Origin of the sequence: Sphaerisporangium sp. NPDC051017 (assembly GCF_040683095.1) — a bacterium.
Classification (GTDB): Bacteria; Actinomycetota; Actinomycetes; order Streptosporangiales; family Streptosporangiaceae; genus Sphaerisporangium.
Window position 1 is genome coordinate 172,229 of sequence record NZ_JBFBCI010000007.1, and the last position, 57,455, is coordinate 229,683.

The 57,455-nt window shown below is 70.3% G+C and carries 47 protein-coding genes and 1 pseudogene (2 of these 48 running past the window's edge); 34 read left to right on the forward strand and 14 right to left on the reverse strand.

Going from position 1 to position 57,455, the window contains the following annotated elements:
• From AB0M95_RS09305 to AB0M95_RS09360, 12 genes are all read left to right on the forward strand, one after another.
• Positions 1-1,644, forward strand: partial view of an ATP-binding cassette domain-containing protein gene (locus tag AB0M95_RS09305; protein WP_363761481.1) — the 3' portion only. 1,038 nt of this gene lie to the left of the window's left edge; 1,644 of the gene's 2,682 nt are visible here — the last part of the coding sequence; its start codon lies off the left edge, out of view; the stop codon is at positions 1,642-1,644.
• Between the two features lies 1 nt (position 1,645).
• Positions 1,646-4,828, forward strand: a complete 3,183-nt coding sequence (locus AB0M95_RS09310; protein ID WP_363761483.1) for a DUF4135 domain-containing protein — start codon at positions 1,646-1,648, stop codon at positions 4,826-4,828.
• Positions 4,829-4,892: 64 nt separating this feature from the next.
• Positions 4,893-7,148, forward strand: coding sequence for a TOMM precursor leader peptide-binding protein (locus AB0M95_RS09315; protein WP_363761485.1), 2,256 nt, complete (start codon positions 4,893-4,895; stop codon positions 7,146-7,148).
• Complete coding sequence (locus tag AB0M95_RS09320) at positions 7,145-8,557, forward strand: SagB family peptide dehydrogenase (protein ID WP_363761487.1); 1,413 nt, start codon at positions 7,145-7,147, stop codon at positions 8,555-8,557. Before AB0M95_RS09315 ends, AB0M95_RS09320 begins: the two co-directional genes overlap by 4 nt.
• 108 nt (positions 8,558-8,665) lie before the next feature.
• Positions 8,666-8,977, forward strand: coding sequence for a hypothetical protein (locus AB0M95_RS09325; RefSeq protein WP_363761489.1), 312 nt, complete (start codon positions 8,666-8,668; stop codon positions 8,975-8,977).
• Positions 8,974-9,891 carry an ABC transporter ATP-binding protein gene (locus AB0M95_RS09330; RefSeq protein WP_363761491.1) on the forward strand — a complete coding sequence of 306 codons (918 nt, stop codon included), beginning with the start codon at positions 8,974-8,976 and terminating at the stop codon, positions 9,889-9,891. The genes AB0M95_RS09325 and AB0M95_RS09330 overlap by 4 nt, the downstream gene beginning before the upstream one ends.
• Positions 9,888-10,691, forward strand: a complete 804-nt coding sequence (locus AB0M95_RS09335) for an ABC transporter permease (RefSeq protein WP_363761493.1) — start codon at positions 9,888-9,890, stop codon at positions 10,689-10,691. The genes AB0M95_RS09330 and AB0M95_RS09335 overlap by 4 nt, the downstream gene beginning before the upstream one ends.
• Positions 10,670-11,875: a histidine kinase gene (locus tag AB0M95_RS09340; protein WP_363761495.1), complete on the forward strand. Its 1,206-nt coding sequence runs from the start codon at positions 10,670-10,672 to the stop codon at positions 11,873-11,875. The genes AB0M95_RS09335 and AB0M95_RS09340 overlap by 22 nt, the downstream gene beginning before the upstream one ends.
• Entirely contained in the window at positions 11,872-12,510 is a 639-nt protein-coding gene (locus tag AB0M95_RS09345; protein WP_363761497.1) for a response regulator transcription factor, read from the forward strand. Before AB0M95_RS09340 ends, AB0M95_RS09345 begins: the two co-directional genes overlap by 4 nt.
• Positions 12,511-12,624: 114 nt before the next feature.
• Positions 12,625-13,743, forward strand: a complete 1,119-nt coding sequence (locus AB0M95_RS09350) for a histidine kinase (RefSeq protein ID WP_363761499.1) — start codon at positions 12,625-12,627, stop codon at positions 13,741-13,743.
• Positions 13,740-14,363: a response regulator transcription factor gene (locus AB0M95_RS09355; RefSeq protein ID WP_363761501.1), complete on the forward strand. Its 624-nt coding sequence runs from the start codon at positions 13,740-13,742 to the stop codon at positions 14,361-14,363. The genes AB0M95_RS09350 and AB0M95_RS09355 overlap by 4 nt, the downstream gene beginning before the upstream one ends.
• Before the next feature lie 112 nt (positions 14,364-14,475).
• On the forward strand, positions 14,476-15,084 hold the full coding sequence (locus AB0M95_RS09360; RefSeq protein WP_363761503.1) for a Uma2 family endonuclease: 609 nt from the start codon (positions 14,476-14,478) through the stop codon (positions 15,082-15,084).
• A 65-nt stretch (positions 15,085-15,149) separates the two neighbouring features.
• Here AB0M95_RS09360 and AB0M95_RS09365 read toward each other — a convergent pair whose 3' ends face one another.
• Complete coding sequence (locus AB0M95_RS09365; protein ID WP_363761505.1) at positions 15,150-15,683, reverse strand: DUF397 domain-containing protein; 534 nt, start codon at positions 15,681-15,683, stop codon at positions 15,150-15,152.
• A complete protein-coding gene (locus AB0M95_RS09370; RefSeq protein WP_363761507.1) occupies positions 15,580-16,428 on the reverse strand; it encodes a helix-turn-helix transcriptional regulator in 849 nt (282 codons plus the stop codon). The genes AB0M95_RS09365 and AB0M95_RS09370 overlap by 104 nt, the downstream gene beginning before the upstream one ends.
• Before the next feature lie 456 nt (positions 16,429-16,884).
• On the opposite strand from AB0M95_RS09370, the gene AB0M95_RS09375 reads away from it, so the two are divergent.
• Entirely contained in the window at positions 16,885-17,265 is a 381-nt protein-coding gene (locus AB0M95_RS09375) for an ATP-binding protein (protein ID WP_363761509.1), read from the forward strand.
• 133 nt (positions 17,266-17,398) lie between these two features.
• On the forward strand, positions 17,399-18,070 hold the full coding sequence (rpe, locus tag AB0M95_RS09380; protein WP_363761511.1) for a ribulose-phosphate 3-epimerase: 672 nt from the start codon (positions 17,399-17,401) through the stop codon (positions 18,068-18,070).
• A 174-nt stretch (positions 18,071-18,244) separates the two neighbouring features.
• On the opposite strand, the gene AB0M95_RS09385 is transcribed toward rpe, so the two are convergent.
• Positions 18,245-18,901 (reverse strand): TetR/AcrR family transcriptional regulator, encoded by a 657-nt coding sequence (locus AB0M95_RS09385; protein ID WP_363761579.1) that lies wholly within the window; start codon positions 18,899-18,901, stop codon positions 18,245-18,247.
• A gap of 193 nt (positions 18,902-19,094) precedes the next feature.
• Here AB0M95_RS09385 and AB0M95_RS09390 point away from each other — a divergent pair, with 193 nt between their 5' ends.
• Complete coding sequence (locus tag AB0M95_RS09390) at positions 19,095-20,567, forward strand: MFS transporter (RefSeq protein WP_363761581.1); 1,473 nt, start codon at positions 19,095-19,097, stop codon at positions 20,565-20,567.
• 74 nt (positions 20,568-20,641) lie between these two features.
• Here the strand turns inward: AB0M95_RS09390 and AB0M95_RS09395 are convergent, their stop codons facing one another.
• Together AB0M95_RS09395 and AB0M95_RS09400 are read right to left on the reverse strand one after the other, a co-directional pair.
• Entirely contained in the window at positions 20,642-23,953 is a 3,312-nt protein-coding gene (locus AB0M95_RS09395) for a PQQ-dependent sugar dehydrogenase (RefSeq protein WP_363761513.1), read from the reverse strand.
• A gap of 101 nt (positions 23,954-24,054) precedes the next feature.
• Positions 24,055-25,275, reverse strand: coding sequence for a TIM barrel protein (locus AB0M95_RS09400; RefSeq protein WP_363761515.1), 1,221 nt, complete (start codon positions 25,273-25,275; stop codon positions 24,055-24,057).
• An 874-nt stretch (positions 25,276-26,149) separates the two neighbouring features.
• Between AB0M95_RS09400 and AB0M95_RS09405 the strand changes: the two genes are divergently transcribed.
• Both AB0M95_RS09405 and AB0M95_RS09410 read left to right on the forward strand, forming a co-directional pair.
• A complete protein-coding gene (locus tag AB0M95_RS09405; RefSeq protein ID WP_363761517.1) occupies positions 26,150-26,581 on the forward strand; it encodes a DUF4279 domain-containing protein in 432 nt (143 codons plus the stop codon).
• A 270-nt stretch (positions 26,582-26,851) separates the two neighbouring features.
• Positions 26,852-27,268 (forward strand): hypothetical protein, encoded by a 417-nt coding sequence (locus AB0M95_RS09410; protein ID WP_363761519.1) that lies wholly within the window; start codon positions 26,852-26,854, stop codon positions 27,266-27,268.
• Between the two features lie 774 nt (positions 27,269-28,042).
• On the opposite strand, the gene AB0M95_RS09415 is transcribed toward AB0M95_RS09410, so the two are convergent.
• From AB0M95_RS09415 to AB0M95_RS09430, 4 genes are all read right to left on the reverse strand, one after another.
• Complete coding sequence (locus AB0M95_RS09415) at positions 28,043-28,813, reverse strand: enoyl-CoA hydratase/isomerase family protein (protein ID WP_363761521.1); 771 nt, start codon at positions 28,811-28,813, stop codon at positions 28,043-28,045.
• On the reverse strand, positions 28,810-30,393 hold the full coding sequence (locus AB0M95_RS09420; RefSeq protein ID WP_363761523.1) for an AMP-binding protein: 1,584 nt from the start codon (positions 30,391-30,393) through the stop codon (positions 28,810-28,812). The genes AB0M95_RS09415 and AB0M95_RS09420 overlap by 4 nt, the downstream gene beginning before the upstream one ends.
• Before the next feature lie 419 nt (positions 30,394-30,812).
• The gene (locus AB0M95_RS09425; protein ID WP_363761525.1) at positions 30,813-31,541 is read right to left on the reverse strand and encodes a TetR/AcrR family transcriptional regulator C-terminal domain-containing protein; all 729 of its coding nucleotides are present in this window, start codon (positions 31,539-31,541) and stop codon (positions 30,813-30,815) included.
• 122 nt (positions 31,542-31,663) lie between these two features.
• The gene (locus AB0M95_RS09430; RefSeq protein WP_363761527.1) at positions 31,664-32,140 is read right to left on the reverse strand and encodes an Lrp/AsnC family transcriptional regulator; all 477 of its coding nucleotides are present in this window, start codon (positions 32,138-32,140) and stop codon (positions 31,664-31,666) included.
• Positions 32,141-32,288: 148 nt separating this feature from the next.
• Here AB0M95_RS09430 and AB0M95_RS09435 point away from each other — a divergent pair, with 148 nt between their 5' ends.
• Together AB0M95_RS09435 and AB0M95_RS09440 are read left to right on the forward strand one after the other, a co-directional pair.
• Positions 32,289-34,622: a pyruvate dehydrogenase gene (locus AB0M95_RS09435; RefSeq protein ID WP_363761529.1), complete on the forward strand. Its 2,334-nt coding sequence runs from the start codon at positions 32,289-32,291 to the stop codon at positions 34,620-34,622.
• A 38-nt stretch (positions 34,623-34,660) separates the two neighbouring features.
• Entirely contained in the window at positions 34,661-34,825 is a 165-nt protein-coding gene (locus AB0M95_RS09440; RefSeq protein ID WP_363761531.1) for a hypothetical protein, read from the forward strand.
• A 71-nt stretch (positions 34,826-34,896) separates the two neighbouring features.
• Here AB0M95_RS09440 and AB0M95_RS09445 read toward each other — a convergent pair whose 3' ends face one another.
• Positions 34,897-36,360 carry an aminopeptidase P family protein gene (locus AB0M95_RS09445; RefSeq protein ID WP_363761533.1) on the reverse strand — a complete coding sequence of 488 codons (1,464 nt, stop codon included), beginning with the start codon at positions 36,358-36,360 and terminating at the stop codon, positions 34,897-34,899.
• A gap of 369 nt (positions 36,361-36,729) precedes the next feature.
• Positions 36,730-37,815, reverse strand: coding sequence for a Glu/Leu/Phe/Val dehydrogenase dimerization domain-containing protein (locus AB0M95_RS09450; protein WP_363761535.1), 1,086 nt, complete (start codon positions 37,813-37,815; stop codon positions 36,730-36,732).
• A 394-nt stretch (positions 37,816-38,209) separates the two neighbouring features.
• Here AB0M95_RS09450 and AB0M95_RS09455 point away from each other — a divergent pair, with 394 nt between their 5' ends.
• From AB0M95_RS09455 to AB0M95_RS09485, 7 genes are all read left to right on the forward strand, one after another.
• Positions 38,210-39,676, forward strand: coding sequence for an ABC transporter substrate-binding protein (locus AB0M95_RS09455; protein ID WP_363761537.1), 1,467 nt, complete (start codon positions 38,210-38,212; stop codon positions 39,674-39,676).
• Between the two features lie 10 nt (positions 39,677-39,686).
• Positions 39,687-40,688 carry an ABC transporter permease gene (locus AB0M95_RS09460; RefSeq protein ID WP_363761539.1) on the forward strand — a complete coding sequence of 334 codons (1,002 nt, stop codon included), beginning with the start codon at positions 39,687-39,689 and terminating at the stop codon, positions 40,686-40,688.
• Positions 40,689-40,690: 2 nt separating this feature from the next.
• A complete protein-coding gene (locus AB0M95_RS09465) occupies positions 40,691-42,613 on the forward strand; it encodes a dipeptide/oligopeptide/nickel ABC transporter permease/ATP-binding protein (RefSeq protein WP_363761541.1) in 1,923 nt (640 codons plus the stop codon).
• Positions 42,610-43,626: an ABC transporter ATP-binding protein gene (locus AB0M95_RS09470; RefSeq protein WP_363761543.1), complete on the forward strand. Its 1,017-nt coding sequence runs from the start codon at positions 42,610-42,612 to the stop codon at positions 43,624-43,626. Before AB0M95_RS09465 ends, AB0M95_RS09470 begins: the two co-directional genes overlap by 4 nt.
• Positions 43,601-45,571, forward strand: coding sequence for a S9 family peptidase (locus tag AB0M95_RS09475; protein WP_363761545.1), 1,971 nt, complete (start codon positions 43,601-43,603; stop codon positions 45,569-45,571). Before AB0M95_RS09470 ends, AB0M95_RS09475 begins: the two co-directional genes overlap by 26 nt.
• A complete protein-coding gene (locus AB0M95_RS09480) occupies positions 45,568-46,719 on the forward strand; it encodes a P1 family peptidase (RefSeq protein WP_363761547.1) in 1,152 nt (383 codons plus the stop codon). The genes AB0M95_RS09475 and AB0M95_RS09480 overlap by 4 nt, the downstream gene beginning before the upstream one ends.
• A 242-nt stretch (positions 46,720-46,961) precedes the next feature.
• Complete coding sequence (locus tag AB0M95_RS09485) at positions 46,962-47,702, forward strand: TetR/AcrR family transcriptional regulator C-terminal domain-containing protein (protein WP_363761549.1); 741 nt, start codon at positions 46,962-46,964, stop codon at positions 47,700-47,702.
• 305 nt (positions 47,703-48,007) lie between these two features.
• Here the strand turns inward: AB0M95_RS09485 and AB0M95_RS09490 are convergent, their stop codons facing one another.
• The gene (locus AB0M95_RS09490; protein ID WP_363761551.1) at positions 48,008-48,613 is read right to left on the reverse strand and encodes an XRE family transcriptional regulator; all 606 of its coding nucleotides are present in this window, start codon (positions 48,611-48,613) and stop codon (positions 48,008-48,010) included.
• Between the two features lie 127 nt (positions 48,614-48,740).
• Here AB0M95_RS09490 and AB0M95_RS09495 point away from each other — a divergent pair, with 127 nt between their 5' ends.
• On the forward strand, positions 48,741-49,535 hold the full coding sequence (locus tag AB0M95_RS09495; protein WP_363761553.1) for an IclR family transcriptional regulator: 795 nt from the start codon (positions 48,741-48,743) through the stop codon (positions 49,533-49,535).
• A 146-nt stretch (positions 49,536-49,681) separates the two neighbouring features.
• On the opposite strand, the gene AB0M95_RS09500 is transcribed toward AB0M95_RS09495, so the two are convergent.
• Positions 49,682-50,629 (reverse strand): 3-carboxyethylcatechol 2,3-dioxygenase, encoded by a 948-nt coding sequence (locus AB0M95_RS09500; RefSeq protein ID WP_363761555.1) that lies wholly within the window; start codon positions 50,627-50,629, stop codon positions 49,682-49,684.
• On the reverse strand, positions 50,626-51,642 hold the full coding sequence (locus tag AB0M95_RS09505) for a zinc-binding dehydrogenase (protein WP_363761557.1): 1,017 nt from the start codon (positions 51,640-51,642) through the stop codon (positions 50,626-50,628). Before AB0M95_RS09505 ends, AB0M95_RS09500 begins: the two co-directional genes overlap by 4 nt.
• A 101-nt stretch (positions 51,643-51,743) precedes the next feature.
• Here AB0M95_RS09505 and AB0M95_RS09510 point away from each other — a divergent pair, with 101 nt between their 5' ends.
• The 7 genes and pseudogenes from AB0M95_RS09510 to AB0M95_RS09540 form a co-directional block, all read left to right on the forward strand.
• Positions 51,744-53,105 (forward strand): SRPBCC family protein, encoded by a 1,362-nt coding sequence (locus AB0M95_RS09510; RefSeq protein WP_363761559.1) that lies wholly within the window; start codon positions 51,744-51,746, stop codon positions 53,103-53,105.
• Positions 53,102-53,437, forward strand: coding sequence for a non-heme iron oxygenase ferredoxin subunit (locus AB0M95_RS09515; protein WP_358515184.1), 336 nt, complete (start codon positions 53,102-53,104; stop codon positions 53,435-53,437). Before AB0M95_RS09510 ends, AB0M95_RS09515 begins: the two co-directional genes overlap by 4 nt.
• Positions 53,434-54,663: an FAD-dependent oxidoreductase gene (locus tag AB0M95_RS09520; RefSeq protein WP_363761561.1), complete on the forward strand. Its 1,230-nt coding sequence runs from the start codon at positions 53,434-53,436 to the stop codon at positions 54,661-54,663. Before AB0M95_RS09515 ends, AB0M95_RS09520 begins: the two co-directional genes overlap by 4 nt.
• A gap of 109 nt (positions 54,664-54,772) precedes the next feature.
• Positions 54,773-55,348, forward strand: coding sequence for a 3-phenylpropionate/cinnamic acid dioxygenase subunit beta (locus tag AB0M95_RS09525; protein ID WP_363761563.1), 576 nt, complete (start codon positions 54,773-54,775; stop codon positions 55,346-55,348).
• 33 nt (positions 55,349-55,381) lie between these two features.
• Positions 55,382-56,239 carry an alpha/beta fold hydrolase gene (locus tag AB0M95_RS09530; protein ID WP_363761565.1) on the forward strand — a complete coding sequence of 286 codons (858 nt, stop codon included), beginning with the start codon at positions 55,382-55,384 and terminating at the stop codon, positions 56,237-56,239.
• Positions 56,236-57,072: an SDR family NAD(P)-dependent oxidoreductase gene (locus AB0M95_RS09535; RefSeq protein WP_363761567.1), complete on the forward strand. Its 837-nt coding sequence runs from the start codon at positions 56,236-56,238 to the stop codon at positions 57,070-57,072. The genes AB0M95_RS09530 and AB0M95_RS09535 overlap by 4 nt, the downstream gene beginning before the upstream one ends.
• A 170-nt stretch (positions 57,073-57,242) precedes the next feature.
• Positions 57,243-57,455 (forward strand): annotated as a pseudogene (locus AB0M95_RS09540) (AMP-binding protein) (its annotated part continues 471 nt past the right edge of the window); the annotation flags it as partial.

Sequence of the window (57,455 nt, forward strand, 5' to 3'; positions counted from 1 at the left end):
CTGGCCTGGCTCCTCGCGGCAGGTGGCGGCGGCGCGCTGCTCGCGCTCGGCGTCCCCCTGTTCACCTTCACCCTGCTGACCGCCGCGGCCGACCCCGCCGGACGGCCGGCGATGATCTGGACCATGGCGCTCCTCGCCGGGGTGGTGTGCGCGGGCGCCCTGCTGCTCGCCGTGCGCAACTCGGCGCTCGTCCGCGTGCACACCCGCCTGCAGGAACGGCTCGAACCCGCCGTCTGGGGCCACCTCGTCTCCCTCGACCTGCCGTTCTTCGCCCAGTACAGCACCGGCGAGCTGGTCCAGCGGGCCAACGCCGCCGCCGACATGCGCAAGTCGCTCGGCGAGGCCGCGGTCAACTCCCTGCTCGGCGGCATGTTCTCGCTGCTCGGGCTGTTGGTGCTGCTCGCCGTGGACTGGCGGCTCGCCCTGGCCGCGCTCGGCGGGGTGGGCGCGCTGCTCGCCGTGCTGGCCGGGCGCGCGGTCCGCCAGCAGCGGCACGAGCTGGTCGTGCACGAGCAGTACGGCAAGGTGTACTCCCTGCTGTACGCGTGCCTCGGCGCCATCGACAAGATCCACGTCGCGGGCCGGGAGGCCCAGGTGTTCGGCCTGTGGTCGCGGCTGTTCGCCACCCAGCAGCGCGCCGCCGCCGCGGCGCAGCGCGAGCGGGCGGTCTCGGCGGCCATCGGCGCCTCGGCGCAGCCGGCGCTGCTGCTCCTGCTCGCCTGCGCCGCCCTGTCCCTGGACGTGCCCGCCGCGTCCTTCGTGATCGCCGCCGTGGCGCTCGGCCAGTTCGTGCTGGCGCTCGGCCAGATGAACCGGGCGGTGGAGGCGGCCTTCGCCCTCCTGCCCCGCTTCGAGCGGCTGCGGCCGGTGCTGGAGCGGCCCGCCGAGACCCCGCCGGGCGCCAAGGACCCAGGCGAGCTGACCGGGCTGGTCCGGCTCGCCGGCGTGTCGTTCGCCTACCCCGGCACCGCGTCGCGGATCCTCGACGACGTCTCGATGGTGTTCAGGCCGGGCGAGTTCGTCGCGGTCGCGGGCCCGTCGGGCGCCGGCAAGTCCACGCTGGTGCGCCTGCTGCTCGGGTTCGAGCCGCCCCGCACCGGCCAGGTGCTCTACGACGGGCGCGACCTGCGCGACCTCGACCCCCGCCGGGTGCGTACCCAGGTGGGCGTGGTGATGCAGCAGGCCAGGGTGCTCCGCGGCTCGGTCCTGGAGAACATCGTCGGGGACGTGCCCGGGGCGGACGAGGAGGACGCCTGGCGGGCCGCGCGCCTGGCCGACCTGGACGGCGACATCGCCGCGATGCCCATGGGCATGCACACGGTCGTCGGCGAGGACAACGCCTCCTTCTCCGGCGGCCAGCTCCAGCGGCTGCTCATCGCCAGGGCGCTGGTGAAGCGCCCGCGGATCCTCATCCTCGACGAGGCGACCAGCGCCCTGGACAACCACACGCAGGCCCTGGTCAGCAGAAGGATCGCCGAGCTGGACATCACCCGGATCGTGATCGCGCACCGGCTGAGCACCATCAGGTCCGCGGATCGGATCTACGTACTCGACCAGGGCAGGGTCGTCGCCGACGGCCCCTTCGAGGAGCTGATGGACCACAGCCCGCTCTTCGCCCGCATGGTCCGCCGACAGGAGGTCTGAGATGACGGTCTCGGTTCACCCCGGGTACGCCGCGGCGCAGAACGAGGGCCTGCTCGCCGTCCCAGGCGGGGACGAGCGGCTGATCGCCGTGCTGGCCGCGGCCGCGCCCTTCCCCGAGCGGGTGTCGGGGGAGTTCTTCGTCCCCGTTGCGGGCCGCGGCCCCCGCCAGGCGTCGGAGCGCACCAGACGCTGGCTGAACGCCGCCGTCGGCGACGACGACGACGCCAAGCGGGCGCTGCTGCACCATCGCAGGCGCTCGGGCCGCGACCTCGGCGCCGGGCTCGTCGACGTCCGCCTGGCCGACCCGCGCAGGCTGCCCGACTGGGGGTACGCCCTGGTCGACTTCCTGCTCGCCCAGCCGCCCACGGCCGCCGCCGACCCCGCCTCCGGGCGCCCCGGCTCCCCGTTCGTGGCGTTCCGGCGCGCGGTCGACCGGCTGGTCGACATGAAGGACGGGACCGTGCGCGGCGTCCCCGTCACCCCCGAGGCGTGCGAGGACATCGCGGGACAGCTCGTCGAGCGGCTCACGCAGGTGTGCTTCTCCGGCTTCGCGTTCGAGGCGCAGCTCGCCGGCACCGCGAACGACGTGTCCGCCTGGCTGCAGAGCCCCGGCCTCGACGTCAGCCAGGCGGGCTGGCTCGACCGGCTGGAGACGCTGCCGGGCCTCGCCTACGTCATGGGCATGGCCTGCCTCCAGTGGCGGCGCGTCGTCCACGAGCTGTTCGACCGGCTGAGCGCCGACCTGCCGGAGCTGCGCAGGACCCTGTGGGGCTGGACCGCCCCCGGCCCGGTCACCGGGTACTCCGGCGACTCGGGCGACCCGCACGACCACGGCCGGGTGGTCACGCTGCTCACCTTCGCCTCCGGCGAGCGGGTGGTGTACAAGCCGAAGGACCTGAGCTCGGTGGCCGGGGTGATGGACGTGTGCACCCTGCTGAACAACCACGGGCTGCCGCTCGCCCTGCACACCCGCCGGGTCGTGCTGCGCGACGGCTACGGCTGGGAGGAGTACGTCACCGCCGAGCCCGGCGCCGACGAGGACAGCGTCCGGCGCTACTACACCCGCCTCGGCATGCTGGCCCGGCTCGCCCAGTTCCTGGAGTGCCGCGACCTGTGGGCCGACAACCTGGTCGCCAAGGGCGACACGCCGGTCTTCATCGACCTGGAGAACGTCCTGCAGGCCCGCATCAGCAAGCCCGCCCTCATCGGCGACCGCATCCGGTCCCTGTGGGGGAAGGTCGAGGAGACGGTGGCCAAGACCGCCGTCATCAGCTTCCCCCGCGTCATCGGCGGAGGCGTCCAGGCGCAGGACATCGGCTGCATGGCCGGGCTTCAGGAGCAGGTCGCGCGCAACCCCGCGGGCTACCCGCTCGGCTGGGAGGCGCCGCCGTACCGTCCCACCTGGGGGGCGGGCGAGCTGGCCGACCCCAGCCGCTACGCCGACGAGGTGGCCGAGGGCTACCGGCAGATGCAGGACTGCCTGGCGCGCAACCGGGACCTGCTGGCCGACCCGCGCGGCCCGCTGGCGCTGCTGCGGGACGCGCCGGTCCGCTACATCTGGCGCAGCACCTGGGACTGCGTCGAGCTGCTGACCACGAGCCTGGGCCCCGGGGCGCTGGTCGACGGGATGGCCAGGGAGGTCTGCCTGGCCCACCTGTTCCGCAGCGCCCGTGAGACGCTGCGGCGCGACCCCGGGCGCGAGGACATCCTGGAGATGGTCGAGCAGGAGATCGACGCGTTCCGCCGCATGGACGTCCCGCTGTTCCTCTCCAGGCCCGGGTCGGACTCGGTGTTCACCCCAGACGGCGTCGAGATCCCCGGGCACTTCTCCGGCACGGCCTGGCAGCGGCTCCAGGACCGCGTCGCCGACCTGGCCGGGTTCCCGCTGGAGGAGCACCTCGCCGTCCTGGAGACCTGCCTGGACTTCACCGGCGCGGGCGAGCTGCCCGCCTCCTTCCCCGGCGCCGGGCCCCGTCCCCGCACGGTGCGCGAGATCGGCCTGCACGGCTTCGACCTGTCCGGCCGGCGGGACGAGCCGCGGGCGGAGGTGCTGCTCGCCCGCGCGGGCGAGCTGGCCGACCAGGTGCTCGCCACCGCGGTCACCCTCGCCCCGTCCGGCGGCGGCCCCGCCGGCGAGCGGTCCGGCTGGATCGGCGTGGTCTCCTACCCCGCCCACGGGCTGGACCAGATCGAGCCCCTCCACGGCGACCTGCTCACCGGCACCGCCGGGCTGGCCGTCTTCCTCGCCGAGCTGTACGCCAACACCGGCGCGCCCGGCCACTGGACGGCCGCGCAGGACGCCCTGGACGCCTCGGCCGAGTTCGCGGCGCTGTCCACCGAATCGGCGCTCTACCGCAGGATGTGCGGGACGGCCGCGCCCGTCGGGGCCTTCGTGGGCATCGGCTCGGCCATCTACGCGCTCAGCCGCTGCGGCGCCACGCTGGCCGACACCCGGCTGGTGGAGCGGGCGGCCGGGCTGGTGCCGCTGGCCGAGGCCGAGCTGCTGCGTCCGACCTCGGCCGAGCCCGTGCTCGGCAGGGCGGGTCTGCTGCTCGCCCTGCTCAAGCTGCGCGAGGCCTCACCTGTGCCCGTCCCCGCCGCCGAGGCGCTCGCCGCGCGGCTGCGGGAGGAGCTGCTGGCCGAGCTGGCGTCCGGCGGGGCGGCGCCGTCCCCGTACCCGCCGGGGGTTCCCGTCCTGGACGGGTTGCCCACCGGGCGGGACGGGCTCGTGTGGGCGCTCGCCGCCGCCGCGCACGCCCTCGGTGACGCCGGCACGTCCGCCGCGCCGCTGCGGGAGCACCGGTTCGGCCTGGACACGCCCGGCTCGCTGCTGGCCGCCGTCGGCACGGCGCACCTGCTCACGGGCGAGGTTCCGGCCGGCCTGCGGGAGCGGGTGGTCCGGTACTGCGCGCCCGACCCGGGACGCTCCTGCGCGCGGCTCGTCGTCGACGCCGAGGTGGCGCTGCACACCGCCCGCCTGACCGGCGACGGCGCGCTGGAGCGCTCCGCGCGGGGGCTGGCCGCCGAGCTGCTGCGCCGCCGCGACCACACCGGCCGCTGGTTCGCCGACCGCCGGCGCGCCGACCGTCTCACCCTGTCCGCCGTCGACGGGCTCGCCGCCGCCGGGCTCACCCTGCTGCGGCTGGCCGACGACCAGGTCGCCTCCCTGCGCCTCGCGCACTGAACCGAATGCCGATCCGAACGCCGATCCGAACGCTGTTCCGAATGCCGGCCCGAAAGGTAACGCCATGGACGTCCGACCCGCATTCCGCCGCCACTACCGGGTGGAGGTCATCGAGGGCGAAGGGGTCTACCTGATCTCCGAACGCGACACGCACGTCCTGTCCGGCCGGTCGATCGAGGCGGTCGCGAGCCTGCTCGACGGCAAGCACACCGTCCAGGACATCCTGGTCGCGGTGGAGCCGGACATTCCGCCGGAGAACGTCTACTACGTGCTGCACACGCTCCGAGGGCGCGACCTGCTGGTCGACGTCACCGAGGACATCGACCGGGGGACCGCCGCCTACTGGGAGATGGCCGGGCGCTCCGCCCAGGAGGCCGTCGCGGCGGTGCGCGGCGGGCGGGCCGAGGTGCTGACCGCCGGCGACGTTCCGGACGAGGAACTGCGGCTGCTGCTGGCCGCGGAGGGGGTCGAGGTCGCCGGCCCGGGCGAGCGGGCGGCGCTGACCGTCGTGCTGACCGACGACTACCTGCGCCCAGAGCTGGCCGAGATCAACAGGCGGCACCTCGCCGCAGGCCGGCCGTGGCTGCTCGCCCGCACGACCGGCCCCGTCCTGTGGCTCGGCCCCGTCTTCCAGCCGGGGGAGGACGGCGGCTGCTGGCGGTGCCTGTCGCAGCGGCTGGAAGGGCACCGGCAGTCGCTGAAGTACCTGGAGGACAGGCTGCGCGGCAACGGGCCGCTCGCCCTGCCCGCCGCCGACCTGTCGCTGACCCGCGGCGCGGGCGTCCGCCTGGTCGCGGCCGAGGCGGTCAAGTGGCTGGCCGGCGTGCGCAACGCCGGGCAGTGCGACGTGATCACCCTCGACACCCTGCACCTCGGCGCCGCCCGCCACGAGTTGCGCCGCAGGCCGCAGTGCCCCGAGTGCGGCGACGCGAGCATGATGGCCGCCGCCGCCGGGACGCCGTTCGCGCTGAGCCCGCGGCCCAAGACCTTCACCGCCGACGGTGGCCACCGCTCGCGCCACCCCGAGGACACCGCCGAGCGGTACGCCCACCTCGTCAGCCCCGTCACCGGCGTCGTCCGCGAGCTCACCCGGGTGGAGACCCGGACGCCCTTCGTCAAGACCTACATGGCGGGCCACAACTTCGCCCGGCAGGTGCGCGACCTGGGCGCGCTGCGCCAGGGCCTGCGCAGCCAGAGCGCGGGCAAGGGCGTGACCGACCTGCAGGCCAAGGTCAGCGCCATGTGCGAGGCGATGGAACGCTACTCGGGCATCTTCCAGGGCGACGAGGCCCGGCGCACCGCGAGCTTCCGCGAGCTCCGCGCGGACGCCGTCCACCCGAACGTGTGCGCCCTGTACAGCGAGGCGCAGTACCGCACCAGGCGGGACCTCACCGGCGTCGCCAGCTACACGTTCGTCGGCGACCCCCTCGACGAGGACGCCGAGATCGAGTGGACGCCCGTGTGGTCGCTCACGGAGGGCCGGCACAAGTACGTGCCCACCGGCTACCTGTACTACTACTACAACGACTCGCGCCCCCGGGGCCCGCTCTACGCCTGGGCCGACTCCAACGGCAACGCCGCCGGGTCCTCGCCGGAGGACGCCGTGCTGCAGGGCTTCATGGAGCTGGTCGAGCGGGACGCGGTGGCCCTGTGGTGGTACAATCGCGTCCGGCGCCCTGCCTTCGACCTCGGCAGCTTCGCCGACCCGTGGATGGACGAGTTCCGCGAGGTGTACGCGGGGCTCGGCCGCGAGACGCACGTGCTCGACCTCACCACCGACCTCGGCATCCCGGTGGCCGCGGCCATCAGCCGCCGCCTCCACGGCCCCACCGAGGACATCCTCATGGCCTTCGGCGCCCACTTCGACGCGCGCATCGCCGTCCAGCGGGCCCTGGCCGAGATGAACCAGTTCATCCCTGCGGTCATCGACGCCGGGCCGGACGGCGCGACCCGCTACCGCTTTCCCGAGGGCGACCAGCTCGACTGGTGGACCAAGGCCCGCATGGAGGCGCACCCGTACCTGACGCCCGCCGGGCCGGCCGTGCCCGCCTCGGCGTACGACCGGCCGGCCACCACCGACCTGCTCGACGACATCGCCGCCGCCCGCGCCCTCGTCGAGGAGCGCGGGATGGAGATGCTCGTCCTCGACCAGACCAGGCCCGACATCGGCCTGCCGGTCGTCAAGGTCATCGTGCCCGGCCTGCGCCACTTCTGGCGGCGCCTGGCCCCCGGCCGCCTCTACGACGTGCCCGTCCAGCTCGGCTGGCTCGCCGAGCCGACCCCGGAGGAGCGGATGAACCCCGTCACGATGTTCCTGTGACCGCCGTCGAGACCGGCCCCCCGGCCGTCCCGGCGGACCACCCCATGCTCATGGTCGGCCTGCGCGCGGACGCCTCCGTCCACGAGGACGGCGGCGCGCTGACCACGCTGACCATCACCCAGCCGTTCGGCGCGGTCACCCTGCGCGGCCTGCCGCCCGCCGTCGCGTCCGTCCTGCGCGCGATGCCCGGCACGCTCGCCGGCGAGGACGAGCTGGCCGAGCGGCTCCTCGCCGCGGGCGGGACCAGCGAGGAGGCCGCCGTGCTGTACCTGGCGCTGTCGCGGCTGCGCCCGATCCTCGTCCACGCCGTCGAGCCGCTGCTGCGGGTCGTCCCCGTCGCCCGCGACGCCGCCTTCGATCCGCCCGTCCTCGACCCCGGCGACGTCGTGCGCCTGTCCAGGTTCGCGCTCGTCCGCGCGGCGGCAGGGGGGCTCGTCCTGGAGTCCCCGCTGTCCCGGCACCGCGTCACCCTCACCGAGGAGGCCATGCCGCTGCTGGCCGCGCTCGGCCGCGGGGTGACGGCGAAGGAGGCGCCCGAGGCGATCGGCCACCTGGTCGCCGCCGGCATGGCCCGCGCGGGCGACGAGGAGGACCGCGACCCGGCGCTGCGCGCCTGGGACTTCCACGACCTGCTGTTCCACGCCAGGAGCAGGATGGGCCGCCACGACCAGCCCTTCGGCGCGACCTTCCGCTTCCTCGGCGAGCTGCCGCCCGCGCCGGTCGTCAAGCCCGTCCCCGAGGGCCCCGTCGTGGAGCTGCACCGGCCCTCCCTGGAGGAGGCCGCCGCGGCCGACCCGCCGTTCACCACCGTCCTGGAGTCGCGCAGGTCGGTACGCCGGTACGCCGGGCCGCCCACGGCCGCGCGGCTCGGCGAGTTCCTCTACCGGGCGGTCCGGGTCCGGGGCCTCCTCGCGCCCGCGCCCGGCATGCCGTACGAGGCCAGCAGCAGGCCCTACCCGGGCGGCGGCGCGGTCTACGAGCTGGAGCTGTACCTCACCGTCGCCCGCTGTGAGGGCCTGGACGCCGGCGTCTACCACTACGACCCGCTCGGCCACCGGCTCGTCCTGCTGCCCGCGAAGCCCGAGGACGCGCGGGCGATGCTGGCGGCGGCGCGCCTCGCGACCGGCGGCGTGGCCGACCCCGACGTGCTCATCACCATCACCTCGCGCTTCCAGCGCGTGTCGTGGAAGTACTCCGGGCTCGCCTACGCCGCCACGCTGAAGAACGTCGGCGCGCTCTACCAGACCCTGTACCTGGTGGCCACCGCGATGGGAATGGCGCCGTGCGGCCTCGGCAGCGGCGACGCCGACCTGGCCGCCCGCACGTTCGGGCTCGACTGGGCCACCGAGTCGTCGGTCGGGGACTTCCTCATCGGCGGCGCGCCCGGCGACGCCGCGCCCGGTTCGTGATGTCCGTCACGGCCGGAAGATGTCGTCTGTATCTGCCCGTACCCGCCGCCGTTCGGGATCGTGGCAGGTGGGAGGCCCGAATGTCGGCAGAGAGGTAGGGAGCGCCCGATGGCGGAGAGCATCTACGTCCTCGGAGACGAGGACCGCAAGAAATTCGCCAGGCTGATCGCCGCGGCGTGGAGCGACGGCGAACTCAGGGAGCGCTACGAGGCCCAGCCGAGGTCCGTGCTCCACCAGTACGGCATCGTCTACCCCGACGGCGTGCCCACACCGCCGCTGCCGCCCAAGCCCCACGGCGAGTTCGGCATCGCGGACCTGGAGTCCGCCGCGGGCGCGGTGGTCGTCACGGTCGCCACCATCAGCACCATCTGCGAGATGTGCTACGGCTTCGGCTGCATCGATCCGGAGGCGGGCCCGTGAGCGCGACGGTCATCGAGGTCGCGGAGCTGCGCAAACGCTACGGCGCCTTCACCGCCGTGGACGGCGTCTCCTTCGACGTCCGCGCGGGCGAGGTGTTCGCCCTGCTCGGCACCAACGGAGCCGGCAAGACCACCACCATCGAGATCCTGGAGGGCTACCTGCGGCCCTCCGAGGGCACCGTACGGGTGTTCGGCCACGACCCGGCCGACCGCGCCGCCCTGCGGTCCAGGACCGGTCTGGTGCTCCAGGAGTCCGGCCTGTTCGGCGACCTGACCGCCGCCGAGACGGTGACCGCGTGGCGCAGGTTCACCTCCGGCGCCAGGCCCGTGGCCGAGGCCCTGGAGATGGTGGGCCTGACCGGCCAGGCCGGGACGCGGGTCAAGCGGATGTCCGGCGGGGAGCGGCGCAAGCTCGACATCGCGCTCGCCATCCTCGGCCGCCCCGCGCTGCTGTTCCTGGACGAGCCGACGACGGGCCTGGACGCCGAGGCCAGGCGCCGGGTCCGCGACATGGTCGGGGAGCTCGCCGCCCAGGGGATGACGGTGCTGCTCACCACGCACTACCTGGAGGAGGCCCAGGAGCTGGCCGCCCGGGCGGCCATCATGGACAAGGGCCGGATCGTCACCCAGGGCACGATGGCGGAGGTGCTCGGCCGGGGTTCGGGCCGGGTCGCCTTCGAGCTGCCCCCCGGAGCCTCCCCCGAAGGGCTGCCCGTGGGCGAGCGCGACACGCTCACCGTGACCGGGCGGCGCTGCGTCATCGTCACCGCCGATCCCGAGTCGGTCGCGCACGATGTGCTCGGGTGGGCGCGGGTCAGGGGGGTGCGGCTGAGCGGCCTGGACGTCCGCCAGGCGACCCTCGAGGAGGTCTTCCTCGACATCGCCGGCGCGGGCAGGCAGGAGGTCCGGACATGACCGCCTACACGTTCTCGCACCTCAGGCTGACCCAGACGCTCTTCTGGCGCACGCCCGTGTCGGTCGGCGTCGCCCTGCTGTTCCCCGTCCTGTTCGGCGCGCTGATGCCGCTGATGCTGCCCGGCGGGCTCAGGGGCGGGGCGCCGGTCGACGTCGTCGTCATGACCGGCGTCATCGTGATGGGCATGGCGACCCTGGGGTTCATGACGCTGGTGGAGTCCTTCGTCATGCGGCGGCAACTGCTGATCCTCAAGCGGCTGCGCGGGACCGAGCTGCCCGACCTGGCCATCTTCGGCGGGGAGATCCTCACCGTGCTGTCGGTCGGCCTGCTCCAGCTCGCGCTGATCGTGGGCCTGGCGAGGGTCGTCCACGGCGTCGCGCTCCCGGCGAACCCGGTCCTGCTGGCGGTCACGGTGCTCCTCGGGCTCGCCGTGTTCGCCGCCATGGCCATAGCGGTGAGCGGCAGGATCCCCGCGCAGGGCTCCACGGTCGTGGTGAGCCTGCCGTTCCTGCTGCTGGCCATCGGCCTGTCCGGGTTCGCCTACCCGGTCTCGGCGTTCCCCGGCTGGTTGCGGACCGTCTCCTCCGTCCTCCCATTCGGGCGGGTCGCCGAGGGCATCAGCACGGCCTACCTCGGACGGGACTACGTCGGGCACGTGGGCTCCGGCCTGCCGCCCGAGGCCGGGATCCTGGAGGGCTTCGCCGTCATGTGGCCGGTGTGGCTGGTCCTTGTGGCCTGGCTCGCCCTTTCGCTGCTCGCCGCGAAGAGGTGGTTCAGGTGGGAGCCTCGCCGAGGCTGAGGGGCGTCGGACCGGGCACGGTCCGGCTGGCCCGCGTCACCGCCGGGGTGTTCCTCGCCGGCATGGCGGCCTTCGCCGCCGTGCCCGTCGCCGAGGCGCTCGGCACGTACGGCCCGCTCAGGGCCGTGAGCGCGACGGTGCTCATCATCGCCCTCACCGGCTGCTACCTGTGGCTGGCGGTGCGGGCGGTGCTCGACCGGGGCTCCAGGCGGGACCTGGTCGTGCTGGGCGCGATGTCGGTACTGGCCGTGGCCGTGCCGTTCGCCGCCGGCCCCGCCTGGGTCAGCGTGGGCTTCATGCTCCCGCTGGCGTTCGCGGTCACGCTGCGCGGCCGGTGGGCGGCGGCGGGGTTCTTCGCCTCGCTGGCCGCCGGCGCCGCCCTGTCGGCCTCGCACGAGACGAGCTGGGTGATCTTCGGCTGGGTGCAGAACCTGCTCACGGCCGGAGCGCTCGCGGGCCTGACCATCTTCGCGACGCTGCTCGGCGAGCTGCAGCGCACCCGCGAGGAGGCGGCCAAGCTCGCCATCACCGAGGAACGGCTGAGGTTCGCCCGGGAACTGCACGACGTGCTCGGGCACAACCTGTCGGTCATCGCGATGCGCACAGAGTTGTCCGCGCGGATCCCGGCCGAGCAGATCACGCGGCTGCGCGGCGAGCTGACCGAGATCCACGACATCGCGCGGCGCTCGCTGCACGACGTGCGCGCCGTGGTCAAGGGCTACCGCGAGATGTCGGTGGAGAGGGAGCTGAGCGGGGTGCGCCGGGTGCTGGAGACGGCCGGCGTCCGCTGCGACTTCGCCGAACTTCCGCCCTCGCTGCCGCCCGGCGTCCGCGTGGCGCTGGCCTGGGCGGTGCGCGAGGCGGCCACCAACCTCCTGCGGCACAGCGACGCCACGGTATGCCTGCTCGGCGTCGAGACCCACGGCGACCGGATCACGGTCACCGTCGCCAACGACGGCGTCCGTCCCGACGGGGGCCTGCACGCCTCCGGCACCGGCGCCCGGGACGGAGCCGCGGAGGCGACCGTCGGGGGCAGCGGCCTCGCCGGGCTGGACGAGCGGCTCGCGCAGGTCGGCGGGAGCAGCGGACGGCACACCGAAGACGGCTGGTTCACCTTGTCCCTGGACGTTCCCTGCCGCCCCATGGCGGCCACACTGACCTCTGCCGGAGGAGACGGGAAATGATCAAAGTTCTGATCGCGGAGGACCACGATCTCATCAGAGGAGCGCTGATCGCCCTGCTGTCGGAGGAGCGGGACATCCGCGTGGTCGAGGAGGTGTCCCGGGGAGACGAGATCGTGCCCGCCGTCGTCGGCAGCAGGCCCGACGTGGCCCTGCTCGACATCGGCCTGCCGGGCATCGACGGCCTGGAGGCGGCGGGCCTGATCAAGCAACTGGAGCAGCCGCCGCCCGTGCTCATCCTCACGAGCGTCGGGACGCCGGGGAACTTCGAGCGGGCCATGGCCGCGGGAGTGCGCGGCTTCCTGGTCAAGGACGCGCCCGCCCACCGGCTCACCGACGCCATCCGCGTGGTCGCCAGGGGCGAGCGTTACATCGACCTGGACGTGGCCGCCGACGGCGGCGGGCAGGAGATCGGCGCCAACCCGCTGACCGCCCGGGAGGTCGCCGTCCTGGCGGCCCTCGCGGCCGGCGGGCGGGGCAGCGACCTCCGGAGCGCCCTCGGTCTGTCCGTCCACACGATCCGGAACTACCTCGCCGCGGCCCGCCTGAAGACCGGCGCCCGCAGCGACGAGGAGGCCGTGCGCATCGCGCGCGCCAGCGGATGGCTGGACGAGAAATCGATTACACCGGGGAGTTGATGGCGGCCCCGGCAGGCGTCACGATCTGGAGGTAACAGATCCTCGCCGACGTGTGGGAGACCACCTGTGGCCCACGTAACCCAAGCGCACCTCAGGTGGTTGACCACAGGTGTCGTGGCGGCGACCGGAGCGCTGTGGGCGCTCACGCCGCTCGCCTACCTCCTCGTCGGCGACCTGCTCCGCGCGCCGATCGCGGTCGTGCTGCTCGGCGGCCTGCTCGTGGTCTACGCGCGGATCGTCGCCGCGCACATCGCTGGAACGAACCACGTCCCGCACCGCATGCGTACCTTCCTGTTGTTCGTGCTCGTCGTCTACGGAGCGCTCCCCGTCATGGGCTCGGTCTGGATCTACACGCCGCTCATCGTGGCCACCACCGGACTGCTGCTGTTCCGGTTCCGGCACGGCGTCGGCGTGCTCCTGATCGTGGCCGCCGCGGAGTACCCGCTGGCGTACGCCGAGACGAGTCCGCTCGCGGTGTCCGCCCCGCAGAGGAGCGCCGGGGTGCTCGTCGCCGCCGTGGTCGCCTCCGGGATCGTGTACTACGCCCGGCTCGTCCGCGAGCTGCGCGAGCTGCGGGTCGCGCTGGCCGACGTGGCCGTGGACCGGGAACGGCTGCGCATGGCGGGGGAACTGCACGACCTGCTCGGCCAGACGCTGGCGTCTATCACCCTCAAGACGGAGCTGTCCCTGGCCCTGGTCGACGTGGACAGGAAACGGGCCGCGGGCGAAGTCCGGGCGACGATCGCGATCGCCGGCGAGGCGCGCGAGCAGGTCGGCGACGTCGTCGCGGCCAGGCGCTCGCTCGACCTCGGCGCGGAGCTGTCGGCGGCCGTCGCGCTGATCGAGCTGACCGGGGCGCGCTGCGACCTGCGCGTGGGGATCGAGAAGATCGACGAGGAGATCGGCGACGCGCTCGCCTGGATCGTGCGCGAGGCCGCCACGAACATCGTCAGGCACAGCGACGCCCGGCACTGCCTGATCGAGCTGGACATCATGGACAATCTAGGCGAGGGGGGAACCGTGCACCGGGTGGGCGGGGGCGTCCACCTGCTGATGCGCAACGACGGCGCCCGCGGCGGGACGGACCCGCGCCGCGGATCGGGTCTGGCCGGGCTGCGCCAGAGGGCGGAGAAGCTGGGCGGGTCCCTTGAGGCGGGGGGAACGGGGGACGGCGGTTTCGAGGTGCGGGTGTGGCTGCCCGCCGTACATGACCGGGAGAGTGGTCACCGATGATTCGCGTCCTGCTGGCTGAGGACCACGGTGTCGTCAGGGGCGCCCTGATAGCCCTGCTTAACCTGACCGGCGACATCGAGGTGGTGGCCGAGACGGGCAGAGGCGACAAGGTCGTCGCCCACGCCCTGGTCTCCGCCCCCGACGTCGCCGTCATCGACATCGAGATGCCGTGCATCGACGGCATCGAGGCCACCGGCCGGCTCCGGCGGGCCATGCCCGCCTGCCGCGTGCTCGTCCTCACCGGGCTCGCGCACACCGCGCTGCTCAAACGGGCGATGGACGCCGGCGCGAGCGGCTTCCTGCTCAAGGACGCCCCCACCGAGCGGCTCGCCGAGAGCATCCGCAGGGTCGCCCAGGGCGAGCGGGTGATCGACGCGTCCCTGGCCCTGGCCGCGATGAGCGCGACCGTCACCCCGCTCACCGACCGGGAGGCCGCCGTGCTCGGCCTGGTCGGGTCGGGCGCCACGACCGGGGAGATCGCCGCCCGCCTGCACCTGTCGGCGGCGACGGTCCGCAACTACATCTCCAGCGTCATCACCAAGACCGGCGCCCGTAACAGGACCGACGCCGTCCGCATCGCCGTGGAGTCCGGCTGGATCGAGGGCCTCCGCCACGGCTGACCCCCCTGAAACCTTTGGTCCTGGCCGTCGCAACGGCGACAGAGCCAGGATCCGTACCCGCCGGGCCACTAGGATCGACCTTGGCGAAGCGCGGTTTTCAAAGGAGTCTCGTATGTCCCTCCCGGCCTGGGCCACCGATCCGTCCAGCCTGCTCATCACGGAGGAGGAGTACGAGGCGCTGCCTGAGGAGATCTGCAAGACGATCGAGGTCGTGGACGGGCGGGTCGTGTTCTGCGAGTCGCCCACGCCCGGCCACCAGCGTGTCTCGAGGAATCTGACCTTCGCTCTCCTGGGCTCCCGCCCGTCGCATCCGTGCATCGATGTGCTGCAGGACACCGACATGCGTTACCGCCACCGCAATCCGCATGCCACCCGAACGGGGAAAAGATTCACATTCAGGAGGCCGGACATCAGCGTCCTCCATTGTCTGGATCCGGGAGAGCGCCTGTGGTCCGGTGACGTTCTGGTCGCCGTCGAGATCACGTCCTCGGATGACGAGGTCGACTTCAACGACAAGCGTGCCGAATACGCCGCGCAGGGCATACCGGTCTACCTGATCGTCGTCATGGATGACGACCGGATCGGCTCGGTGGAGGAACATCGCCTCGATTGGAGCGGTCGCAATTACCAGTTGGCCGCCGTGCACAGGGGGATGCTGGTCGTAGAGCTCCCCGAAGGCATGAAGCTCGAGACATCGTTCGCCGACCTCGAACGAATCTGACCCGCCGCTCCGCCATCACGTCGGCGAGTCGAGTGTCCGGAGATCGACCCTTCAGCGGCCGGCGATCACGCGGTGGCGGGGGCGGTGAGCCAGGACAGGGTGAACTCGCCGTCGTGGCGGACGCCTTCGACGAACGCCAGCCATTCGGCGGGGGTGTAGGCCACGCCGGGTCCTCCCGCGTCGGCTCGCACGATCACCCGTAGCCCGTCGAAGGAGACGAGCGCCGGGTTCCCGGCCCGAACCGGTTCACCCAGCCGATCGAGAGCCAGGTCGCCGGCCCGCACGCGGTCGAGGAGCGTAAGCCACTGATCCGCCGCGAACGCGACCACCGGCCTGTCGGGCGACACGTCGTTCGAGTTCCGCACCCACACCCTCACCCCGTCAGACCGAGCCTCCACACAGTTGCTCTGAGCGCCGCTACGCGAGCTCTTACGCCAGACGCCGTTCAATCGCCCACCTCCTGGCATTCGGGTACTTCGATGTGAAGTCTGGTTATTAGAGGGTATCCGCCATTTTGGTGAGCAGGGAGTCCGTATCCTCGGGACTGAGGGCCAGTTCGCACAGACGGTCGTACGCATGCAGGTACTGCCCGACAGCATGCTCGTCCTCGATGTACATATCGGTGTTCATGGCCTCGATGTGCGCGACGTCGAGCTGCGGCAGCTTCAGGATGGTGAAGGCGCCCGACATGCCCGGATGAGGTCGGTCGGTGAATGGGAGTATCTGCACCGTAACGGCGGGCCAGGCCGCGCATTCGCGTAGATGCTGCAGTTGCTCCCTGAAGGCTTCGACGCCTCCGATGGGATGCCGGAGAGCCGCCTCACTGATCACGGCCCGTAGCACGACAGGCTCGTCCCGGGTGAGCACCGCCTTGCGTGTCATGCGAACCGCGACGAACTCCTCAAGCTCGGTTTCGCTGCTCAGCCCTCGCATGGCGGACACGAACACCCGAGCATAAGCCTCGGTCTGCAAGAGGCCGGGAATGAGGTATGTCTCGAAGGTGCGGATCTGGGTGGCCGTGGCCTCCAATCGGATCAGGTCCATGTAGGAGGGCGCCAGCGCGTCGCTGTGCTCCACCCACCAGCCACGCCGCTCCTGTTGGATCTCGGCCGCGACGACCATCAACCTCTCTCGGACGCCCAGGTCGGTAACCGCATACGCATCCAGAATGGCAGGAATATCCCTAGGTGGAACCCCGACGAGACCGTTCTCGATGCGACTGAGAGAGCCGGTAGATCTTTTACACTTCTCGGCGGCCACGGCAAGAGACGCAATACCGGCCTGTTGTCGAAGCTCGGCGAGCTTTGTTCCTAGCCAGCGTTGCCGAAGCGACGGTGTATCCATCCTGCATGTCCTCCTTTACGTGATTTAGCCGCGCCTGGTACTCCAGCGAAAGCTTCTTGTGTGGAAGATTTCCACTGAAGCAGCTTGCGGAGCAGAAGTCGCACGCTCACCATAGAGTCATCGGGCGATCACGGGAAGTGATTGACCAAAGCATGCCGTGATGGTCGCCCCAATGGACCGTTCTCGTGGCAACTAGTAGCGATCGTCATGCCGCTGAACGAAAAGGCTGCGAGGCAAGAGTGTGAACCGACTCTCTGCCTTCAATTACGGCGAATCCGAAATCAATTGGACAAAAGGTAGAGGGGGGCGCCGGCGATGGCAATGCGCCAGTGGAGAGTGGCTTCGGTGGTCGAGAGGGTCGCTGGGGTCTTTGGGGCAAAAGGAGACGGGGGTCGGCGGGGCGGGGTTCCGGCGCCCACCTGGCCGGTGTCGCCGTTCGATCCGGTGGACGTTCCCATGTTCAGCCAGCCGTTCTCGGCGGTTCCCTCCGAGGTGAAGGCCGCCCGTGCCTTCGTCACGGCCCTTCTCGGGCCGGAGCATCCCTGCCACGACGACGCGATCCTGCTCACCAGCGAGCTCGCCGGTAACGTCATCCGGCACGCGCGTCACGGCGAGTTCGCCGTCGCGGTGGCGCTGGTGCCGGGCGGGGTGAAGATCACGGTGGGGGACCGGGGCTCCTCGGCGATCCCGCGCCCGCGCAATCCCGGAGACGACGACACGTCCGGACGGGGGTTGGCGATGGTCGACGCGCTTGCCACCCGCTGGGGCTTCCAGCGCGCCACGGGCAACACCAGCGTGTGGTTCCACCTGACCGACCCCAGAAACGCCGACGCCTGACCTCGGATTCCCGGTGTCTCCAAGCCCGATGACCGTGTGCCCGGGCCTGCCGTCCTGAAAACCAGCCGCGAGGTTGTCTTTCAAGGTGTACCGGGGTAGAAGGGCCGGTCTGCGGGTTCTAGACTGCGGCATCATGGCCGTACAGATCTCACCCAGCATCCTGACCGCCGACTTCGCGCGGTTGGCCGACGTGGCCGCCCAGGTGGGTGCCGCCGCCGACTGGCTGCACGTCGACGTCATGGACAACCACTTCGTGCCGAACCTCACCATCGGCCTCCCGGTGGTGGAATCGCTGGTCAAGGCGACCGAGTTGCCGCTGGACTGCCACCTGATGATCGAGAACCCCGATCGCTGGGCGCCCGGCTACGCCGAGGCCGGGGCGGGCAGCGTCACGATCCACGCCGAGGCGGCCAAGGCGCCGGTCCGGACGCTGCGCGAGATCCGCAAGGCGGGGGCCAGGGCCGGGTTCGCCCTCAACCCGGGCACGGCCGTCCAGCCGTACGAGGACCTGCTGCCCGAGATCGACATGCTGCTGGTGATGACGGTGGAGCCGGGGTTCGGCGGGCAGCCGTTCCTCGACATCATGCTCCCCAAGATCCGCAAGGCGCGTGAGCTGATCGACAAGCACGGCGGCGAGGTCTGGCTTCAGGTGGACGGCGGCGTCTCGGCCAAGACGATCGAGCGCTGCGCCGAGGCAGGCGCGGACGTCTTCGTCGCCGGCAACGCCGTCTACGGCTCCGACGACCCGGCCCGCGCCGTCCGTGAGCTGCGCGCCCAGGCCGAGCGCGCCGCCTCCGCCACCTGACCCGGAGGCCCCCCACGGGCCGCCGGGGTTCGCGCGACCGGCCCCGCCCACCGGCTCCCGGGCGCCGCTTCCTTCACCGGCCGGCGAGGGTGCGGCCTCACGGGCGGGGCGTGACCAGGGCCGGCTACAGCCCGACGATCGCGTCCACCAGCCACAGGCCGGCGGGGTGTGGTCTCAGGGGTTGGGGGTGACCGGGGCGAGCCACAGGCCGACGATCGCGTCCACCAGCCCGGTCGCGGCGTCGTGCCAGCTCGCCCGGGGCGTCGGGGTGCCCTCGGCGAGAGCGCGCTCGCGTTCGGCGTAGATCTGCACCATCAGCAGGCGGGCCATGTCCCAGCGCTCGGCGCGCACCTCGGCCGGCAGGTCGGGCAGGCACCGGCGCAGCCCGTCGAGGGCCTGGTGCAGCGACGGCGAGGCGAGGGACTCCTCGGCCATGATCGCGCGGAGCGTCGGGTCGGTCATCACCTGGGCGCCGAACCGGGCGTACCAGGTGGGGCCGCCCAGGGAGGCCAGGTGCTCGGCGATCGGGCGCACCAGGCAGTTCACCCAGTCGCGGACGTCCGGGTTCTCGCCCGTCTCGTCGAGCATCCGCAGGCGCACCGCCTCGATGCGCCCGGCGTGCTTGCGGACGATGGCGCGCACCAGGTCGGCCTTGGTGCCGAAGTGGTAGCCGACCGCCGCGTTGTTGCCCTGCCCCGCGGCCTCACTGACCTGGCGGTTGGACACGCCGAGCACGCCGTGCTCGGCGAACAGCCGCTCGGCCGCCGCCAGGATCGACTCCCGTGTCGCGCCGACCCGCTCCGCCCGTACCGTCCTGCCGACCACGCTCACCACCGTACCGGGATCCCGGAGAACGGGCGGCCCGCCGCCTGGCCACCGTCGCCTGGCCTCATCGCGTCCTCCTTCGAGCAAGACCGCGGTTGTCGGCCAGTTAAGTGGGGCTGCTAATTTAAGTCAAGCGACTGCTTTAAATTGTTGCGCTCCGGTCGTGAGCATCCGCACCTTCCTCAACGGAGGCCTCGCCATGCCCCATGTCCCCGCCGAACCCGCCGGGGCATCCTCCCCGCCGCGGGCGAACACCGTCGTGGCGGTGCTCGCCCTCGCCGGGATCACCGTCTCGCTGATGCAGACCCTGGTCATCCCCCTGATCCCCCAGCTCCCCGCGCTCCTCGGCGCCCCGGCGTCCGACACCGCCTGGGCGATCACCGCCACGCTGCTCGCGGGCGCCGTCGCGACCCCGGTGCTCGGACGACTCGGGGACATGTACGGCAAGCGGCGCATGCTCCTCACCAGCCTCGCCCTGCTGGTGGTCGGCTCGGTCGTCGCCGCTCTCAGCGACAGCCTGGCGCCCATGGTCGTCGGGCGGGCCCTCCAGGGGCTCGCGGCCGGGGTCATCCCGCTCGGCATCAGCATCATGCGGGACGAGCTGCCCGCCGAACGGCTCGGCGCGGCCACCGCGCTGATGAGCGCCTCGCTCGGCGTGGGCGGCGCGCTCGGCCTGCCCGCGGCGGCCCTCATGGCCGAGCACGCCGACTGGCACGTCCTGTTCTGGACGTCGGCGGGGCTCGGCGCGCTCGCCTGCGTGCTCGTGCTGACCCTCGTGCCCGAATCGTCGGTCCGCAGCGGCGGCCGCTTCGACGTGGCGGGCGCGGCGGGGCTGTCGGCCGGGCTGGTCTGCCTGCTGCTGGCGATCTCCAAGGGCGCCGACTGGGGCTGGACCAGCCCCGCCACCGCCGGGCTGATCGGCGCCGCGGTCGTCGTGCTGGCGCTGTGGGGCGTGTGGGAGCTGCGCGCCGGGGAGCCGCTGGTGGACCTGCGCACCACCGCCCGCCGCCAGGTGCTGTTCACCAACCTCGCGTCCGCCGTGTTCGGGTTCTCGATGTTCGCGATGTCGCTGGTGCTCCCGCAGCTGCTGCAGCTGCCGGAGGCCACCGGCTACGGGCTCGGGCAGTCCATGCTGGCCATGGGCCTGGTGATGGCCCCCTCTGGACTGGTGATGATGGCCACCGCGCCGCTGTCCGCGCGTATCTCGAAGGCCAGGGGCCCCAAGGTCACGCTGATGCTCGGCGCGCTCGTGGTCGCCGCCGGGTACGGTGCGGGTGTCGTGCTGATGTCCGCCATCTGGCACCTCGTGCTCGTCTCCGCCGTGATCGGCGCCGGCATCGGCCTGGCGTACGGGGCGATGCCGGCGCTCGTCATGGCCGCCGTGCCCGTGTCGGAGACGGCCGCCGCCAACAGCCTCAACACGCTGATGCGGTCCATCGGCACCTCGGTCTCCAGCGCCGTGGCCGGCGTCGTCCTGGCCCAGATGACGATCGCGCTCGGCCCCGTCACCGTCCCCTCCCAGGACGGCTTCCGCGTGGTCATGGCCATCGGCGCGGGCGCCGCCCTGGTCGCCCTCGGCGTCGCGGCCTTCTTGCCCAGCCGGCGCCCGGCCTCGGCCCCTCCGGCGGCGCAGCACACCGTCCCCGCGGTGCCCGCCGAGGCGGCCCCGTAGAAGAGGCGGCCCCGTGGAAACAGTGCGGGGGATGGGCCCGTGGGCTCGTCTCCCGCACCGCCGTCGTGCGATGGTTATGCGCGGAGCTGGGCGATCAGCGCCTGGGCGTCGCGGACGAGGACGTCACGGACGGCCGGGTCCTTGACGTGATCCCGGTCCCTGGCCTCCTTGATGAACTCCTCCAGCTTCTTGATCGCCTTGTCCTTGTTGCCCTTGGCCGCCTGCTTCTCGGCGTCCCTGAGCTCTTCGGACAGATCGTCGCCCCTCACCTTGCCCGCCGCCCGGAAGGACGACAGCAGGGCGCGGACGTCGGCGAAGGAGGTGGTGACCTTGAAGGTGACGGTCTGGTCGGTGGTGAGGCCGGCCTTGTCGCGGACCGTGACCTTCAGCGTGTTGTCGCCGAGCGGCAGCGTCCACAGGGGCACCGCCACGCCGGAATCCACCTTCCGGTCACCGATCTTCGCGGTCACGCTCGCCATCCCGGAGGTCGCGTCGGTCCCCGAGAAGACCGGCGTGATCGAGGCCGAGTCGCCGTACGCCTTGCTCTCCACGCCGCTCACCGTCGCCGCCGGTGCGGTCTTGTCGATCTTTACCGTGACGGTGCCGACCGGCGAGACGTTGCCCCCGTTGTCGGTGGCCCGGTAGCGCACCTCGGTCGTGCCCTCGGTGCTCAGCGTGATCGGGTTGTTGGCGTTCAGCCAGGTCGCGCCGCCGTTGACCGAATACTGCCGGCTCGACACCGTGCCGTTGTCGGTCGCGGTGACCGTCAGCGTCACGTTGCCGGTGTACCAGCCGTTCTCACCGGTGGGCTGCGCCGGGTTGAGCGTCGCCGTGACGGTCGGCGGCGTCTTGTCGGCGACGCCGTCGCCCACGAAGGTGAACGCGTCCAGGTCGACCCCGCCGGTGGAGGTGACGTACAGCTTGCCGCTTCCCGCGGGCAGGTTCGGCAGCGCGGTGGCCACCGTCTGCCAGCCGGAGCCAGCGGGCACGCCGATGGTCGCGAACGGCTCCGCGGTGGCGGAGTTCCAGCGCAGGGACAGCGTCCCCTCACCGGAGGCCACGGTCTTCACCGAGGTGATGCCGGCGAAGTTCACCGGGTCGTAGGCGATCCAGTCACCCGCGTCAAACGAGGTGATCTTGTTCAGCCCGGACGCCGTGTCGTCCGCCGTCTTGGTGACGCCGCTGGAGGCGTCGGCGTGCTCGGCCTGCATCAGCTTGGGGTTGAGGACGACCGTGGCGTCACCCAGCGCGCCGGGGATGCCGTTGGCTCCGTTGTCCCGGTAGCTCACCACGACGACGCCGAAGATGTTCTCGGTCACGCCGTGCTCGGGGGCGTCCGCGGGGGTCGCCCAGCCGATGGTGCAGCCGGTCCCGGTGCTCGTCGGGTGGGCGTGGGTGTCGTGGCCGAGGCCGAAGGACCACTGCACCCGGCCGCAGACGGGGTTGTCGCCGTCCTCCTCGTCGGTCACCTTGACCTGGAACGGCACCGCGTTGCCCCAGTCGATGAAGCCGCCGTCGCCCGGCGTCGCGATCTCGACCTTGGGGGCGGTGTTGCCCACCGTGATCTCGACGGACGTCAGCCCGAACTTGCCCGGCGCGTCGGTGACCCGCAGGCGGGCGTTGTACTGCCCGAGCTTGTCGTAGGTGTGCGAGGCGGTCACGCCCGTGGCGTCGAAGGTGCCGTCGCCGTCGAAGTCCCACTCGTACTCGAGGTCGCCGGGCTCGGCGTCACGAGAGGCCGCGCCGCTGAACTCGACGGTCAGCGGAGCCGAGCTGCTGGACCGCTTGTCGGTGGAGATCTTCGCCTGCGGGGTCTTGTTGCCCGGGGTGTAGTCGATGCGGTACAGGCCCGCCTCGGGGTTCTCGCGGAAGAAGCCGTTGCCGTAGTCCAGCACGTACAGCGAGCCGTCCGGGCCGAATTCGATGTCCATCGGGCTGTCGGTGATCGGCATCGCCATCGTCCGCAGCTCGCTGTTCGGCAGGAAGTGCTCGATGTTGGTCACCGGCCCGTTGGGGTCCGGCATCGTGAACGCGGCGAGGTAGTCCTGGGAGAACTCCGCGAAGAAGTACTTCTTGTCCCAGTACGCGGGGAACTTCGTGGGCGAGGGGTTCTCCGCGTCGTAGTGGTAGACCGGTCCGCCCATCGGGCCCTGGCCGTTCTGCCGCAGGTCGAAGTCGGTGAGCCCGGCCCACTCCGCGGGCTGGTGGGTGTTGTTGTCCCCGTAGTAGAGGGTCGAGGGGAACGCCGGCGGCACCGAGGGGAGGCCGGTGTTCCACCGGGAGTTGTTCTTCGCCCCCGCCGCGCAGTCGAACCACTCACGCGGGGTGGATGTGGCGAAGTCCCATTCGTTGTAGTTGAAGTTGTGCCCGGTGCAGTACGGCCAGCCGGCGTTGACCGGTTTGTCGATCGGGACGGCGTTCCACTCGACGTACCCCATCGGGCCGCGGGCGGGGTCCGGGGCGCCGGCGTCCGGCCCGTAGTCGCCCCACGAGAGCGTGCCGTTGACGGAGTCCACGTCCATGCGGAACGGGTTCCGCACGCCCATCGCGAAGATCTCGGGACGGGTCTTGGCGGTTCCCGGCGGGAAGAGGTTGCCGTCGGGGACGGTGTACGAGCCGTCCTCGGCGACCTTGATGCGCAGGATCTTGCCGCGCAGGTCGTTGGTGTTGCCCGCGCCGCGCCGCGAGTCGAAGCCGGGGTTCATGCCGGGCGCGTCGTTGTTGGGGGCCATGCCGTTCGCGCCCGGCGTGCTGGCCGGGGTGTTGTCACCGGTCGCGAGGTAGAGGTTGCCCGCGTCGTCCCAGTCGAAGTCGCCGGCGACGTGGCAGCACTGCCCGCGCTGCGTCTCGACCTTGATTATGACCTGCTCGGTCGACAGGTCCAGGGAGTCGCCGGTCCACTTGAACCGGGAGAGCTGGTTGTAGCCCTTCCACTGGTTCCAGTACGACTCGTCGGCCCCCGCGGGCAGCGAGTTCGGCGCGGAGCCGATGGAGGTGGACGGGGGATACGGCGCCGTCATGGTCCTCGGCGCGTAGTAGACGTAGACCCACTTGTTCTGCGCGAAGCCGGGGTCGATCCCGATCGTCTGCAGGCCGTCCTCGGAGTTGTTGTACACCGGGATGGTGTTGACGATCTTGGTGATGCCGGTCGAGGGGTCGGTCAGCCGGATGTCGCCGGTGCGCGCGGTGTGCAGCACGCGCCTGTCGGGCAGCACGGCGAGGTCGATCGGCTCGCCGACGCTCTTGGTGAGGGTGATCTTCTCGTAACTCGACCACTCGGTCGCGGGGTCGTGACCCGGGTGGGCGTGCGCGGGCACCACGGGTGCCACGAGCGAAAGCGCCAGGGCGGCCAGGGCGCCGCCGAGCAGGGTTTGGCTAAACTTCAACGTCTGCGCCTCTTCTTCGGGGGGGCTCAGGCAAAGGCGGGCCGCCACGCGTGCCGCTGCGAACGAACACGTGGCGGTCCGCCGGAGATACCGGTCGGGGCTCAGTCCTCGTGGTCCTCGTGGTCCCTGCCGTGCTTGCGCAGGGCGGCCATGTTGGCGTAGCTCAGCGCGGCGTACTGCAGCGACTGGGCCGGGTTGGCCGTGCCGCCGGGCGCGTTGTCCTGCTCGTACATCGGGTTGTAGAGCTTCCTGTCCACCGCCTCGGAGAAGAACTCCGTGTAGTCGATGTCACCGGTCCCGAACGGCACCATGTCGTAGCCGTTGGCGGTCGCCGTGTTGGACTTGCCGTCCTTGGCGTGGAAAAGCGGGAATCGCTTCTTGTTCTTCTTCACGACCCTCGCCGGGTCGAAGATGTTCGACCGCGTCGAGCCGTCGGGCGCGGTGAACGTCTGGTGCTTGTACTGGGCCACGTGCGCCCAGAAGATGTCCATCTCCAGGTGGACGACCCTCGGGTCGCTGATCTTGAGGAAGTACTCCAGCCTGCGGATGCCCGAGGAGCGGGTGGGCCGGCCCTGCTCGTCCAGCGGGCCGCTGTCCAGCAGGAAGCTGTAGGCCACGTCGTGGTTGTGCGTGTACAGCTTGAGGCCGGCGTCGCGGGCGATGGCCCCGAGCGCGTTCCACTTGTCCGCGGCCACGTCCCAGTCGGCCTTGTAGGGGCTGTTGGTGGGGTCGCTGCCGGTGCCGATGTGCTGCATGCCGAGGATGTTGGCGATCTCCAGGTGCCGCTTGAACGTGTCGATGTCGGCCTGGGTGAACGGCCACGAGCCCGGGATGAAGCCGTGGTTGCCCTGCGCCCGGAGGCCGTTGTCGTCGAGCCAGCGGCGCAGGAGCCGGGCCCCTTCGACGGTCTCCAGGTTGGCGCCGCCCTCGGCGTTGGCGTGCTGGCGGTATCCGGCGAACTCGACCTGCGCGTAGCCGATGCGGCCGAGCTCCTCGAAGACCTTCCGGAACCCGGAGGCGAGGGTGGTGGTGCCGGGGTCGCGCGAGATCGCGTCCCGGACGGTGTAGAGGATGATGCCCCTCTTCGCGGCGGGGACAAGGGCGTCCTTGTCGCCGTGACCGTGACCGCGGTCACGATCGTCGTCGCGACCGCGGTTGTCGTCGCGGCCGGAGTCGGCGTGGGCGGCGGAGGCCAGGCCCATGCCGGTCAGGGCCGCAACCGTGGTGACGCCGGTCGTGGCCGCGAGGAACTGGCGCCGGTTCAGGCCCAGGCCCCGGCGCAGTGCCTGGCCCATCTGGATCTCTTCTTCGTGTGCACTCATTGCGTTGTAATCCCGCCTTACGCGTGGGTGGTGAAGTGGCTGGTCCCCCGAGTGCTTGTGTGGTTCTGGGCTCCTCTCCGCCACGGGACCCGAGGGGCCCGCGGTGCTCACCACTCCGCGGCGCCCGGCCCAGACGAGCCGTCCCTGTGGCTCACTCGGGGCCCTTGGTACTGTGCGGAGAACTTGGCGTGGAAGTTACGCGTCTTTTGCCTGATTTGGAAGGACTTTCGCGCTAACAATTTGAACTTTCTATCAACCCCGGACAAAGACGTGCTTTCGCATCTTGTGTCCGATATGTACGTTTTGTACATTAAACGCTGATAGTGCGAACTTTCGGTGGTTCGACGTGAGCGGGTTCCCGCCTGCGTCCACCCCGGAGATCGGCCGTGGCAGTGAACGGGACGCGGTCCGGGCCCGCCCCGCCCCCATACCGGCCGCCCCCGGCCCGTCCCTCGCCCGCCCGCGTCAGGACGACGGGCCGGCGCTCTCACTGCACAGGGGCACTTTGTTCGATCCGTGACGGACTTTTGCTTGCCATCGGCGGAAGGTCGCCCTAGCATCGCGACGTGTGGCCCGGAGAACGTCCGGTCCGGCCAACGGAGGGTGCTATGGATGCCGACCGGCGCCGCCCGCGACCAGAACGGCCGCGACGACCCTCGCACGCCCCCGCCCCCTACATGAACGAACAGCACTCCTGCCTCAGGCGTGGAGGACCCGATCGTTCACCTCTTTCAAGGAACGGAGATCATGAAGGAGGTGGTCGCCCTCGTCCGGATGGGCGCGTTACGGGATCTCGAAGTAGGGGACCTTTGGCCGAAATCGCTCAGCGTGTTCGGTTCCCCCGGACGGCGAGACCGAGGGGCCCGACGACAAGATGTACGCCTTCGCGGTGGAAGTAGCAATGTTTCGGATATCGCTACGTCTCGTAAGCGACGACGGCGACCCGGCAGAGGTGTCGGCCGCCACGGGCATGACGGCCGACACCGCGACCCGCGCCGGAGAACCGTCGGCCAAAACCGGTCGGCCGCACAAGTTCAGTTCCTGGAGTGTCTCGGTCGGGCCGCAGCCGTGCGTGGAGCGGGCGGAGGAGGCATTCAACGCGTTGATCTCCTGGGGTCTTCCGCTCGCACGCAGGTTCCACGAGGTGTGCGCGAAGGAGGGCTGGGAGGCCTCGCTGGGCATCGTCCAGGAGTTCCGCACTCCGGACGAACCATTGGAGAAAGGGATCTCGCTGAGCCGACAGCTCATCGAGTGGCTGGCCACCGCGGGCGCCGGCATCGAGATCGACCAATACATATATTACTGACCGCCACCACCTCCACTTGTACGGCGGAGTTAGCGCGCGACGTCGACGCATGGGCACGTCCGGCAGGGCTGTCACGCCAAGGGCGAGGTCCTCTGGTGGAGCAAGGATGTCAAGGGAGACGGCGGATCCGTATGGAAGGTCTACAGGCAGACGTCCAAGGGGCTGGAGTGGGTCGCGGACGCGGACAAATGGGGGAACTTCTTTCGCTCGTGAGTGGAAATCCGAGGAAGTTCATTCCAGGGAAGGATCTCAAGGGATCGTGAGTGGCCGATGATAACCTCGGCGCAGGAATTTCTTTCTCTACGGTTCAGCGATGATCCGGCGGAATATGATCGCGCGGCCCGAGAGCCCGCCCCCTTGGAGGTGTGGCTGGAGTTGATCAACGATCACCCGGAGGCGCGGTTCTGGGTAGCGCACAAAAAGACGGTGCCCATCGAGGTTCTGCGGCTTCTGGCATCTGATGCCGACTGGCGTGTCCGCTCCATGGTCGCTTCAAAGAACAAGGCGCCGTCGGATGTTCTGGAGCGCATTTCGACGGATGAGCATGACGCGATCCGGCAAACCGTCGCCGGACACCCGAACACGCCGACGGAGACGGTGCTGTCAATGTGCGACGACCATTGGGATGAAATCCGGGCGACGGCCCGGCGAAACTTGTCCCGCCGAGGATGCATGGGGTCTAGCTGATCACTCCGGACACCATGGGAAAGCTGATCGCGTTTCTCAAGGCCAGCGTTTCCAGGATGAGTGTTCTGATCCTCTGGGGCACCATGATCCCCAGGTGATATAGGGTCACGGGCATGGTCTGGAAGCGGCGTAAGCGTCCCCCGACACTGATGGACATCGCCAGGAACTGGACGCCGGATCCCGCCTACGACTTCTCACAGGGTGTCCGGGACATCCTGTGGCAGGAGGTCCCGGAGGCTCGCCCAGCATCGAGCCCTCGCCGGTCAGCCGCAGCCCGCCCCGGCCGTCCTTGGAGCGGTCGAGCAGCTCGTCCAGGATGTGGTCGCCGAGCAGGTCCCGCAGCCGAGCCTCGCCCGGCCCGTGAAGGGGGTTTTGCCGGCCATGATGAGCAGCCCCATGCACACCTTCCGCGGCGTCGTCATCGGTATCAACCGCCATCAGCGTGGACTTTCCCCGTGTCGCAGGCATGATCGTGTTTCTCCCCCGAGATAGTGCATGATCGTCTAGTCGTCTACTCTACTCTCAGTGACTGCTTCCACACTTAGAGTGATACTCCCCTCAGCGCCCCCCGCCGCCCCCCCGCCGTGCATCTGGTGGTGGATGTTGGACGGGCGGGGCTTGCCCCCCCCATGGCGTTGGTGTGGTCCGTCGTGCGCCAGTGCGGGCAGGTGACGATGTGCCGGGTGGCAGAAGGTACTTGCGGGGAAACCCGCAATCGCCCGCCGCATCACGTGCAGCTCCCACCGAGAGCTCGGCTCTTTGTGTCAGGTGGTGTCAGCTGTTGAAGCGCGAGATCTGGGCGTTCATGCTCCCCGCAGTCCATGCTTGTCGCGCTGCGTCGGCTTCACGGGCGAAAGCGCTGTGCACTGTTGGGAGGTCGGGGCGCAGCATGGGGAGGTGCAGGTGGGCGGTGTTGCCCTGGGGCGTCCAGCGCTCGATGGCCGCCAGGCACGATTTGATCAGCGAGTCTGGTTCGACGACCTCGTCCAGCAGTCCGATGCGCTGACAGGTGCTCGCGTCGAGTGTGGTGCCGCTGAGGATGATGTCCAGGGCGGTTGCTGCCCCGACGAGTCGCGGGAGCAGGATCGATGAGGCGTTGGAGATGGTGAAGCCCATCGCGCTTTCGGGGAAGCGGTAGGAGGTGTCGGTGGAGCCGACCCTGCGGTCGAAGCAGAGGGTCAGTTCCGCTGCTCCTCCGATGGCCATTCCGTTCACGGCGGCCACGCAGGGCACTGTGGACGTGAGGACGGCTTCGGTGATGTCGTCGAAGAGCGCTGACAGGGCGTCCATGCCGTGGGCGTCGACGAAGGAACGGGTCTCACGCAGGTCTTCACCGGAGGAGAACGCGCGGCCGGTACCGGTGACAACGATGCCCCGGACGCCGGACTCGATCGGGGTGCGCTTGATCTCGGCGGCCAGTGAGCGCAGCATATGGCTCGAAAGGGCGTTGAGGCGGGCCTCGTGATCGAGCCTCAGTATCTTCACGCCGTTCTCGTACGAGCAGTGGACCTCTCCGGCCGGGCCGGGCTCCGTCGGCTGATTCATGACTTCTTGCTCCCCCGCTGGCCGAGATCGACAGAGGCAAGGAATTCCCGCGCGGGATGCTGCGGGATGCGGTGCTTGGCGATGCGCTCGGAGGGTGTCCGCGGCAGTGACGTCCAGAAGTCGACGTAGCGCGGGATCTTGAAGCGTGCCAGCCTGGCGCCCGCGTGCTCGGCGACCCGGGAGGCGAGTTCGTGCGGGTCACCGGGCTCGGTGATTTCCACGTGCACCTTCACCTCCTGGCCGAACAGATTGTCGTCGACGCCCACGACGGCGCAGTCCCGCACGAACGGCAGTTCGCGGATGGTTTCCTCGACCTCGACCGCGGCGATGTTTTCCCCGCCCCGGCGGATCGAGTCTTTGATCCTGCCCACCAGGCGGATCCAGCCGTCCTCCCGCATGACCGCAAGGTCGCCGGTGCGGAACCAGCCGTCGCGGAGCGCGGCTTCGGTCGCTTCGGGGCGGCGCCAGTAGCCCCGCATCAGGCTCGGTCCGCTGACCAGCAGCTCGCCGGGGCTGTCGGGCGGGACATCGCGCAGGTTCTCGTTGACCACGCGGACCTTCCAGCCCGGGGTGGGAACCCCCAGCAGACCGAGTCCGACGCTCCGTTCGTCATCGAGGGGCGCGGCGATGTTGAGTCCGGACTCGGTGAGACCGTACGCTTCGCGCCACGGTGCCTGCCAACGCTCCTCAAGCTGCCGGTGAATCGCCGCGGGAATGGCCGAACAGAGCACCAGTCGTACGTCATTGTCCTGGTCCTGGTCTGAGGGGGGCTGCCCGAACATCAGCTGCGGCATGCTGCCCAGCACGTACAGCACCGTCGTCCCATGGCGTCGAACATCCGCCCAGAAGGTACTGGCCGAGAACCTCGGGAGGATCACCAGCGGCGCGCCGTACTGCAGGCTCATGGTGACGTGCCACATTGGATCCATGTACGAGAACGGCTGGGCCGTCAGTAACCGGTCCCCCGCCGTCAGGCCGACCATCTCCCCCATCGCACGGCCGACCTCGATCCAGTACGAGTGGGTCAGCATGCACGCCTTGGGCAGTCCGGAAGTACCCGAGGTGTACTGGAGGTTCGCAAGGGTCGAGCCATCAATGGCCGGCCGCGGAGGGTTGAAGGCGTCGACGGGCTCGTGCTTCAGGACGTCGTTGATACGAATGACCTGGATGCTCTGCGTATCGGCGGCCGACCCCTCGAACTTCGGAGCGAACTCGTCAGAGGTGATGACCGCGATGAGGTCCGAGTCCTGCACGACGTGCTCGATGTCACGGGCTTCGTAGGAGCGGTTGATCGGGACAGCGGTCAGACCGGCGCCGAGCACCGACAACCACGCCAGCGGCCAGTCCACCCCGTTGGGCAGACAGATTCCCACGCGAGCGCCGACCGCGATTCCATAGGTCCGCAGGCAGGAAGCGCCGCGCGCGACGATCTCCGCGGCTGCGAGGTAAGTGACCGCTCCTTGCGCATCCTCAAGGAAGGTCCGCTCGCCGAACTCGTCCGCAGCTCGCTGAACCAGGCCGCCGACACTCAGCGCGTGGTCCAGGGCCCGGCTCGCCACGGCGTTCTGTCTGTCGCTCACGGGTTCACTCCCATGCTCGCGCCCTCGGTGCGGGTGACTCGGGTGTCACGGGCGGGGTTTCAAGTCTCTAGGACAATGTACTAGAGGCTGGTTGTGTAAGGAACCTTCATGTCGCGCCACAACAGCCAACGCCGTGGAACGGGAACGCGTCAGGGAGCGGGCGGCGGGCAAGGGGGATGTTCACCGGCGAACGGCACAGGGCCCCGCGCCGGGAATCGGGCCCTCGCTCAGGCCGACGTCACCGGACGAGTTGCTGACGCGTTGGGCCTGCGACCGTTTCGGCAGGTGGCAGGGGTGGGGCATGGTCCCGCCGGCCGCTGGAGCGTCCGCCTGGCCCTGTTGTCGGCCCGGCTCGGACGCTGATCAACCGGCTGCGTAGGCAGGGGACGAGTGGGGCGGGTGAATTGCGCGGACAGGCTTCAACGCGCGCTTGAGGAGACGGTCTTCCGGAGCATCACGCCCAGTCCGGCGATCATGGTCTCCATGGCGAACTCGAAACTCTCACCCATGGGGGCGGTCCGACCAGAGGCCCACCGAAGCATGAAGCCGCGATTGCTGATCTCAGGAAGCGCGTCATGCAGCGCGGGCATCTCGTCCGCGTCCACGTTGCTCAGAGTGTGCTTGAAAGCGGTGGCCCAGTCGGCGTCGTTTATCGCGGGTTCGGTGGCGAATTCGGCGGAGATCCACCCGAAGATGCCAGCGAGCACCGTGTTGTAGGCCGGGACGAGGTCCTCGGTACGGAACCCCGCCCGAGTCAGAACGCTCAGGAGGTTGTTGGCCACGCTGAGGCCGGTCGACGAGACATGGATCTCCGAGGCGAAGTCCGCGGCGAGGTTCGGGTGCTCGCTGAACGTGCGGCGTGTCTCGTACGCGAAACGCCTGATCCACTCGTCCCAGGAGAGCTCGCTGACGTCGGGGACCTCGATGCTGGACAAGATGTGGCGGCAGACGTGTGCCACCAACTCGGCACGGTTGCCCGCGTGCCAGTAGATGGTGGCGGGGTAGACGCCGAGCGCGTCGGCGAGTCGACGCATGGTCAGTGCGCCGGTGCCCTGATCATCGATGATCACGAGTGCCGCATCGATGACCTGGGCGCGAGTAAGTCCTCGGTGGCTTCGCGAGTGGTCCTTCTCGCCGTCGAGCGTCATAGCGTCAGCATGCCATGCCTCTCATCGTGACGATGGGGGCATGCCTCCGAGCGGTAGGCCACCCCGGGGCGGTGGGGCCGCCTTGCGAGTGCGCATGGGCGGCACGCGAGCGCTTTGGGATATCAGCGTCGGCGTGCGATGTCGTCGAGAAGCGGTGTGATGCGGTAGCCGACCAGTTCGCGCATGACCAGCGCGGTGCTGGTGCGTTCGACTCCGGGGACGGCCAGGATCTGGGCGGCGATCCGGTAGAGGTCCTCCGCGTCGGTGGCGACGACATGCACCAGCAGGTCGATCGCGCCGCTGAGGCCATGGACCTGGAGCACTTCCGGGATCGCTGTCAGGGCGGCGGCGACGTCGTTGAGGCTGCGCTGCGTGACCTGGGTGGTGATGAACGCGGTGAGCGGGTACCCCAGCGCGGCCGGGTTGATCCGCCTCTCGAAGGAGTCGAGTGTGCCGTCGCGCTCGTAGCGGGACTGCCGGGAATGGGCGGTGTTGCGGGAGATGCCGAGTTGGTCCGCCAGTGCGACGGTCGTGGCACGCGGGTTCTCGGTCAGCGCCAACAGCAGCCTGGCGTCGATGATGTCGGGTTGGCTGGGCATTGTGCTCACTCTCCGGGCCATTCGATCAAGGGTGACGTGCATTCTGCTGAAAAAAGTATCGGAATATTGTGCTTAGTCAGGTCGAATGATGTGATCCGGCAGCATATTGCATCCGTCGCGACGGCGCGTGGAGCGGAGGGAGACGGTGATGTCCGCGGTGACGAACCAGGCTGTGGATCGGCTGGCGTCCGGTAACGACCATGACGTGCTGGGTGAGATCGAGGACCGCGTCCTCTGGTTGTCCACCGCGACCGTCCATCACGCCAACCGGGTTCGGCCCAATCCGTCGGGCCTGAAGGTCGGTGGGCATCAGGCGTCGTCGGCGTCGATGGTGTCGATCATGACGACGTTGTGGTTCAACCATCTGCGGCCCGAGGACCGGGTCTCGGTGAAGCCGCATGCCTCACCGGTCCTGCACGCGATCAACTACCTGCTCGGTGAGCTGGACGCATCCTACCTGCCGCGCCTGCGGGAGTTCGGCGGGCTGCAGAGCTATCCCAGCCGGATCAAGGACCCCGATCCGGTCGACTACTCGACCGGATCGGTCGGGATCGGCGCGACCGCGCCGATCTGGGGTGCGATCGCCCGCCGCTACCTGGACACCAGGACCAGCGGCGCCGGTACCGGACGGCAGTACTCCCTGATCGTCGACGCCGAACTCGACGAGGGCGCGGTCTGGGAGGCGATTCTGGACCCGATGGTCGGACAGCTCGGCGAACTGGTCTGGATCGTCGACCTGAACCGGCAGTCGCTGGACCGGGTGGTGCCCAACATCGCCGCCGAGAAGCTGCAGAGGATGTTCGCCGCCGCCGGGTGGCAGGTCATCACGCTGAAGTACGGGCAGTTGCTCGAAGACCTGTTCAACCGGCCCGGCGGCGAGGAACTGCGCCGTCGGATCGACACGATGACCAATCCCGAGTATCAGCGGCTGCTGCGCTGCGACGCCGACCAGTTGAGGCTGCGGCTCCCCGGTGAGGGGCCCGGCCGCGAGCAGATCGCTCACCTGCTCGACGAGTTGAGCGACGACATCCTGCTGTCCGCGTTCGCGGATCTGGGTGGGCACGACCTGGCCGCGTTGGATGAGGCGTTCGGCGGCATCGACGACACCCGCCCGACGATCATCTTCGCGTACACCGTCAAGGGGCACGGCCTGGCCACCCGCGGCCACCCCCAGAACCACTCCTCGCTTCTGAGCGACGAACAGTTCGGCGAGCTGGCCGCGCGTCTGGGTACCGACGTCGAGGATCCATGGCGGACGTTCCCCGAGGGCAGCCCCGCCGCGGCGCTCTGCGCGAGCAGCGCCGCCCGACTCCGGCGCCCCGAGATCCCCAGCCGTCCCTCGCCGGTGGTGCCGGCCGACCTGGGCCGTCTCCCGTCCGGCGTGGCGACCACTCAGGCGGCGCTGGGCCGGGCCCTGCTCGACCTGACCCGGCAGGCTCCGGACGCCGCGCGGCGCATCGTCACGGTGAGCCCCGACGTCAGTTCGTCGACCAACCTCGGCGGGTGGGTGAACAAGGTCGGCGTGTGGTCAGCCACCGAACGCCAGGATTGGTTCGCCGACGACACGGAGACCATCCTGCACTGGCGGGAGAAGCCCACCGGCCAGCACATCGAACTCGGCATCGCCGAGGTCAACCTGGTGAGCATGCTGGGCGAACTCGGGGCCACCTGGAGCCGGTGGGGCGAGCCGCTGCTGCCGATCGGAGTGCTCTACGACCCGTTCGTCGAGCGAGCCCTCGAACCGTGGTCCTACGGCATCTATGCCGGAGGCCAGTCCATCCTGGTCGGTACCCCCTCCGGGGTGACGCTGGCCCCGGAGGGCGGTGCCCACCAGTCGATCAAGACCCCGTCCATCGGCCTGGAGCAGCCGGGCTGTATCACTTACGAGCCCGCGTTCGCGATCGATACCGAGTGGGCACTGCTGGCCAGCCTGTCGCGACTCGGCAAGCCCGACGGCAGCTCGGCCTACCTGCGGCTGTCCACCCGGCCGGTCGACCAGGCACTGGCCGCGGTACCCACCGATCCCGCGGCGCGCGAGCGGCGTCGTCGGCAGGCGGTCGCCGGAGCGTATGTCCTGCGGCGACACGACAACGCGAAGATCACCATCACCGCGATGGGCGCGCTCGTGCCCGAGGCACTGGAAGCCGCCGACCGGCTGGACCGAGTCGGCATCGGCGCCGACGTCGTCTGTGTGACCAGCCCAGACCTCCTCTACCGTGCGACGCGGGCGCGACAAGGTCACGACCCGGCCGAGTCCTGGGTTCTTGACCAGGTCTTTCCCGCCGATCGGGCCACGCCCATGGTCACCGTGCTCGACGGACACCCGCATACACTCGCGTTCCTGGCGACGATCAATCAGGTCCGGCTGACGAGCCTCGGCGTGACCGGCTTCGGTCAGTCCGGCTCGATCGAGGGCGTCTACCGGTACCACGGCATCGACTCCGACAGCGTCGTCCGAGCCGCCCTCGACCTGGCCGACTGAGGCACTCCGGTCACTGGCTGAGGAACGACAGTGGCGGTGTGACCGACGGCCGCGCGGGCAGTGAGCAGCCCGCGCGGCCGTCGGTCTACACCGTGGTCACCGTGACGGTGGCCCGCGCCGAGAACGCCAGGTCAGGGCTCTGTCACGCGCTGTCGGGCCGTGGTGATCTCAAGAGGGTGGAGTGTCCATCGGCCGAGGACTGACGCGCCCGAGGTGAGGAAACTCGCCCCGGGCGCGTGGTCGATGGGAGGTGGTCCTCGCCGGGTTCGGGGAACTACGGCAGACCGACACGCTCGCCCACCCAGGTCTCCAGCCCGTCCGGTGTGATCGGCAGCGCGGCGGACATCACGGTGTGGCCGGTGGGGGTGACCAGCAGGTCGTCCTCGATGCGTACGCCGATGCCACGCAGTTCCGGTGGGAGCGTCAGGTCGTTCGGGTGGAAGTACAGCCCCGGTTCGACGGTCAGCGTCATCCCGGGTTCGAGTACGCCCTGGTGGTACCGCTCCGGGCCGGCGGCGGCGCAGTCGTGTACGTCGAGGCCCAGATGATGCCCGATCCCGCAGCAGATGTACCGCCGATGGTGTTGCCCGTCGGCGGCGAGCGCCTCGTCCACCGACACCGGCAGCAGACCCCAGTCGTCCAGTCCGGCGGCGAGCGTGGCCATCGCCGCGTGGTGGAACTCCAGGTAGGCCGCGCCTGGCCGGACCGCCGCCAGGCCGGCCAGATGCGCCTTGAGCACCAGCTCGTAGACCTGTCGCTGGGCCGCGCTGAAGTGGCCTGACACGGGAAAGGTGCGAGTGACGTCGGCCGTGTAGAGGGTGTTCAGCTCCACGCCGGCGTCCAGCAGCAGGACCGCGTCTTCGGGCACCGGACCGTCGCAGCGCACCCAGTGCAGTACGGCGGCGTGCGGCCCCGCGGCGACGATGGAGGTGTACCCGGGGCCGTTGCCCTCGGTCCGCGCCCGCCGGTCGAACGTGCCCTGCAGCCAGCGTTCGCCGCCCCGGTCGATCGCGGTGGGCAGTTCCCTCGCCACGTCGGAGAATCCGAGCACCGTCGCGTCGATCGCGGCCTGCAACTGGCCGATCTCCCAGTCGTCCTTGATCAGCCGCAGATCACCCAGCACGCGCCGGAGTTCGGCCGACGGCGCGTCCCCGACCAGCGCGTCGAGCAAGCCGTCGACGCCCGTGTTCGCATGCACCAGGGGCAGTCGGCCGCGCAGCGCCCCGGGCAGATCCTCCAGCGGTCGGCACGGCACACCGAGCGCCTGCGACCACTCGGTCAGACCGGGCACCGCCCCGATCCACAGTTCACCGTCCCGCGCGTTGGCGAAGAAGTCCGCGTCGGCTGGGTCGGCCGGTTCGCGCAGGAACAGTTCGGCCTCGTGCCCACAGGGGACCGGATGCATGACCAGGATCGCGTCTTCGGCGGCGCAGCCGGTCAGCCAGGAGAAGTCGCTGTCGGGACGGAAGAGGTAGTCGGTGTCGTTGCTGCGGACCGGCGCGTGCCCGGACGGGACCGCGATCCGTCGGCCGGGCAGCGCGCCGGAGAGTCTGGCGCGGTGCGCCGCTGCGGCCTCGCGGGCACCCGGGGTTACAGCGACCGCGCGGTCGCCGGTGTCCCAGCCGTCGCGGACGAACGCGCGGAAACCGCTCGCTTCGGCCAGGTTGATCGGCTTCGGTCGGGCCGCCACGGGTTCGCTGGGGCGTTCGGCCACGCGATCTGCCATGCGCTCGTTCATGCGCGGGTTTCCTTTCTGCGCTATGGATCGTCTCTGCGCCTCGGGTCGTCCGGGGGATCGGCTTGTGCGTGGTCGCCACGTCGGCCACGTCGTCGGTAATGATCACCACGGCACAGCCGCCGGTGGGCAAGGCAGAGCCGAGCAACGGGGTCCGAGGCGGCCGAGCCGAAAGCCGCCCCCCGCGGCGATGGGCGGTGCGGCGCACACCGGCAGGAGGTGGATACGGCCGACAGGCGGGTCACCGGCACGACGCGGATACGACCGCCAGGGCGGGCCACCGGCAGGATCGACCCGCCGCAGAGCTCACCGGCGGTGGTGATCACAGTCGCCGGGGCCCGCCCGAAGCGGCAGCCCCTCGCGGGCCGCCGCTCAGTCGGACTCGGCCGCGCGGATGCGCTGGTCCGCGAGCTGCCGGCTGGCCACCCCGGTGGTGACGCCGCTGTCACGGGCGAAGTCGATCACCCTCTTGGCGGTGTCGAAGATCGCCTCGACGTCCTTGCGGGTCGCGTCGGCGGTCCAGCCGGCCACCTCTCCGGCCGCCTGGATGAGGCCGCCGGCGTTGGCGACGTAGTCCGGGACCCAGAGGATGCCGCGGCCGGCCAGGGTGTTCTCGAGGGCCGGGTCGGCCAACTGGTTGTTGGCACCGCCGCAGACCAGCCGGGCGGTGATGCGCTCGACGGTGGTCGTGTCGATGGTCCCGCCGAGGGCACACGGGGCGTAGATGTCGACCGGGGCGTCGAGGACGCTCTCCGCTATCCGCACCTCGGGGAACTCGGTACGGGTCCGCTCGATCGCCGCGGCGCTGACGTCGGTCGCGACGACCTGTGCCCCTTCGGCGTGCAGGAGTGACACCAGGTTGTATCCGACCTTGCCGAGACCCTCCACGCCGACCGTGCGTCCGGTGAGTTCGGCGGTACCCCATTGGGCTTCCGCGCCGGCGCGCATGGCCTGCAGAACTCCCAGCGCCGTGTTCAGGCCGCTGTCACCGGAGCCGCCGACGGCGGTGCTCCGGAAGGCGACATGCCGGGTCACGCCCCCGATGATGTCCATGTCGTCGCAGACGGTGCCGACGTCGCACGCCGTGATGTAGCGCCCGCCCTGTTCCTCGACGAACCGGCCGAAGGCCTCGAACAGCTCCCGCGACTTGACGTTCGCCGGGTCACCGATGATCACGGCCTTTCCGCCGCCGTGATCGAGTCCGGCGCTGGCGGCCTTGTAGGTCATGCTGCGGGAGAGGCGGAGCGCGTCGGCGAGCGCCGCGTTCTCGTCCGCGTAGGGACGGATCCGGCAGCCGCCGATCGCGGGGCCGAGCGCGAGGGAGTGGATGGCGATGATCGCCCGCAACCCCGTGCGCCGGTCATAGCAGAACGCGACTCGCTGGTGCGGGAAGTCGGCGTGCTCGACGTTGTCGAACACGCCCGGTGTGGCGGTCGGTGGGAGAGCTTCGCTAGTCATCGTGGCTCCTCAGTGGGGCACTATGCCCGTCGCTGCGTTGGGGGACGGGCCCAGGTGCCCGTACGTCGGCTGGATGAGACATCAGCCTGAAGGTGTGCTTCCTGAAGCCTTGACACTGTACGTCGGACAACACACCCTATACGACGTACTACCAACCTTGTCTGCACGTACTACTAACCTTGTCGGTTGGTTAACCCGCTCGGTCTTGAGCGTTCGTGCCGAACCCGTTGTCATGCGGTGGAGTGGAATGGAGCCCCGAGTGATGCGCTCTGTCGGAGACCCTGCTAGATCCCAAAGGCTGCTGGCGGCTGCGCTGGCATTGGCCGCAGTCTCGACGGCTGCCGCCTGTTCCTCCAGTTCGACGTCCACGACGTCGGCGAGCGGGACCTTCACGATGGCCGTGCCGTCCGAACCGGGGTCCCTGGACCCTCAGAAGACGCTTGACGGCACCGCCCTCACCATGGCTTCCTTCGCCTATGACCCGCTGGTCAACGAGACGCCGGACGGAAGCTTCGTGTCCGGACTGGCCTCGTCGTGGACGCAGAGCGGCGACGACTGGGTGTTCACCATGCGCAAGGGGGTGACCTGCGCGGACGGCTCGGCCTTCACCGCGGCCGATGTCGAGGCGAACTTCGCCTTCCTGGAGAACCCGAAGAGCGGAAGCCCGCTCCTCGGTACGTATCTGCCGCCCGGGATCACGGCGAAGGCCGACTCGGCCGGCACCACCGTGACGCTGAAGCTGAGCCGGCCCGCCCCGTTCTTCCTGAACGGCCTGTCGCTGGTGCCGATGGTCTGCAAGGGCGGCCTGGCCGACCGGTCCAAGCTCAAACAGGGCGCCGACGGCACCGGCCCGTACAAGCTGACCAAGGCCGTCACAGGTGACGAGTACACGTACACAAGGCGCACCGAGTACGCGTGGGGCCCGAATGGGGCCAGGGTCGACGCGGCGGACCAACCGTCGAAGGTCTCGTTCAAGGTCGTCGCCGACCAGGCCACCCAGGCCAACCTGCTGATGGCGGGATCCATCAACGCGGCCTCGGTGAGCTCCTCGGACGTGCAGCGGCTCAGTGCCGCGAAGCTGTTCAGCGCGTCTTACCTCTCGCCCATCGGGGAGATGTTCTTCAACCAGGGTGCCGGTCACGTGACCGCCGACGAGAAGGTCCGGCTCGCGCTGACCACCGCGTTGAACCTGCCGGAGATCCAGAGTGTCTACACCGGCGGAACCGGGAGCGGTCCGACGACCTTCACTCCGGGAACGCCGGCCGCGTGTCCGGGTAATTCGGTGGAATCGGCCCTGCCGACCCACAGCGTGTCGGAGGCGCAGAGCATCCTGTCGTCCGCAGGCTGGAAGCCCGGCCCCGACGGGGTCCGTGTCAAGGACGGCAAGCGCCTGAGTATCACCTTCCTGTACAACACCGACATCCCCTCTGGCAGTCCGGCCGCGGCCGAGCTGGCCACCGCGGCCTGGAAGAAGATCGGCGTCGATGTGCAGCCCGTCGGCAAGCCGGTCTCCCAGACGAACTCGGTGCTCTTCGGCAGTGGTGCCTGGGAGGTCAACTGGAACGGCCTCGGGGTCTCCACGCCCAACCAGCTTGTGTCGATCCTCTCCGGTGACGCACCGCCGAACGGCAGCAACTTCGCGCACATCGACAACGCGACCTACACCGCCGAGGTCAAGAAGGCCAGCGAGTCCTCCGGCGCGGCCGGCTGCTCCAACTGGCTGGCCGCGGAGACGGCTCTCGTCCGTGACAGTGACGTCGTCCCGTTCGCCAACATGCCCTGGCCGACCTTCGGGAAGAACGCGACATTCAAGTTCTCCGGTTCGTACATCGTGCCGACCAGCATCCGCCTGACCAAATGAGCGTGAGCACATGACGGCTACCACGGCGCCGGCGGCGCCACGCGGACTGACCAGCCGCGGTCCGGTGAATCCATGGGTGCGTTTCCTCGCGCGGCGGCTGTTCAGGTTCGCGGCCTCGCTGCTCGGACTGATGGTGATGGCCTTCGTCCTGATCCAACTGATCCCGGGCGACCCCGCACGGAATTCACTCGGGATCACCGCCTCGGCACAGTCGGTCGCCCAGCGACGGGTCGAACTTGGCCTGGACAAGTCCCTTCTCGACCAGTTCGGGCACTTCGTGGGCGGCGTGTTCACGGGTGACCTGGGCACGTCGTTCAACCTGGGGCTGCCGGTCAGCGAGATCATCGGGCAGCGCTGGGCCGAGACGGCACGCCTCGCAGTCCTGGCGTTCCTGCTGGCGGTCGTGGTAGCCGTGCCGCTGGGTGCCGCCATCGCGGCGGCGACCAGCGGCGGGCGCCGCAGGTTCCTGGACATGGCCTTCACCTCGGTCACCGGGCTGGCCTACTCGATTCCGGGGTTCCTCCTCGCGGTGGGACTCTCCTATGTCTTCGCGGTCCGGATGAAGCTGCTGCCGATCGCGGGTACGGACACCGTCTCCGGCTACGTGCTCCCGGTCATCGCGCTGGCGGTGGGACCGGCCGCGGCGCTGGCCCGTATCGTCCGCCTGGAAACACTGCGGGTGCTGGGCGAGGACTTCGTCCGCACCGCACGGTCCAAGCGGCTGCCGACCCTGCGCGTGTTCCTGCGTCACGTCATTCCGAACACGCTGACCCCGACCCTGAGCATGGGAGGGCTCATGCTCGGCGGACTGCTCGCCGGCACCATCCTGGTCGAGACGATCTTCGTGCTGCCGGGCCTGGGGTCGACACTCACCCAGTCAGTGACGACCAAGGACTACCCGATGGTGCAGGCCCTGGTCCTGGTGACCGGCGGCGCCGTCCTGCTGATCAACCTGGTTGTCGACATGCTGATCGCCGTGGCCGATCCGCGCTCGACCATTCTGGAGGGCTGACCATGACTCGCAGGCGACTGCCGGCCTTCCTGCGTACCCCGCTCGGCATCTCGGGTGCGGCCGGAGTTGCGGTCCTCGCGGTCATCGCCGTAGTGGCGCCGATCCTGTTCGAGGACCAGGCGACGACCGGGAAGGTGGCCGATGCGCAACTCCCTCCCTCCGCAGAGTACTGGCTGGGCACCGACTCGCTCGGCCGGGACGTGTTCGCCCGGGTGCTGGTGGCGACGCGGCTTTCTCTGGAGCTGTCGCTGGCGGCGACGGCCCTCTGTGTCGTGGCCGGTGTGGTGATCGGCGTCCTCCCGGTCGTCCTCGGCCGCCGCCTGGGCCGCCTCGTCACCGCCGTCGTCGACTTCGCGGTGGCCTTTCCGGGACTGCTGCTCGCCCTCTTCCTCATTGTGATCTTCGGAGCCGGAAGCAGCGGCGCGGTCCTCGCGGTCGGGTTGTCGGGAGCCCCGTTCTTCGCCCGCCTGACCCACACGCTCGCGTCCGGTATCGCCCAGCGCGACTACATCGCCGCCTCGCGCATGCTGCGGGTCGGGCCGGTCAGACTGCTCGTCCGGCACTTCCTGCCGAACGTCGCCGAACCCATCGTGCTCAACGCCACGATCATCTTCGCCTCCGTCCTCCAGGCGTTCGCCGCCCTGTCGTTCCTCGGCCTCGGCGTACAGCCGCCGTCGTACGACTGGGGCCAGCTGTTCAACGAGGGGCTGGCACGGATCTACGTCAACCCGGGCCAGGCACTCGGCGCCGCCGCGGCGATCGTGTTCGCGGGGCTCAGCTTCTCCGCTCTCGGCGAGGCGCTGTCCCATGCCGCCGGCCGCCGCTCCGGGCAGGGCCGCCGCAAGACCGAGAGCGCGGCGACAGCGGTCAGCCCGGCCGCCGAGCGCGACGAATTCGCGGAGACCTCAGCGAGGCTCCGGGTCTCCGGACTGCGGGTGGAGGTGCTCCCCGAAGGCACCGCCGAGTCGTTCGAGGCGGTGCGCGAGGTGTCCTTCGAGATCGAGGCGGGCGAAAGCGTCGGTATCGTGGGCGAGTCCGGCAGCGGAAAGAGCCTGACCGCGTCCGCCATCGCGGGGCTCCTGCCCACCGGCGCGTACGCCACGGCCGGCCGGATCGACTTCGGCGGCCGTGACCTCCGCCCGCTCACCGTGTCCCAGCGTGCCAAGGCCTTGGGAACGTCGATCTCGATGGTGTTCCAGGATCCGATGACCGCCCTGAACCCCTCGATGCGGGTCGGCGCCCAGCTGGCAGAGGTCGTGCAGGTGCACGAGGGGGCCGATCGCAAGTCCGCCATGGCGCGGGCGGTGGGGCGGCTCGGGCAGGTGCGGATCCCCGCCCCGGCCCGCCGGGCCCGCCAGTTCCCGCACGAGATGTCGGGCGGGATGCGCCAGCGGGCCGTCATCGGCATCGGCGTGATGGGCAGCCCCCAGCTGATCATCGCCGACGAACCGACGACGGCCCTGGATGTCACGGTCCAGCGGCAGGTGCTCGATCTGCTCGAACAGGTACGGGCCGACAACGACGCGTCCTTGATGCTCATCAGTCACGATCTGGGCGTGGTCGCGCAGCGCTGCCAACGGGCTCTGGTCATGTACGGCGGAACGATCGTGGAGGAGTTGACCACGGACATGCTGCGAGAGACTGCGGCACACCCCTACACACGGGCACTTCTGGACTGCGTTCCCGAGGTGATGTCCGAGCCGGGCGGACATCTGGTGACGATTCCCGGCACGCCGCCGGAGCCGTCGGCGATGTCGGAGGGCTGCCCGTTCGCCGCGCGGTGCGTGAGCGCCGACGACCGATGTCGTAGCGAACGGCCGCGCCTGGAAGCCCAGGGCCGCGCGGGCCACCGGGTGGCCTGCTGGTACCCGCAGGTCATGGTCAAGGCCGACACGCTGGTGGGCCCCGGGGGAGGCGGCGCATGAGCGCCCTCGAACTCAAGGGTCTGACCGTGAGCTACGGCAAGGGCCGTCGCGTCATGACCGCGGTGGACAACGTGGACCTCACCATCCCCTCCGGGGGCTTCCTCGGCCTGGTCGGCGAGTCCGGGTCCGGCAAGTCCAGCCTCGGGCGCGCGGTGGCGGGCCTCGCCCCCGTGACCTCCGGGCAGATCCTCGTCGACGGGGCGCCGCTCGCGCGCCGCTCTCTGTTCGGCCGTACCGCGCAGCCGGTGCAGATGATCTTCCAGGACCCGTCCGGTTCCCTCGACCCGCGCATGACCGTCGGCGCCTCGATCGCCGAAGGCGTGGCCGCCGGCGGCGCGAGGGGTGGGCGCGCCGACCGGTCCGCCGAGGTACGGCGGCTGCTCGAACTGGTCTCGCTCGACCCCCGGCACGCGACGTCCCTGCCGTCGAGGCTGTCGGGCGGCCAGCGCCAGCGCGTGGCGCTGGCCCGCGCGCTGGCCTCCGCCCCGTCCCTGCTGGTCGCCGACGAGATCACCTCCGCGCTCGACGTGTCCGTGCAGGGCTCGGTGCTGAACGTCGTACGTGAGGCCGTCGCGACGCTGAACATCACGACCCTGTTCATCTCGCACAACCTCGCCGTCGTGACCGCCATGTGCGACGAGATCGCGGTGATGTACGCCGGCCGGATCGTCGAGAAGGCGCCCACCGCCGAACTGGTCTCCCGGCCGCGGCACCCCTATACCCGTGCGCTGCTCGACGCCGTGCCCTCGCTGCGCCGGCCCGCCCCCCGCGCCGACGCCAAGGTGCTCGACACCGAGCCGCCGGACCCCTTCCACCTTCCCGCCGGCTGCCCGTTCAACCCGCGCTGCCCCGCCGGGCCGGGCGTCCACGCGGACCGGCAGATCTGTACCGAACGCAGGCCACAGTTCGTCGAACTGAACGCGCGCCATCTCGCGGCCTGCCACTTTCCCGGGGCCGTGACCCACGACACCGTAGAACGGAGCGCCCATGCCAACGCGTCCCTTCCAACTTGATGACCTCTACGCCATCCACATCCCGTCGGATCCGCAGATGTCCCCCGACGGCCGGTCCGTGGCGTTCGTCGTCTCCGTCGCGGACGCCGAGAAGGACCACACCCGCTCCACGATCTGGCTGGTCACGACCGACGGCGGCGAGCCGAAGCAGCTGACCTCGGGTCCCGCGGACTCCGCGCCGCGCTTCTCGCCGGACGGCCGGCACCTGCTGTACCTGTCCTCGTCGGACGGCGGCCCGGCCCAGCTGTGGTCGCTGCCGCTGGACGGCGGCGAGGCGACCCGGCTGACGGACCTGCCGCTCGGGGCCGACCTCGGCGTCTGGTCACCAGACGGTACGATGATCGCCTGGACGGCGACGGTCGACGGTGCCGAGACGGTGGAGGACAGCGTGGCGGCCAGGCGGTGCCCGGTGGTCGTCGACGACATCGGATACAAGATCGACGGCCTGGGGCTGCGGAAGGAACTCCGCCAGCAGCTCTTCGTACTGACCGTGGACGGCGGCCAGGCGCGGCAGCTGACCGACGGCGACCACGACCACACCATGCCGGTGTGGGCCCCGGACAGCCGGGGTATCGCGGTGAGCATGCCGGACTACAGCGTGTACGGCACCGTCCTGTGTCCCCAGACCATCGCCGTGGTCGACGTGGAGACCGGACGGCTGACGCCGGTGACCGCGGCGGACGCGATGTTCTGGGCCCTGGACTGGTCCCCGGACGGCGAGACGCTGCTGATGGTCGGTTCGGACCGCGCGGGCCTGGCCGAGCCGCGGCTGTGGACCGTCCCCGCCGAGGGCGGTCAGGCGCCGCGTCAGCTCCTGCCCGACCACCCCGGCAACCACATGCCCAACTGGGACCTGACCTTCCCCGCCCGCTTCACCGCAGACGGGACCCGGGTCCGCTTCGGCGAGTGGTACCTGGCCCGCACCCGGGTGCTCGAAGCACCGGTTACCGGTGGGGCGCCCAAGGAACTGCTCGGCGGCACCCGCACAGTGCGCACCGCCGCGTACGGCACCGAGGCCATCGCCTTCGTCGCCGGTGACGAGGGGCACATCGCGGAGCTGTACATCTCCGACGGCCAGGGCGAGCGCCAGCTCACCCGCTTCCAGGAGAGCAACCTCGGCGAGGTCGACTTCGTGGCGCCGCAGGTCCGCGTCTTCGAAGCGCCGGACGGCCAGCGCGTCCACGGTTACATCCTGCGCAAGGACGATGTCGAAGGCCCCAGCCCCCTTCTCGTGGACGTCCACGGAGGGCCCTACAACGCGTGGACGCCCGCACTGTCCGAGCACTTCCTGTACCAACAGGCCCTGGCGGGACAGGGCTGGACCGTGCTGTGCGTGGACTCCCGCGGCAGCGCCAGCTACGGCGACGCGTTCATGCAGGCCACCAACGGGGATTGGCATTACGCCGACGAGGGCGACATCCTCGGCGCGGTCGACGTCGTCGTCGCCGAGGGCCTGGCCGACCCGGCACGGCTGGTGCTGAGCGGCTTCAGCTACGGCGGCACCATGACGGCGTGGCTGACGACCCGCACCGACCGCTTCGCGGCGGCCATCGCCGGCGTCATGATCTCCGACCACGTCTCCTGGCAGGGCACCGACGCCGGCGTCCTGACCAGCGAGTGGATCGCGGGCGGACCCCTGCGGGAGGTGTACGACCGGCTCACCGACCGCTCGCCCATCGCCCACGTCGGCAAGGTGACCACCCCCTTCATGATCCTGCAGAACGAGGAGGACCTGCGCTGCCCGATGCTCCAGGGCGAGCTGTGGTTCCAGGCGCTGCGCGCCCAAGGGGTCCGCGCACGGCTGGTGCGGTACCCGGAGGTCACCCACTTCGCCCTGCTCGGCGGCGGTGCCCCGTCGTACCCCCGGGACGCCTACCAGCGGCTCATGGACTGGGCGCTCGAACACACCGCCGCCGCATCGGACAGTTCGGACACGGAGCGATGACGACAAGGCTGCGCGACCTGGGTATCGGCATCGGCCGGTACCCGACCGGTCCACGGAACTCGATCACCGATGTGGCCGGGGTGCGCGTCGGACACTCGACGATCATCCGCGGTGACGCGGGCCCGCTGCGTGTCGGCGAGGGCCCGGTGCGCACCGGGGTGACGGCGGTGATCCCGCACCCGGGCGACACCTGGGAGCGGCCCTGCTTCGCCGGGTTCTTCGCGCTCAACGGGTCCGGGGAATGGACCGGCATGCACTTCGTACGCGAGGCCGGCACCCTCTATGGGCCGATCATGACCACCAACTCGCACAGCGTCGGCACCGTCCGTGACGCGGTGGTCGCCATCGAGTCGCGCCGCAGGGGTGTGCTGGAGCGGCTGCCCGTGGTCGGTGAGACCTGGGACGGGATGCTCAACGACATCGGCGGTCTGCATGTGCGCGAGGAGCATGTCGCGCACGCCCTGGACACCGCGTCGGAGGTTGTCGCCGAGGGCAGTGTGGGCGGCGGGACCGGAATGGTCTGCCACGGGTTCAAGGGCGGCATCGGAACCTCTTCCCGGGTGGTCGAGCAGCCGGCCGGCACGTACACGCTCGGCGTCATGGTGCAGGCCAACCACGGCGGGCGCGAGGAGTTCGAGGTGGCCGGTGTACCGGTCGGCGAGATGATCCCGCTCAGCGAGGTCCCGCTCGGCGTTCCCGGTAGCCAGGACCGGGGACCGCTCGATCCGCACAAGAACAGCATCCTCATCATCGTGGCCACCGACGCGCCCCTGTTGCCCTCACAGTGCGAACGGATCGCGCATCGGGCGACCCTGGGCGTGGCGAGAAACGGCGCTTACGGGCATCACCTCAGCGGCGACTTCGCGTTGGCGTTCTCCACCGCCCAACACCCCCGTGAGGGCTTCGACTTCGGTGCCTCCGAGGTGGAGAGTCTGCGGGTGCTGCCGAATTCCGCGCTCAGTCCGCTGCTGGCCGCCGCGATGGAGTGCACTCAGGAAGCGATCCTCAACGCACTGGTCGCCGCGGAGACGATGGAGGGAGCGGACGGGTTCCGGGCCTTCGGGCTCGACGCGAGCCGACTTCAGGAATGCGTCGGCCGGTATTCCGGACCCCTGTCCCCGCAACCGCCCTCGCCGCCCGGCGACTGACCGGTACACAGGAGGTGACGTCATGCATCCGATCGTCCGTCCGGACCGTCGTCCGGACGGGCCGGCCTGCGGAGGCGAACTGTGCTCGCTTCCGGACAAGGCTCTGTCCGCCGTCGAAAACGAGCTCGGACGACGGTCGTGGACAATAGGCGGTCGTGGTGGATCAGGTTCCCGGGACGCACACCACAGGGAACGACGAATTTACCTATTCTCAGTACCAATCGGACGATTCAGGAGCACTCATGGCAGCCCCGACCGTACCCAAAGGCTCCCGGAGTGCGCGACCGCATCCTTCTCGGCCGACTCTGACCCATCAGGATGTCGTCGACGCAGCGCTGAAGCTCATCGACAGTGATGGACTTGAGAACTTCACCATGCGCGCGCTCGCCAAGACGATGGGTGTCTATCCCACGGCGCTCTACTACCACGTCGGATCGAAGGCGCAGCTTCTCGCCGCGGTCGCGACCAGGGTCTTCGACGAGGTCGTGCTCCCGGACGAACACCGGCTCGGCTGGGAGCGATGGCTGACCGAGGTCGCCGAGCTGTGCCGCAAGGCGATGCACCGGCATCCGGAGATCGCCCAGATGGCCGGAAACCAGATGGTGGTCTCCACGACGTGCATGCCCATGGTCGAGCGCATCGTCGGCGTCCTGGAGCGAACGGGCTTCGTCGGCCCCGACCTGGTGCACGCCTACAACGCGCTGCTCGGATTCATCCTGGGCTGGACCGCGCTGGAGCTGTCCGCGGAGCCGAGTGGCGTCGAGTCCGACTGGAAGAGCGAGTTGTCCCAGGAACTGCGCGGTCTCGATCCCAACGCGTACCCGGCGCTGAACCGGAACATGGCCGGGCTGGAGAACAACGCCTTCATGGCCCGCTACGACTCCGGACGCACGCACCCGATGGACGACAGCTTCCAGGCGTCGATGCGCATCCTGCTGGCCGGGCTGCGAGCCCAACTGAGCGAAAGTGGTCACGCCCAGTGACGAGATGACCGAATGAGCGGCGGGCCGACGGTCACGGCCGTTCGCCTGCCGCGTCGAAGCCGACCAACGTATCCAGCTCCGCTTGCCGATGTTCTCCGACCCGGAATCCCGCACTTGGCACACCCTGCTCGGAGCCACGGACCCGGCTGCCTTGAACGTGCTGGAGGGCTGTTTCCGGGCGGCCCATGACTACCGGGTCGACGTCCGAATGGAAGCGCTGCCGGCTCCCGACCGATGGCCGGGCCCTGTTTTCGTCCGGCCTTCGAACGGCCCCGCCCCGACGGGGCACGAATTGCTCGAACAACTCAGCTCTCCCGTGGCGTCACCCCGCCCTTCGTGACCGTCGGGCCGAACTGGCGGACCTGGGGAAGCGTGGTGACCATGTGGGCCACGACCCGTTCGCTGAGGCAGATGTGCCGGTGCGGGACGTCGCCCGGGAAGCGGACGAAATCGCCCGCGTTGATGTCCACCGGTTCGGCGACCGGGCCGGTGCGCAGCCGCCCGGTGATCACATAGATGTGGTGCAGTGTGCCGGCGGTGAGGGCGTCGATCGGTTCGGGGTCCCGCTCGCCGCGTTCCAGTCGTAGCACGAGGGTGCGCACGTATCCCGATCCATAGGTCTCGTCCAGCAGGCGTTCCGTACCGTTGCCGGTGGTGGACCATTCGCTCTCGCCCTGCCGTTGGACATAGACCGGGGTGCCCCATTCGGTCAGCAGCCGGCGGGTGGGCAGGTCCAGGGCGGCCCCGAGGAGGGCCAGCGTTTCCACGGTGGGGTTGCCCTCGCCGTTCTCGATCTTGGAGAGCGTCTGCTTCGACAGACCGGACCGGCGGGCCAGCTCGCCGAGGGACATCGCCCGCTCCAGGCGGAAGCGCCGGACGTTACGGGCTACAAGATCGTTCTCATGGTGCATGGTGTCACTTTTAATTGCCACACCGTCATTGTTGACGAACGGCGGCCGGGTTCGCATCATTGTCACGTATACGTTGATGGGTGGTCTGCTAAAAGTGACACCGCCCTTCGGAGCTGAGGTGAACGACATGACCGCCACCCTCGCCGGCCCCACACGCGACGACCGGGCCGCTGTCGACAAGGCCATCAGCCTCCTCGTCGCCCTCGGAAACGAGACCGGCGGCAGCGGTGTCAGCGAACTCGCGCGACGGGCCCAGATGAGCAAGTCGACCGCGCACCGGGTCCTCGGCATGCTGGAACGCAACGGCGTCGTGGAGCGCGTGGGCACGGACTACCGGCTGGGCGAGCGTCTGCACCACCTGGGCCGGGCCGTGTACGCGCCCGAGTCCGACCACGTCCGCGACGTACTGCTGCCGCATCTGGCGGACCTGTACGAGTCCAGCCGTGAGACGGTCCACCTGGCCGTCCTCCACGGCACGCACGTGGTGTATCTCGCCAAGCTGTACGGCCACCGCACCGCTCCCGTGCCGACCCGGATTGGCGGACGGCGTCCGGCCCACGCGACGGCGGTGGGAAAGGTCCTGCTGGCCTATGACGCGAGTGCCGCGGAGCAGGCGCTGTCCGATCCCCTCCCGCGATTCACCGACCGGACCGTCGCCGGCCCGGAGGAACTGCTCGCCGAGCTGGCCACCATCCGCCGTACGGGGGTCGCCTTCGACGACGAGGAGTACCAGCCCGGTCTGTCCTGCGTGGCCGCCCCCGTGCTCGCCCGCGGCGGCCGGGCCGTGGCGGCGCTGTCCGTGGCGGGACGGCGAGGGCAGATCGACACGCGGCGCATGAGCGCGCACGTACGCCGGGTCGCCGCCGCCGCGTCCCAGACGTGGTCGGCCTGGGAATGGCAGGCCACACGCGCTTCTCGGTGAGCGGATCGCCCTGACGGTGTCGGCGTGACCGTGTCGGCCCGTCGTCGGCTTCGCGGCAGGACCGATCGGGCGGCGGCCGGTCCCGCCACCCGATCGTTTTCCGTGATCAGGCCGTCGCCGCTCCGGGGAAGTCGGTCGCGTGCTGGTCATCGGACATCCCCCTGTGCCGCCGTCGCCACGGCGAAGCCGGCGATCCACTCAGGGATCGGCGCGTAGAAGCGGGAGGTCATCCGGTAGTCGCCGGTGGCGGCGAGGGACGCGAACGCGGCGATCCAGGTGCGTACCTCGTGGGCCGAGCCACCGCCCTCGGCGCCCATCCACTCCACGGTCCAGGAGTCCACGTCGGCCAGCCGGCCGCTCTCCAGGGTGTCCAGGACCTGGTTGTCCCAGGCGGGGTTGATGGGGATCATCCGCGTCGAACCGGCCGCGTAATCCCGGCCTGCCTGCACGACCCGCTCCTCACCCCGGGCCCGCTGCTCGGCGGTCGGCGGGTGCCCCTCGATCAGCGCGTCGGCGACCCGCGGCGGAGCGCCGTCGAGAACCGGCACGGGCGGGTCGTGAGAGAGGCCGCCCGAGCCGAGGAACAGCACCCGGCGGTGGAGTGCGGCGGCGGCCTGCCCGATCGCGGTCCCCAGCGCCCGGATCCGGCTGACCGGACCGAGCGGGGTGGCCACGCCGTTGACGAAGACCGGTACCACCGGCACCTTGTCGATGCCGCCGAACAGCACATCCAGCGGCTGGACGAACCCGTGGTCGACGGTCATCCGCGCCGACACGGTCAGGTCCACACCGCGTTCCAGCACCCCGCCCGCGATCGAGCGGGCGGCCTCCGCGTCGACGGACAGTGGGCCCGCCGACGATCCGAAGTCACCGACGGTGCTCGCCTCGGTGGCCAGGCAGAAGGGCGGCATCTCCTTGTAGAAGAAGCCGTTGTAGTGGTCGGGGGCGTACAGGACGACCAGTTCGGGGTCGAAGGCGCGGACGAAGGAGCGCGCGCCCTCCACCGCCTCCTCGACGGCGGCGACGACTTCCGGCGCTGGGTCGTTCTTGCCGATGAGCGGAGAGTGGGACAGTCCCACCGCGGCGGCGGTCATCGCAGTGCTCCTTCCTGGGCGGGCTGCTGGACGGCTTCCTGGGCGGGCGGGTGGATGACGAGCTTTCCGGTGAGCCGTCCGTCGATCATGAGCTGGAAGCCCTTGTGGATCTCTTCCAGGGGAAGCGTGCGGTCGATAACGGGGCGCAGACCGGTGGCATCCATGAGCCTCAGCAGGCCGACCAGCTCGGCGCGGGTGCAGCCGGTCGAGCCGAGGATGCGCTGCTGGAGGTAGAAGACCCGGCCCAGGTCGGCGGGCGGGTTCATACCGCTGGTCGCGCCCGCGATCACGATCGTGCCGCCGGGCCGCAGCGCCTTCATCGAGTGCGCCCAGGTGGTCTCGCCGACCGTCTCGACCACGATGTCCACGCGTTCGGGCAGCCGCTCCCCGGTCGGTACGGCGGCACGCGCGCCCCATGACTCGGCCTGTGCCCGTTTGTCCGCGCTGCGGCTGGTGGCGTAGACGACAGCACCGGCGGCGACGGCGAGCTTGATGGCGGCCGAGGCGACTCCGCCTCCGGCGCCCTGGACGAGGACCCGGTCGCCCGCGCGTATCCCGGCCTGGGTGAACAGCATCCGGTAGGCGGTGCCCCAGGCGACGGGCAGACAGGCGGCCTCGTCGAAGGTGAGCCAGTCCGGCTTGGGGACGAGGTTGCGGGTGGGTACGGAGAGGTACTCGGCGAACGCCCCGTTGTGCTGTTCCGACAGCAGGGCGCGGCCCGGGTCGAGGGTCTCGTCGCCGAGGCCGGCGTCCGGGTCGGCGATGACCGGATGGACGAGGACCTCGTTGCCGTCCTCGTCGTATCCGGCGGCGTCGCAGCCGAGGACGATGGGCAGCCGCTCCGGCGGGTGACCGACACCGCGCAGGGTCCACAGGTCGTGCATGTTGAGCGACGAGGACACCACGCGGACGGTCGACCAGCCGGGCCGCGGCTCGGGCTGTGGAACGTCGCCCAGGACGAGCCCCGACAGCGGGTCGGTCATGCTCTGGGAGACGGCGATTGCGGCAAGCATGAGCCCACGCTCTCCCGCCGCCGACCGCCGCCGACAGCGCGCGTGCCGTTCTACGGAACGATGCGTGGCACCTCCGCTCGGGGCTGCGGTTGCCTGTACCCATGACCTCGACGATCGAACCCCAGGGTGCGGCCACGCCGACCCCGCGCGGTGCCTTGCGGCGCCCGGCAGACCTGGCGCGGAACATCGACGTCTCCGGGCTCGTCGACACCGCAAGCGGGCTGCTGGATCGCGTCGTCTTCACCGACCGGGAGCTGTACCGGCAGGAGCTGCGCCGGGTCTTCGCTCCGAGCTGGCTGTTCCTCGCGCACACCGACCAGTTCCGCAAGTCGGGCGACTTCTTCACGACGTACATGGGCGAGGACCCGGTCATCGTGACCCTGGACCGCGAGCGTCGGATCCGCGCCTACCTCAACTCCTGCCGCCACCGCGGAGCCCGCGTCTGCCGTGCCGACTTCGGCACCACACGCAACTTCACCTGCACCTACCACGGCTGGTCCTACAACCTGGACGGCTCGCTGGTCAGCGTGCCCAACAAGGACGGCTATCCCGAGTCCTTCGAGTCGGGGCAGTGGGGCCTGGTGGAAGTGCCGCACGTGGAGATCTACCGCGGCCTGGTCTTCGGCACCTGGAACCCGGACCCGGTCCCGCTGCGTGAGTCCCTCGGCGACATGGCCTGGTACATGGACGCCATGCTCGACCACGACGAGGAGGGCACGGTCGTCGTCGGCGGCGTCCACAAGTGGGTCCTTGAGGGCAACTGGAAGCTGGCGGCCGAGCAGTTCGCCACCGACTGGTACCACGTCAACATGAGTCACGCCTCGGCGCTGATGCTGCTCTCCCCGAGCGGCAAGAAGCCCAAGGACGAGATCGTGCACCGCACCGGCCGCCAGTACGCCGGTGAGAACGGACACGGCGCGGGCTTCCCGGTCCACCCCAGGAACCGGTTCGACGCGCAGACCGTGCACGCGTGGACGAACTACGACGCGCTGCGTGAACGCCTCGGCGACGCCCGCGTCGAGGGCCCGCTGACCAACGGCCACGCCACCGTCTTCCCCAACTTCTCCTACCTCCCGGTCAACGGCTCCATCCGCGTCTGGCACCCCAAGGGACCGGACCGTATGGAGGTCTGGGCCTGGACTATCGTCGACAAGTCGATGCCCGAGGAGGTGCGGGAGGCGCAGCGCCTGTACAACCTGCGCACCTTCGGCCCCAGCGGAATCTTCGAGCAGGACGACGGCGAGAACTGGAGCGAGGTGCAGGCCGTCGCTCACGGCTTCATCACCAACGGTGTCGCCCTCAACTACCAGATGGGCCTGGGCGGTGAACGCGAGGACGGCCGCCACCCCGGCACCACCAGCGAGCTGTACAGCGACGCCGCGGGCCGGGCCTTCTACGGGCGCTGGCGCGAACTGATGAACACCCCCGCCTGGCACGAGGCGAGCGAGGCGAGCAAAGCATGAGCAGCGGCATCCGCGTCGCGGCCCTGGACGACATCCCCGAGGGTGAGGGCATTGCCGTCGACAAGGCGGTCACCGGCACCGCCGACAACATCGCCCTGTTGCGGGACACCGACGGCGCCGTGTACGCGCTAGACGACACCTGCACCCACGAGACCGCCTCGCTTGCCGAGGGCTGGGTCGAGGACGGATTCGTCGAGTGCCCGCTGCACTCCAGCAAGTTCTGCTTGAAGAACGGCGAGGTCCAGGGCCTGCCCGCCACCAGGAACGCCTGCCCGCACCGCGTCGAGGTGCGCGACGGCGAGGTCTACCTCTTCCCGGGTGAGACGCCGTGAACGACGGTGTCGTGAACAACCGTGTCGTGATCGTCGGCGGGGGCGTGGCGGGCGTCAGCACCGCCGGGGCGCTGCGCGCCGGGGGCTTCGACGGGGAGCTCAGCCTGGTCGACGCGGGCGAGTTCCCGTACGACCGTCCGCCGCTGTCCAAGGACTACCTGGCCGGCGCCACCGACCTCAAGCAGATCGCCCTCCAGCCACCCCAGTGGTACGACGACCGGCGGATCCGCCTCGTCAACCGGACCACGGTGACGGCCCTCCGGCCCGGCGAGGGCGCGGTCGAACTGTCGGACGGACGCGTGCTTCCCGCCGACCGCGTCGTGCTCGCGACCGGCGGCGGCGCGGCCCGCCCGCCGGTCCCCGGCGCCGACAGCGGCCGTGTCCATGTGCTGCGCACGGTGGACGACGCCGACCGGCTTCGCCCGTGGCTCACCCCCGGGGCACGTCTCCTGGTCGTCGGAGCCGGCCTGATCGGTGCGGAGACCGCGTCCACCGCCGTCCGCCTCGGCTGCGAGGTGCTGCTCGTCGACCCGGTCGCCGTGCCGCTGCGGGCGGTGCTCGGACCGGACCTGGCCGGATGGCTGCACGCGCTCCACGACCGGCACCGGGTCACGACCGAACAGGCCACGGTGGAGCGTTTCGTGGACCGGGGCGCGGGCATCGAGGCGTGGTTCGCCGGAGCCGACACCCCGCAGGTCTTCGACACGGTGGTGCTCGGCGTCGGGATGGTGCCGCACACCGAACTCGCGCAGGCGGCCGGCCTGGAGGTCGACCGAGGCATCGTGGTCGATGAGCGGCATGTCACCTCCAACCCGGCGGTGCTCGCCGTCGGCGACCCGGCCCGGGTGCGCCTGCGCGGGGAGCTGCTGCCCCGGACCGAGCACTGGGAAGCGGCCCAGCAGGACGGCGCCCGCGCGGCAGCCGCGATCCTGGGCACCGAGCCGCCGCAGCCGACGGCTCCCTGGTTCTGGACGGACCGGCACGGACGCCACATCGAGGCCGTCGGCCACATGGAGACGGCCGCGCAGACGGTCGTCCGCGGCTCCTTCGACGACGCCTCCTTCGCCGTCTTCGGTCTGCGTGACGGACATGTCGTCGCGGCGGCCTCCGCAGACGACTCCAATGCCGTACGAGCCGCCCGCCGCATGATCGACCGCCGTGTCCCGGTCGAAGCCGACAGACTCGCGGACCCGGCCGTGAACCTGCGCGCGCTTCTGCTCGGCTGACGCTCCGCCCGACGGCACACACCTTCGAACTCGCCAGCACTCGCCAGCACTTGCCCGTACTTGCCCACACCCCGTACCCACCGGCCCGGAGAAGGGAGCGAACGACACCGTGAGCACAGCCGCCCAGCAGACCCCGTCACGTGCGGGGGCGCGTGCCGACCGTGACACGCACTTCGACGTCGAGCAGTTCTACTACGAGGAAGCCGCCCTCCTCGACGACGGCCGCTACACCGACTGGCTTGACCTGCTCGCCGACGACCTCGACTACTGGATGCCCACCCGCACCAACCGACTCCGCCGCCAGCAGGCGCTGTCGGTGGCCGCACGGGGCGAGGCTGCGTTCTACGACGAGACCAAGGAGAGCCTGGCCTGGCGCATCCGCCGGTTCGACTCGGGCATGGCCTGGGCCGAGGACCCGCCCTCACGCACCCGGCACCTAGTCACCAACGTCATGGTCAGGCACGTTGACCCGGCCGAGCACGACGGGTTCGGCGAGGATGACCTGTGGGTCCGTTCCACCTTCCTGGTCTACCGCAACCGGCTGGAGCGCGAAGAGAACGTCTACGCCGGCAGCCGCACCGACATCCTGCGACGTGCCGGTGACGGCCGTCTCCAGGTTGCCCGGCGGACCATCCTCCTCGACCAGAACATCCTGCTGGCCAAGAACATCTCCACCTTCTTCTGAGCCCCACGGCTCTGCACCGGATTGGGACACCCCATGACCGACCTCGACCTCAAACAGCACCGCGTCGCCACCTCGCTGGGCGAGATCTCCGTGGCGGAGACCGGCGAAGGGCCCGTGCTGGTCATGCTGCACGGCGGCGGCCCCGGCGCCTCGGGCGTCAGCAACTACCGCCAGAACCTGCCCGCACTCGCCCGGCACTTCCGGGTGATCCTGCCGGACCAGCCCGGCTTCGCCGACAGCTACCGCCCCACCGAACAGGACCTGGACGAGCGGTCCATCACCGAGATCACGGTGGACGCCCTCTACCAGGCGCTCGACGGCCTCGGCATCGACACCTTCCACCTGCTCGGCAACAGCCTCGGCGGAGCCGCCGCCATCGCCATGGCCCAGCAACGCCCCGAGCGCGTCACCAAGTTGGTGCTGATGGCGCCGGGCGGCGGCTGGCTGCCCTTCGGTCCCACTCCGACCGAGGGCCAGAAGGAGATGTTCCGCTACTACAACGGGGGCGGCCCCAGCGAGAAGAAGATGGCCGCGTTCATCCGCACCATGGTCTTCGACCACCGGCAGTTTGGTGAGGACGTCGTCCGGGCCCGCTACGAGGCCTCGCTCGACGACAGCCACATCGCCTTCTACCACCTCTACAACGCGGCCTTCGGCAAGCGCGGGGGCATGGATCCCCTCTGGCGCGACCTGCACAAGATCAAGGCGCCCACTCTGCTGCTGTGGGGCCGCGACGACCGCACGATCACCCTCGACGGTGCCCAGCTGATGCTCAAGCAGATCCGCGACGTACAGCTCCATGTGTTCGGCCGCTGCGGTCACTGGGTGCAGCTGGAACGGCAGCGCGAGTTCGACACGCTGGTCACCGACTTCCTCGGAGCCCAGGCATGAGCGGCGGCTGGCTGGAGGGTTACGCGGCCCTGATCACCGGGGGCGGGTCCGGCATCGGCCGCGCCGTCGCCGAGCGCTTCCTCGCAGAGGGCGCCTCGGTCACCATCCTCGGCCGGGACAAGAAGCGTCTCGACGAGGTGGTCGCCGCCGCGGATGATCCGTCGCGGATCCACGCCGTCGCAGCGGACGTACGGGACTCCGCCGCGCTGCACACCGCGGTCGCCGAGACCGTCGAACGCTTCGGCAAGCTCGACACCCTCGTCACCAACGCCGGGATGTGGGACTACCAGCGCCAGCTCACCCGCCTCAGCCCCAGGGAACTGGACACCACGTTCGACGAGATCTTCTCCGTCAACGTCAAGGGTTACCTGCTCGCCGCCGAAGCGGCCTGGCGCGAACTGGTCAAGACCCGCGGCAGCATCATCATGACCCTGTCCAACGCGTCCTTCTACGTCAACGGCGGCGGCCCCCTCTACACCGCCAGCAAGCACGCCTGCCTTGGCCTGATGCGCGAACTCGCCTACGAACTCGCCCCCAAGGTTCGCGTCAACGGCGTCGCCTGCGGCGGCATGAATACCGACCTGCGCGGCCCCGAGGCCCTGGCGATGTCCGACCGGTCGATCTCGGCGTCGTTCGCGAAGAAGGGCCCGGACACTCCGCCGCCGCCCATCCCGCTGCACGACTCCAGCACCGATCCGCGTGACTTCACCGGGCCGTATGTGCTGCTCGCATCCGGTGCGCAGAGCGGTCCGATCACCGGACACGCGATCAACGTCGACGGCGGTATCGGCGTCCGCGGCTTCGCGACGGCCGCGGGCGGCGACCATCTCTGAAGCCTGGTGTTGCGGGGGTCGGCGTCGTCGGGCCCGGTCTCGTGACGCCCGCCTCGTGACGCCCGCCCCCCGTGACGCTCGATGAGGAGCCGCTCGTGATCACGCACTCCGCTCCGGCCCCGCAGCCGCTCGGCTCAGGGCCGCGGGTCGATCTCAACCCGGCCGCGGCAGTGGCCCGTAACGCCCGGTACCACGGGCACAGCACCGTCGTCCGGTACCCGGGCGGCGACCTCACCTACGCCCAACTGAACGACAAGGCAGCCCGGTTGGCCGCCGCCCTGGCGGACGGCGGTACCGGCGATGGGGACCGGGTCGCCTACCTCGGTCTCAACAGCGGTTCCTTCGTGGTCACGATGCTGGCCGCGTTCCGGCTGGGTGCCGTC

Coding starts and splice junctions, on each gene's coding strand:
- AB0M95_RS09310 (WP_363761483.1), top strand. CDS start 1,646: ATGACGGTCTCGGTTCACCCCGGGTACGCCGCGGCGCAGAACGAGGGC.
- AB0M95_RS09315 (WP_363761485.1), top strand. CDS start 4,893: ATGGACGTCCGACCCGCATTCCGCCGCCACTACCGGGTGGAGGTCATC.
- AB0M95_RS09325 (WP_363761489.1), top strand. CDS start 8,666: ATGGCGGAGAGCATCTACGTCCTCGGAGACGAGGACCGCAAGAAATTC.
- AB0M95_RS09335 (WP_363761493.1), top strand. CDS start 9,888: ATGACCGCCTACACGTTCTCGCACCTCAGGCTGACCCAGACGCTCTTC.
- AB0M95_RS09345 (WP_363761497.1), top strand. CDS start 11,872: ATGATCAAAGTTCTGATCGCGGAGGACCACGATCTCATCAGAGGAGCG.
- AB0M95_RS09355 (WP_363761501.1), top strand. CDS start 13,740: ATGATTCGCGTCCTGCTGGCTGAGGACCACGGTGTCGTCAGGGGCGCC.
- AB0M95_RS09360 (WP_363761503.1), top strand. CDS start 14,476: ATGTCCCTCCCGGCCTGGGCCACCGATCCGTCCAGCCTGCTCATCACG.
- AB0M95_RS09365 (WP_363761505.1), bottom strand. CDS start 15,683: ATGCTGTCGGGCAGTACCTGCATGCGTACGACCGTCTGTGCGAACTGG.
- AB0M95_RS09370 (WP_363761507.1), bottom strand. CDS start 16,428: ATGGATACACCGTCGCTTCGGCAACGCTGGCTAGGAACAAAGCTCGCC.
- AB0M95_RS09375 (WP_363761509.1), top strand. CDS start 16,885: ATGTTCAGCCAGCCGTTCTCGGCGGTTCCCTCCGAGGTGAAGGCCGCC.
- rpe (WP_363761511.1), top strand. CDS start 17,399: ATGGCCGTACAGATCTCACCCAGCATCCTGACCGCCGACTTCGCGCGG.
- AB0M95_RS09390 (WP_363761581.1), top strand. CDS start 19,095: ATGCCCCATGTCCCCGCCGAACCCGCCGGGGCATCCTCCCCGCCGCGG.
- AB0M95_RS09400 (WP_363761515.1), bottom strand. CDS start 25,275: ATGAGTGCACACGAAGAAGAGATCCAGATGGGCCAGGCACTGCGCCGG.
- AB0M95_RS09405 (WP_363761517.1), top strand. CDS start 26,150: ATGTACGCCTTCGCGGTGGAAGTAGCAATGTTTCGGATATCGCTACGT.
- AB0M95_RS09410 (WP_363761519.1), top strand. CDS start 26,852: ATGATAACCTCGGCGCAGGAATTTCTTTCTCTACGGTTCAGCGATGAT.
- AB0M95_RS09415 (WP_363761521.1), bottom strand. CDS start 28,813: ATGAATCAGCCGACGGAGCCCGGCCCGGCCGGAGAGGTCCACTGCTCG.
- AB0M95_RS09425 (WP_363761525.1), bottom strand. CDS start 31,541: ATGACGCTCGACGGCGAGAAGGACCACTCGCGAAGCCACCGAGGACTT.
- AB0M95_RS09430 (WP_363761527.1), bottom strand. CDS start 32,140: ATGCCCAGCCAACCCGACATCATCGACGCCAGGCTGCTGTTGGCGCTG.
- AB0M95_RS09435 (WP_363761529.1), top strand. CDS start 32,289: ATGTCCGCGGTGACGAACCAGGCTGTGGATCGGCTGGCGTCCGGTAAC.
- AB0M95_RS09445 (WP_363761533.1), bottom strand. CDS start 36,360: ATGAACGAGCGCATGGCAGATCGCGTGGCCGAACGCCCCAGCGAACCC.
- AB0M95_RS09450 (WP_363761535.1), bottom strand. CDS start 37,815: ATGACTAGCGAAGCTCTCCCACCGACCGCCACACCGGGCGTGTTCGAC.
- AB0M95_RS09455 (WP_363761537.1), top strand. CDS start 38,210: ATGGCCGTGCCGTCCGAACCGGGGTCCCTGGACCCTCAGAAGACGCTT.
- AB0M95_RS09460 (WP_363761539.1), top strand. CDS start 39,687: ATGACGGCTACCACGGCGCCGGCGGCGCCACGCGGACTGACCAGCCGC.
- AB0M95_RS09465 (WP_363761541.1), top strand. CDS start 40,691: ATGACTCGCAGGCGACTGCCGGCCTTCCTGCGTACCCCGCTCGGCATC.
- AB0M95_RS09470 (WP_363761543.1), top strand. CDS start 42,610: ATGAGCGCCCTCGAACTCAAGGGTCTGACCGTGAGCTACGGCAAGGGC.
- AB0M95_RS09475 (WP_363761545.1), top strand. CDS start 43,601: ATGCCAACGCGTCCCTTCCAACTTGATGACCTCTACGCCATCCACATC.
- AB0M95_RS09480 (WP_363761547.1), top strand. CDS start 45,568: ATGACGACAAGGCTGCGCGACCTGGGTATCGGCATCGGCCGGTACCCG.
- AB0M95_RS09485 (WP_363761549.1), top strand. CDS start 46,962: ATGGCAGCCCCGACCGTACCCAAAGGCTCCCGGAGTGCGCGACCGCAT.
- AB0M95_RS09490 (WP_363761551.1), bottom strand. CDS start 48,613: ATGCACCATGAGAACGATCTTGTAGCCCGTAACGTCCGGCGCTTCCGC.
- AB0M95_RS09495 (WP_363761553.1), top strand. CDS start 48,741: ATGACCGCCACCCTCGCCGGCCCCACACGCGACGACCGGGCCGCTGTC.
- AB0M95_RS09500 (WP_363761555.1), bottom strand. CDS start 50,629: ATGACCGCCGCCGCGGTGGGACTGTCCCACTCTCCGCTCATCGGCAAG.
- AB0M95_RS09505 (WP_363761557.1), bottom strand. CDS start 51,642: ATGCTTGCCGCAATCGCCGTCTCCCAGAGCATGACCGACCCGCTGTCG.
- AB0M95_RS09510 (WP_363761559.1), top strand. CDS start 51,744: ATGACCTCGACGATCGAACCCCAGGGTGCGGCCACGCCGACCCCGCGC.
- AB0M95_RS09515 (WP_358515184.1), top strand. CDS start 53,102: ATGAGCAGCGGCATCCGCGTCGCGGCCCTGGACGACATCCCCGAGGGT.
- AB0M95_RS09530 (WP_363761565.1), top strand. CDS start 55,382: ATGACCGACCTCGACCTCAAACAGCACCGCGTCGCCACCTCGCTGGGC.
- AB0M95_RS09535 (WP_363761567.1), top strand. CDS start 56,236: ATGAGCGGCGGCTGGCTGGAGGGTTACGCGGCCCTGATCACCGGGGGC.